Consider the following 57,671-nt stretch of genomic DNA (forward strand, 5'->3'; position numbering starts at 1 on the left):
AAAGTCATCTTTGCCCGTTTTCTTTAGATGAGTGAGGTCTTTCGGTGGTTTTTCAGGTTATTTTGCCTATCTTGATATTGCTATTGATGGGCTATGTTTGTGTTCTCATCAAATTGGTAACGCCTGAACAGATCCGGGCACTTAGCGCATTTGTGATTAAAATTTCTTTGCCAGCTTTTTTAATTCATTCTTTAGCAAATAAAAACTTACAAGACATTTGGCATCCTGCTTACTTTGTTGCTTATGGCGGTGGCTCTTTAATTTTATTTTTCTTAGCTTTTATTCTTTATCGAAAATATTTTAAAAATAGTTTAACCCATAGCGCCGTAATTGCGATGGGCGCTTCGATGTCCAATACTGGGTTCATGGGAACTGCTATTTTGACTATGTTGATTGGCAATCACGCAGCGATTTATATTTCTTTAACCTTAATCATTGAAAATTTATTGATTGTGGCACTCATGTTGATTTTGGCCGAAGCTGGCTTACATCAACAACAGAATCTTTTACCACTGTTAAAACAAACCTTTTTGAATTTACTCAAGAATCCAGTGATTATCGCTATTTTGGTTGGGATGGGATGCATTCTTTTAGATGTTAACCTTCCTACGACTCTTGATCAGTCTTTGGAATTACTTGGGCGCACGGCATCACCTTTGGCTTTGTTTGCAATTGGGGGAAGCTTAGTTGGGATTGGAATTACAACAGTAAACATGCAAAGTGTTTTGTTGGCGACATTTAAAGTTATCCTAATGCCATCTGTTATTTTTGCACTCTTTTTAATGACTCCAGATGTAAGCCGTGAAATGCTTTACGCTGGAACATTAATTGCTGCTTTACCGATGCCAATTGCTTTTGGAATTTTTGGACAAGCATATGGTCTAAATGAGAAGGCCTTAACACCTTTAATGATTAGTACCGTTGTTGGTTTTATTGGGGTGAGCGGACTTATTGCTTTGTGGTGGTAAATTAAAAAGCCCCTCGCGGGGCTTAAGTCATTCACTATTTTTTCGGGGCTGGCTGTGCTGGAGCAGTGGCTGGTTGTTTACTTTTTTCTGCAATAATTTTATCAACCGAAGCTAAAGATTCTCTAGCATTGGGAACATTTTGGTTAGCTAACTCAGTAAAAATCTTTTTAGCCTGTGGCAAATTTTGTGGAATGATATTGCCATTCGCCATCATGGTCGCTAAAGCCATAGAAGCCGGTGCATAACCTTTTTGCGCAATTGATTGTAAGGACTCAATGCCTTGACGTTTCATGAGTGGGTTTTTATTTTCCACACCTTGGCTAATATCATAAAGGGCTTTGACCTGAATCGCAGGGTAGTTGCCCTTTCTAATTAATGGCGCTAACTTTTGCAGAGCGATTTGATGTGATTGCGGTTTTTTCTGAGCAAATAAAATCGTAGCAATTTTTACAGTCGCATCATCAGAACCTTGAGCCGATGCTTTTTGAATATATTGACTGAATTTGTTGCTATCTTTGGCAACTCCTAGTTCGCCTGTCTCATAGATTTGAGCGAGTGTGTAACTCGCTTGGGCGTAGCCTTTATTAGATGCATCTTCATAATATTTAAGGGCTTTAGAAGAATCTTTTGCTGTGCCTTGCCCAGTTTGGGTCATGTAACCTAAGTTATAGATGGCTTGAGCATTACCTGTTTGAGCTAGGCGTTGCATTTCCTGAAATGCAGCTGGGTAATTTTTTGCTGCATAGAGTTGTTCAGCTTGTTTAAAAGCATCTGTTTTAGCAGCAGCGGCAGTATTATCTGCTGCAAAAATTGATGCACTTGAAAAGGTGATTAGGCTTGCGATTAGTAATTTCTTCATTTCTTTTTAACCTTTTACTTCGTAGCTACATCATTCCGTTGATGCATTAAAATAGTTTCAAGTTCTCATCATAAATCTTGAACGCTGAAAGTAAACAGCCGATTTGTATATAAAGCACTGCACTTTGGGCAAATTGTGGAGAAAAAATACCCACTCATGTCATTAAACCAGAGTGGGTAAGATTCTTATTTTGCTGACTTGAGTAATGCCTCAATTTGTTTAGCATCACTCGGTACACCCGCGATTCTTTGACCATCTTGTAAGAATAGAGTAGGTGTTCCATCAATATTTAATTTATTACCTAAAGCTATATTTTTCTGAATTGGTGTCGAACAGTTTTTGCTCGTTGTAGGTAACTTACGGTTAAGCATATAGTTGGTCCATGCCTCTGCCGGATTTTTTGAACACCAGATTTGATTAGATACTTTTTCGGCGTTCGGATGCAAACTGGTAAGAGGGTAAAGGAAGACATATACCGTTACGTTGTCTACTCCAACCATATTTTGTTCTAAGTGTTGGCAATATGGGCAGTCAGGATCGCTAAAGATATAGATCGTGCGTTCGCCTTTTCCTTTTACATATTTAATCGCTTGATTGAGTGGCAAACTTTTAACATCAATCTTACCCAATTCAGCAATTCGCTCATCAGTCATATTTTTTTGTTGTTTGATGTCGACTAAATTACCTACAAAAAAATATTTGGCATCTTGGTTGGTATAGACAATGCGACCACTTGTATACACTTCATAAATGCCTTGTACAGGAGATTGATAAACACCCTTTACAGGCAAATCTGGATAATTGGTCTTAAGATTTTGTTCAAGTGTTTTAACATCAGCATGAGCAGAACCGAAAATAGCCAAACTCAACATGAGTGTAGCAAGTTTAGTTTTCATCTTTTTTCTCTTTAATTTCAACAGGGTTAATGATGGCATATAAAACTTAAAAAATTGACGTTCTAATTTAATGAATTCATTAGTATTTTGTATCTATAAAAAAGCCCACAAGTGTAGAGGTGGGCTTTCTAATCAAACAAACAATAAGTTATTGTGGTCTGGCAACATCACCGCTTAAAGCTTCAGGTAAATCTAGAACTTGAAGTCCTAGCTCTTCTAGAGCAGCAGGTTTAGCTACGACTAAAGCAAGATAGCCTTCATCATTTGCAACACTATTGACCACTTCGACATCGTTATGAAGTTGAGCTTTCGCTGCAGGTGCTTCACCTGTACCTTGCACTAGATGTAACCAGTGTTTTGGTTTTGCTTTAAACCAAAGGCGCGCCACAATTTCTTGACCTAGGTAACAGCCCTTATCGTAATTAACGCCTTCGCGTTGGTGCAAACGCAATTCCTGTGGTTGAAACTCGTGTTCTGTTGCCTGTGTAATCCAAGCTTGACCAGAAAGAATAGCTTGTTTTTGCCATTCAGAAATATCAGTTTCTAGTGCAGAAAACTCAGTCTGATGACCAGAGATTTTTGGAAAAGCAGGACCTTGTTCACTCAAAGTCATTTTCGAAAAAGCACCAAATTTTTTAATATGCTTGGCAAACTCTTCTGCTTGATCTTGAGCAACTACGATTTCAAAACTTTCAGCATTAATCTTTTTTAACCACAAGCCAAAGTGGATACGACCTTTAAGATCACAGATGGCTGTATAGCGTGTTTTATTTTCAGCTAAACGTTCAGTATCTACAGTAACTTGGCCTTGTAAAAACTTTTGTGCATCTACACCGTTTAAAGCATATGAGGAGAAAGCGAGCAGACTCATGATTAATCTCAAATTCAATATGTTTCTTTATGATTGCTGACTATTTTGCTCCATTTTTACTAAAAAATCAGCCATAGTTTTCTTATTTTGATTTTGCATAAAAGATAGCTTTTTTGTTTAAAAAAACACCAAAAATATACGTTCGAATGAATCCGAAGGTTTAAGCTAATAAACATAATTTCGATAATTCAAAGGAAATTAAAATAAGGAGAATAATGATGGCAACAGGTACAGTGAAATTTCATCGAGTGTTTAAGGCACCAGCCGAACGTGTTTATCGTGCATTTTTAGATCCGGATGCTTTAGTAAAGTGGTTACCACCTCATGGTTTTACCGCAAAGGTCCATAGTTTTGATTCAAGTGTGGGTGGCTCATACAAAATGAGTTTTACCAATTTTTCGACAGGTTCAACACATGCTTTTGGTGGAACCTATGTTGAATTAGTTCCAAATGAATTAATTCGCTATAACGACCAATTTGATGACCCAAATTTACCTGGGACTATGCAGGTCACTATTACATTAAAAACAGTATTGGTAGGTACAGAAGTGCATATTACGCAAGAAGGAATACCGGAAGTTATTCCTGTGGAAGCCTGCTACTTAGGGTGGCAAGAATCCTTATCTTTACTAACTTTGTTGATAGAAGCAGATATTCCTGATCAGTAAACCTTCTCAAATTTTAATTCAATATTTAAAAAGTGAGTGGAGCTAAATCTACTCACTTTTCTTTTATCAGATCTATCCAAAATGAAAAAAATATTGAATGATTTTATAGGGCTAAAATATAAACCTTACGCAGAGAAAGGCTATGGATATACACATTAAAAGAATTTATGAAAATGCTGACCCTAGTGATGGAAAGCGCATTTTGGTTGACCGCCTATGGAGTAGGGGAATTAGCAAAGAAAATGCTCATTTAGATTTATGGCTAAAAGAAGTGGCTCCTTCAACTGAACTTCGAAAATGGTTCCATGCAGCAACACCAGATCATTGGAAAGAGTTTAAGCAGCGTTATCTGGAGGAGCTTGAAACCAACCCAGCAGTGAAAGAGCTACAAGAGATCGCATCGAAGCATAAAGTCACGCTCTTATATTCAGCAAAAGATCTTGAAAATAACCATGCAATTATTTTGAAAGAATATTTATTAAGCAAAAACTCAAAATGAATGTATAAATTTTTTTTTGGTAAAAGTCTTTTATTTAAAACTTTAAAAAATGAGTCATATCTCGCATAATATACTTTTTGAGATTTTTTTCATGTCTTTGCCAAATTGCCCAAAATGCCAATCAGAATATACTTACCAAGATGGCGACTTATTGATTTGTCCTGAATGCTCAAATGAGTGGAAAGAAGGAGATGCGTTAGCAATTGAAGAACAAGAAATTATTAAAGATGCTAATGGAAATATTTTAGCCGATGGCGACAGTGTGACTGTAGTTAAAGACTTAAAAATTAAAGGCTCATCTTCAGTGGTAAAAGTAGGCACGAAAGTAAAAACGATTCGCTTAGTTCCAGATGCAAGTGATGGTCACAATATCGATTGTAAAATTGATGGTATTGGTCAGATGAAATTAAAATCGGAATTTGTAAAAAAAGCTTAAACTGTTAATTATTATTACATTTCAGCAGAGATATATGTCTATATCTCTGCTTTTTAAATTCCTAACATCATTATAATTTTATTACGAAAAAGTATAAAAATGGGCTATTCAAAGAATGATTGCCCATTTATATTGTCATAAATAACAAATAACTTTCGTCCAGAATAATAACGAAAGTCATACCCACACCAACAAAAAAATGAGGTTTTTATGGCAGGATGGTACGAAATTTCACAAGCGAGTGATGGTCAATACCGCTTTATCTTAAAGGCAGGAAATGGTGAACCTATTTTAAATAGTGAGCTATATAAGGCAAAAGCCTCTGCTGTAAATGGTATTGAATCAATTCAAAAAAACAGTGGTGATGACGCGCGATATGAGCGTTTAACTGCAAAAAATGGAAAGCCTTATTTCAATTTAAAAGCTGCAAATCATCAGATTATTGGAACGAGTCAGTTCTATGCGAGTGAAGCTTCACGAGATAAAGGAATTGAGTCTGTTAAAACCAATGGTTCATCAACGACCATTAAGGATTTAACAGTTCAGGCATAAAAACTCAGTTAAAAAAAAGCAGCTTCTAAAAGCTGCTTTTTTATTTATGTATTTATTAACGCGCTAACTTGGCTAAAAGTTCTTCTTTGGTTAAATTGCTCGCTTCAGCATCTCGGCGGCCTTTATATTCAAAAGTGCCTGCATCAAGACCTTTTTCACCGATCACAATACGGTGTGGAATACCCATCAATTCAAGGTCAGAGAATTTAACGCCCGGACGTTCGTTACGGTCATCAAGTAATACATCAAAACCTTGTGCCTGAAGTTCTGCATAAAGAGATTCTGCTGCTTCAAGAGTACGTGGTGATTTGTGCGCATTCATTGGAACAATTGCAATTTCAAAAGGTGCAATGGCTTGTGGCCAGATAATGCCTTTGTCATCGTAGTTTTGTTCAATTGCAGCCGCTACAACACGTGTTACACCAATACCGTAACATCCCATAGTTACTGTAAATGGTTTGCCATCTTCACCTAAAACTTTACAACCTAAAGCTTCAGAGTATTTAGTACCAAGTTGGAAAATATGGCCTACTTCAATACCACGTTTAATTTGTAGTGTGCCTTTACCATCTGGAGATGGATCGCCTTCAACTACATTACGCAAATCGAAAACTTCGGTAATTTGCGCATCACGTTCCCAGTTTACACCTACAGCATGTTTGTCAGTTTCATTTGCACCAGCAACAAAGTCTGAAAGAACAGATGCAGCGCGGTCAACAATCACAGTTAAGCCTTTTTCGACTAAACCTTGTGGACCTGTAAAGCCAGCAGTTAAACCAAATGCTTGAAGTTGTTCTTCAGTTGCAAAAGTAAGAGGGGCAGCCACTAAAGGATGCTTCTCAGCTTTAATCTCATTAAGTTCGTGGTCACCACGTACAAATAAAGCAACGACAGGAACCTGACCTTTTTCGTCAGCAACGCCTTGAACCAATAATGCTTTAACAGATTGCTTAGGATCAGCATTTAAGAATTGACAGACATCGTCAATCGTTTTTTGGTTTGGTGTTTCAACCAATTTAAATTCTTGTGTAGGTGCTGCACGTTCGCCCACTAAAACAGCCTCAGCCATTTCAACGTTTGCTGCATAATCAGATTCAGTTGAAAATGCGATGTCATCTTCACCACTTGAAGCCAAAACGTGAAACTCATGTGAAGCTGAACCACCAATTGAACCTGTATCTGCTTGTACTGGGCGGAAGTCTAAGCCTAAGCGAGTGAAAATACGGCTGTATGTGTCGTACATCACGTCATAAGTTTCTTGTAACGATTCTTGAGTTGCATGGAAAGAATAAGCATCTTTCATGATGAACTCACGTGAACGCATTACCCCAAAACGTGGACGAATTTCATCACGGAATTTGGTTTGAATTTGATAGAAATTTACAGGAAGCTGCTTATAACTTTTGAGTTCGTTACGCGCCATATCCGTAATAACTTCTTCATGCGTTGGTCCAAGTACAAATGGGTTTGCATGGCGATCTTTAAAGCGTAATAGTTCAGGACCGTACTGTTCGTAGCGACCTGATTCTTCCCAAAGACTTGCGGGTTGAGTCACGGGCATGAATACTTCCATTGCACCTGAACGGTTCATTTCTTCACGAACAATTGCATCTACTTTTTTAAGCACACGTGTTCCCATCGGCAGCCATGTATATAAACCAGATGCCAATTTACGAATCATCCCCGCACGTAACATGAGCTGGTGTGAAATCACTTCAGCATCATTTGGGGTTTCTCTCAACGTTGCAAATAAAAAGCGGCTTGCGCGCATGGAAAAAGTCCTAAAAGTTAAGCGTTATAAAAACGCAGATTATACGATAATCGCTGCATTATGACATGAATCGTCGAGTTTGACGCAGCATAAAGTTTTTCAAGTCATCTAGATAAGTGAAAATGACGGGTACAACCACAAGAGTCAATAGGGTAGAGGTAATCACTCCCCCAATCACAGCGTGAGCCATTGGTGCACTTTGCTCACCGCCTTCACCAAGACCTAAAGCTAATGGAACCATGCCCATTACCATTGCACTTGTGGTCATTAAAATTGGGCGTAAACGGGTTTTGCCAGCTTGTAAAATAGCATCATAACGGCTGACACCCTGATCCATCGCTTTCTTAATAAAATCGATAAGCAAAATCGCGTTTTTAGTGACAAGACCCATAAGCATGATAATGCCAATAATCGAAAACAGGTTCAGTGTGCTTTGGAACAAGAAGAGGGCAAGGAATACGCCAATGAGTGATAATGGTAACGAGGCCATAATCGCAGCAGGATGGATAAAGCTATTAAATTGAGAACCTAAAACAATATAGATAAATACAATCGATAGGGTAATTGCTGTTAATGCATATCCGGCAGATTCTGCCATATCGGCATTGGCACCTTGAGTGTCAAATGTATAGCCCGCAGGTAGCTTAAACGCCTTTTGCATTTTATCGATGTCTTGGCCAATATCGCCACTAGGACGCCCAGATGTATTTGCCTCAATGAGCACTTCACGCTCAAGATCACGTCGATTAATTTGTGAAGCACCGAGTTTCTCTTCAGTCGTTGCCACTGCGCTAAGTGGAACTAAAATGTTTTGTCCATTTGCATTGGTTTTATTTGAGTTGAGATATAGGTTCTGAACATCTTGCGGAAGCATACGTTTATTTTCGTTTAAACGGACATTCACATCATAGTTTTCACCATCCCGATCTTCCCATGTGGTCACATTATCACCAGCGATTAATGGACGAATCGCATTGGCAATTTGTGAAACAGATAGGCCTAAATCACTTGCCAGTATACGATTAATATGAACACCCAAAGTTGGTTTTGGTTCTTTCAAAGAGCTTTCTAAATCAACTACACCTTTAATTTTTTCCATTTCAGCGATAAAACGATCTGAAATTTTTTGTAGTTCATTTAAGTCTGTCCCTTTAATAGAAATCATGATTGGCTTTTGCCCACCCGAAACAGAATCTTGTGCTGCGGCAACAGACGTAACTCGAATGCCCGCTACAGTTTGCAAACGATCACGGAATTCATTATTGAGCGCATTAAGATCCTTGTTTCGCTGTTGTTTCGGCTTTAAGGTAACCCCCAAACCGGCGCGATTTTTACCAGAATCAACCCCACTATTGACAACACCATAAGTTGAAACAACATCTGGAAATTGCCTGATAATTTGGTCAACCTGATGGAGTTTTGCTTGGGTATATTCCAAAGAAGCGTCTACAGGAGTTTCGAACTGAATCCGAATTTCACCTTTATCTGGGGTAGGTACAAATTCAGTTCCAATGAGTTTAGAAAGTCCTAATGCAGCAAATAATGAAGCGATTGCAATAATCACCGTGATGAAACGGAAGCGTAGAGCAAGTTTTAATAGCTTTTCATACACATGACTAAGCCGATCTAGCAAATTAGAAATATGGTCAAAAAACCGTTGTAGCCAATTATCTTTTTTCTTGACCGGATCTTTCCAGTGAGCAGAAAGCATTGGATCGAGCGTAAAGCTAATAAACATTGAAATTAGAACAGCGGTACTCACTGTTACACCAAACTGATAAAAGAAACGTCCAATCAGTCCGCCCATAAAGGCAACAGGTAAAAAGACGGCTACAATAGTCAGCGTAGTTGCGAGTACAGCCAAACCAATTTCTTTTGTCCCTTCAAGGGCAGCTGTGACATGATCTTTGCCAAGTTCTGTATGTCTTACAATATTTTCCCGAACCACAATCGCATCATCAATTAATAGGCCAATACTGAGTGATAGGGCTAAAAGCGTCATCATGTTAATGCTAAACCCAAAAGCCCAGATAAAAGTTAGAGTTCCAAGAAGGGTAATGGGTAAGGTTAAACCTGTGATGACGGTAGAGCGGAAAGAGCCTAAAAATAATAAAACAATTAAAACTGCTAACGCGGCACCTTCAATAATAGTGCGGGCAACATCTTTAATTGAAGCACGAATTCCTTTAGAGCTATCAGCTACGACTTTATAATTTAAACCCGCAGGCATCTGAGCTTTTAACTTCTCTAAAGTTTGATAAGTTTTATCTACGACTTGAATTACATTGGCATCGGAACTTTTTAAAATATCAATAGAGACAGCCGTTTTACCATTATAAAAAGCGCTTGATTGTAGTTCTGCTTGAGTGTCTTCAACAGTTGCGACTTGTTTTAAGAAAATCGGTGAACCATTTTTATTGGCAATCACCAAATCTCCAAATGCAAGGGGATGGATAACCTTTGATTGAATCTGTACAACCAGTTCAGAGTTCTTTTGTTGTAAGGTTCCTGCCGGAACTTCAATGTTTTCATTTTTTAACGTATTAATGACCTGATCGATGCCAATACCGTAACTTTGCAATTGCTCAGGAAGAATTTTTATTCGTATTTGTCGTTTGGCATCCCCCAATAAATTCACATTACCGACACCTGAAACGGTTTTGAGTTGAGGCACGATCCGTTTATCGACATATGAACTTAATTGAGCCAAATTCATGCTAGTAGATTCAAATACGACTGACATGATCGGGCTAGAGGAAGGGTCGTAGCGCTGTACAATTGGTGTATCAATTTCATCACGAAACTGTGCTGTGACGGGAGCAATTTTGTCTCGAACATCTTGTGCTGCAATGGCTGAAGATGTATCAAGGTTAAACTCTGCAACGACCATCGAAAAACCTTCACTTGAACGTGAAGTAATTTGCTTAATGCCTGAAATTGTATTGATTTGATCTTCGAGTTTTTTAGTAATATCTGATTCGACCGCTTCAGGTGAAGCACCAGCATATTCTGTAGTGACTACTACGAATGGGAAATCTATATTTGGAAACTCTTCAACAGTCATCCGTTTCCAAGAAGCTAACCCGAGTACCATTAAGCTAATCATCATCATAATAGTAAAAACGGGGTATTTCACACTGATTCGAGTAAACCACATACGCTATTTGCTACCTTATTTATTTTTGTCGTTTGTAACCGTCACTTTTTTATTAATGTCGGAATCTTCAAATTGAATACGGCTTACCAGATCTGTGCTTTGCAAACCATCAATCAAAGCAATATTGTCGTTATAACGCTGTTCAATCACCCGAATTTTAACTTTTTGGATGGTGTGATTACGTACCACCCATACAAAAGGATCATGTTGTATATTTTGAATGCTGTCTAAAGGAATCGTTTGGCCTTGATTGGTGTCACTACGAAGAATATTTCCATTAATGAAAGCACCTATGCTTAACGAATCAATTTTTTCTTTAGGAACTGCAAAAAATTCGATTTGTCGGCTGTCTTGATCTGCAACAGGTGAAATACGAGTAAGCGTTGCGTTTAATTGTTTAGAATTTCCCTGAATCTGATATTGAATGCTGTTCCCTACCTTAAGCGCAGACTGCTGTTCAATGGGTAACTTGGCCTGTATTTCAAGTTGGTCTGGATTTACGATTTCAAATAGCGTTTGACCAACTGATACAGTCTGACCTGGTTCTACTTGTCGCTTAGTAATCACACCTGAAATTGGACTGGTAATAATTCCGTCTTGATCAGCTTTACGTGCAATATCAACATTGGCTTGTTGAGCTTTTACACTTTCAAGTTGGCCTTTGTAGTCAACCTGACTCTGTTCAAACTCGACACGAGCAATAAACCCTTGATTAAACAGTCTTTGCTTTCGGTTCATTAAATTGCGTGTAAGTTCAGCTTGTGATTGAGCTGATGCAAGGTTGGCGCGCGCTTGGGCTAATCGTGCAACATTGTCCTGATTATTCAATCTCACTAAAACTTGGCCTTTTTGTACCTGTTGACCAACATTTGTAGTTACAGTGGTCGCCGTGGCGCTCACTTGAGCCTGAATTGAACTTTGCTGAACCGCACGAATCGTTCCTGTAAAAGCAGTTTGAGAGTCCAGTGCTCCCTCTTTAACTGCAATCAGGTCTTGAGGAATGAGTTCAATTTTTGCTGGAGCTGATGCCGTTGTTTTAGTTGTTTCTTGCTGATTACATGCAGCTAAAATCAAACATAAACTAATAATACTCAGTTTAAAAATAGTGGAAGGGGTGAGATGCATTTTATGCATACAGCATCATCCTATAATTCAAATTTTATTTTGCCCCTATTCTTGATAAACCTTTACAGTTATTCAAGCTTTTTTAAACGTTCGATAATATTTTCATACTCGCTATTGGTACGGTTGTAGGTCTTGGAAAGTGTTTCAAGTGTTTGTTTAACCCTGTAAATATTATTTAGATTGTTTTCAATCAACGTCTTATGGTGCTCAGGAATAACTTCTCTCTTTCGGAAATATTCCATTTCTTGACGTTTAAATAAAATTTTGTCTTCTTGTAACTGGTCGAGTTGTTCCTGTTGATAGTTAATTTGCTTCTTTATAGCAAGTAATGCTTGATCTCTTTTAATCGTGGCTGTCTTACTATTGCTATAGGCTTTTTTTAATTTGATATCTAGTTCTCTATGCCGTGCTGATAATGCCCGTTGACTTGATTGATTTAAATCAGTCTGCGCATTATAAGAATGGTTTCTTTTAATCACTTGCATATTTTGATCTAGAACTTCATAACCATAACGAATATGAGCAGGTGTGACTGATGTACTGATATTGGCCGTACCCCGTTGATCATAATAACGATACCAGACCACTTTAGAAGTATCGGCTATAGCAAGGGTGGAAGCCCAGAAAAAGAGTGAACCGAAGGAAATAATGCCTATAGATACAGACAAGCAGTTCCTATAAAAGGCATATTTCATCCAATCATTCATTGAAAATCCCCAGAAAAGAAAGCTAAATCGCTTATTTTTAAATAATTAATCTTTATTATATTAGTTATTATTTAGCTGAATAAAAATATAGTCATTATAAAAAAAATGATAATTTCAATTAAAGTGTGATGAGGTTAAAAGTTATTGTTTATAAATGAGAAAGTAGACAAAAATGCCTCATTGAAAATAGACCGTGAGATATGTTAAAAATGCTTATAAATGCGTAAAAACAAATTTAAGTTAAATTGCATTTATATTTTATATTTATTGGGGATGGAAGATTAAATGGAAGATGCATTCCAAAATCTGAAAGTAATGGTAATTGATGACTCAAAAACCATTCGCCGTACAGCCGAAACTTTATTACAGCGAGAAGGCTGTGAAGTGATTACTGCGGTGGATGGATTTGAAGCTTTGTCCAAAATTGCAGAAGCAAATCCAGATATTGTTTTTGTCGATATCATGATGCCTCGTTTAGATGGTTATCAAACTTGCGCTTTGATTAAAAACTCTCAAAATTATCAGAACATTCCCGTTATCATGCTCTCTAGTAAAGATGGTTTATTTGATCAGGCAAAAGGGCGTGTGGTAGGTTCAGATGAATACTTGACGAAACCTTTTAGCAAAGATGAATTGTTAAACGCGATTCGTAATCACGTAAGTTCATAATTAAGTAATTTAAGGGCAAAGAAATGACACGTATTCTCATTGTTGATGATTCACCAACAGAAACTTTTCGTTTTAAAGAAATTCTAACCAAGCATGGTTATGACGTACTTGAAGCATCTAATGGTGCAGATGGTGTAACTTTGGCAAAAGCAGAACAGCCTGACTTAGTGTTAATGGATGTTGTCATGCCAGGTGTAAATGGTTTTCAGGCAACACGCCAGATTACCCGTGATGAAGACACTAAGCATATTCCTGTGGTAATCGTGAGTACTAAAGATCAGGCAACTGACCGAGTATGGGGCAAGCGTCAAGGTGCAATCGACTATCTGATTAAACCTATCGAAGAAAAGCAATTGATTGATGTAATTAAACAATTTCTAAAGTAACTCATCCATCCATAAAAACATAAATAACGGGGTTATATGCCCGTTTTATAGGATCGAGTATGGCAGCGAATGGATTTATCGAGTTACTTCGTTTGTCTAAACGGGGTAATAAGAATTACGCTTCAGTTCAAAATGAAGCACAGCGATGGTCAGGGATTGCTTTTGAAATGAGAGGGCAATACTTCGTCGCACCACTTGGGGAAGTGTCAGAAGTTATCTATCCACCGAAATATACGCCAGTTCCAAATACTCAAAGTTGGGTGAAGGGTTTGGCGAACATTCGGGGGCGGTTGCTTTCGGTTTCTGATTTGGCTCATTTTATTTCAGGGCAACGAAGTACATTTTCGTCTGCCCAAAAAGTGTTATGTATTAGCCATCACGACCAGTATGTGGGGTTGGTTGTGGATCAGGTCTTGGGGATTCAGCACTTTAATAAAAAAAGTTTTTTTTCTCAAAGCTTAGACTTAGAGGAAAATCTAAAAGATTATTGCCAAGGTTATTTTCACCAACATAACCAGCATTGGCATGTCTTTTTATTTAGTCGTTTATTGCAAAACCCACATTACATGAATGCATCGACAAAATTTATAAACTAATTTTTACGCTGTGAAAAACAGAGTATTTTCTGGGGAGAAGCTATGGGCTTTAAGCTTAAAAAGAAAGGCGGCAATCGTGTTGCGTCCGAAAAATCGGGTCTCAATTTTATTGCAAAAATCCAGTCGGAAATTGATCAATACGCCAGTTTATTTGGGGAAAGTAAAAAGTCCAAGCCTATCCTTTATGTAGCGTTGTTATGTTTAGTATTTGCTTTAACTTCGCTCGTTTATTTATTTTATAGCGTACCTCGACATAACCAATTAACGCGTAGTTTGGGTGAGTTGCGCTTATTGTCACAAACTATTTCTAGACAGGCTACAGAAGCAACGGCTTCTGGATCACCTAAAGCCATGAAAGACTTGGCTGAATCAAATAAACTTTTTGCAGAAAATATGAAAGATGTTGAAAATATTTATGGTACATCTTCAAAAGAATACAAAAAGGTTGCGGTCCTGTGGAAAGCTTTGTCTTATGACATTAACTTGATCTCGTCACATCAGGACGTAATTAATCAGTTATACAACATGAATATCTCGATTAGTGACTCTATTCCTGAGATTCAGGCTGAATATAACTTGATGGTCGATAAGATGGTTCGCGAAAAAGTAGCGAGCAATCAGGTGATTATTGCTAAAAACCAGGTATTTATTGCAGAACGTATTTTACGCTCTATTAACTCCGTTTTGGTTGGTACAGAAAACTCTCAGACCTCAGCACATGATTTTGGTGTCGATATTGAGACCTTTGGTGTGTATTTAAATGCGCAGTTAAATGGAAATGCTGAATTGGGTGTTGCTAGAGTTGAGTCCCCAGAAGTGCGTGAGTCTTTGGAAGGTATTAAATCTGAGTATGATCAAGTTTTAAAATCTGCAGCGGCATCAGTTCTTAAACATACAGATCAGATTGTAAACGTACGTCAGTCATCAGGTGAGATCTTCTCAGAATCTGATGAGATGTTATCTGCATTGGGTAATCTTTCTGAGCAAACACACTATGGTTGGAAAGCCTTTACTTTAGTTGCACTTCTTACATTGTCACTTCTTGGCTTAATTAGCTCGGTCTTAAAGCTTTTATCACTTCGTAGTAAAGCAGATAAACAACGTGTAGCTACCTTGCAAGAAGAATATGACCGTAACCAAAACGCGATTTTACGTTTACTAGATGAAATCGCCGACTTGGCAGATGGTGACTTGCGTTCATATGCAACGGTATCTGAGGACTTTACTGGAGCGATTGCCGACTCGATTAACTTCGCGATTGACCAATTACGTGATCTTGTATCCCGAATTCATGAAACTTCACAGGAAGTTGCCCGCTATACGCAGGATACACAAAATATTACTAACCAGTTGGCAGAAGCATCAGAGCATCAGGCACAAGAAATTGCTGGCGCATCAACAGCAATGAATGAAATGGCGCAATCAATTGACCAAGTATCTTCAAATGCATCTGAATCTACCGAAGTAGCAGAACGTTCGGTACAAATTGCTTCTAATGGAGCACAAGTAGTAAACCGTTCAATTGAAGGTATGGACACGATTCGTGAACAGATTCAGGAAACCTCTAAACGTATTAAACGTTTGGGTGAGTCCTCACAAGAAATTGGTAACATCGTATCGCTAATTAATGACATTGCAGACCAAACAAACATTCTTGCATTAAATGCAGCAATTCAAGCATCTATGGCAGGTGAAGCAGGGCGTGGTTTTGCCGTGGTTGCAGACGAAGTACAGCGTCTTGCAGAACGTTCTGCATCGGCAACTAAACAGATCGAAACTCTGGTTAAAACAATTCAGACCGATACGAATGAAGCTGTTATTTCAATGGAACAAACAACCACTGAGGTTGTGCGCGGAGCGAACTTGGCAAAAGATGCAGGTATTGCCTTGGACGAGATTCAAAAAGTATCTGGTGACTTGGCAAACTTGATGGCCAACATTTCTGATGCAGCAAAACTTCAGTCTGCATCTGCGAGTCACATTGCTACAACCATGACCGTCGTACAAGAAATTACTTCGCAAACGACAACTGCAACATTCGATACAGCGCGTTCTGTTTCTGAATTAGCAAATATGGCAGAGTCATTACGTGAATCGGTAACGGACTTTAAATTACCTGATTAAATTGGGGACGAGGATAGCTGTTTCTATACTAGCTATTCTTCTAAAAAGTATTAACAACACCAGATAAGTATTGGGGACACAGCTATTTATCTGGTGTTGACTCTGTCGTTTTTCTCCATTTAGGGGACAAGCAAAAGAAGCCTTTGCTATGAAAGAAATATTAAAAACTTTAACTGAAGCAATGATGCTACCGGAAGATAGCTATTCTCAACAAGATGCTGAATTTCTTGATATCTTCGTTGAAGAAATTGAAGAAATTTTTGTTGAATTACAATCTTTGATTCATGAATGGATGCAATCTAAAAATGTTGCTACGCTGACTGAGATCCGTCGCCATTTTCATACCTTGAAAGGTTCAGGGCGAATGATTGCAGCGAAATCCTCTGCTGAGCTTGCTTGGACTGTAGAAGATACGCTTAATCGGGTAATCAATGAGAGTCTCACATTAACTCCTAACGTCCAACAATATGTTCAGTTGGTATTTAAGTTCTATTTCTTTAAATTAGTAGATGACTTTAAATCTAAAAAGGAACATGCAGTAGATTTTAGACCTCTTATTTTATTGGGACAACAATTACAACAACAGCAAAGTTTAGAGCCTGCTTTAGAAGAACTTTTATTATTGTCGGATACTCTCACTGCGGAAACTAAGACTGGTTTAGAGGTGGGTGATTTAGAACAGGAATCAGATAATTTAACTCTAGAAACCGCCATAGAAAGTGAACATAACCTTGCTGAAACCTTAGTTTTATTTATGGAAGAAGCGGAAGAGCACTTAGCGACCATCGATCAGTTCTTAGAACAAGAAATACATCAGCACGAGAGTTACAATGCATTAATCCGTGCATTACATACGTTGCGCGGCAGCTCGGCAATGGCTCAGGTAGAAGCAATTTTTGATGCTAGTACTAAAGTTGAGCATTTATTTAAAATCCTATTACAAGAAGAGCTATCTTCTCATTCAGAAGAAATTTTACTACTCCGTGATTACCGTCAGTTTATTCGAAATTGTTTAGATCTATTGGCTGTGCATTGCTCTAATGAGCAATTAGACTCTAACCTGAAACAGTTCAATCAGGTTTGGGATGTTTATATGGAACAACATGGGGAGCATGCGAGCCCGCTCACGCCTCCACATGGTTTAGTATCTCAGCTGTTACAGCTAGATGTTTCAGAATTACTTGATGCAGAGTTGGATTTTGAAAAGGGAATTCGTTCTGAGTTTCCTCATTATCTTGAACGTTTAAGTGAACAAGCTGATTTGTTATTGCAACATACTCAGTCGCAGGCCATGGTTGGTTTATATGAATATACGAACCAGCTGAAAGATAGCTATGACGTATTGCTTGATCGACCTGATTTATTACACTCAGATTATGTTTTTGAAATTTATCAGAAAGCACATCAACAATTAATTCAGTTATTTGATGCATTAGCTGCGGGCCAAAGAGTTAGTATTATTGAGCAACACCAAAATATTTTGGAAGAGCTAAAACTATATACCCAATATATTCCAAGCCTTAATTCTGAACCATTAGAAAGTCATCAGGAAGTTGTTGAGTCACTCTTTAGTGCTGATGTAGAACAAACAGCAAATGAATCTTCAGCATCTATCGAAAGTATACTAACTGATCATGTAGTCATGAGTCAGAGTGTGCATTTAGATCGGCAGTTCATGTCTACTGAGCACGTAAACCGTTATTTTGATCCAGAACTGTTAGATATTTTTCTTGAAGAAGCCGATGAGTTGCTTGAAGGAATGGATACAGATCTTAATATTTGGGTTAATGATCAAGAGAACTTTGCTGCTCTTAATAATCTGATGCGCTATTTGCATACCTTAAAAGGTGGGGCAAATATGATTCAGGCAAATTATATTGGTTTAATTGCACATGAACTAGAAAGTATTTATGAGCGCTTAATTCAAAGACAGTTAATTACTTCATCTGCTCTCATTGATTTTATTCGTCTGGTTCAAGATGATTTAGCTGATCGCCTACAAATAGTACGTGAACAGCACCTAGATTATGCTGCTTCTCATACTATTCAAGCGCTTAAGAATGCAGGTAAGGTATATAATTCACTCGGGTCTGCTGCTAAAGAGATGCAAGCAGAGTCTGAAAAAGATGTTGTACCAGAATTAAGTTTTGAAGTATTACAACAAGAAGCTATACACAATACTGCGTTAAATCTCCATGAGTTAACTTCTAATTTTGAGCAGATTGTTGAGTCTAATAATAGACTTGTTGAGTACACAGAATTACAAGTTTTTGATGCAGAAGGCTATACAGACAGTATCCAAGATCAGGATATTGACTCTGTTGTCGAGCAGACATTTATGGAGGAAGCGGCCGAGCTGTTAGAGATGGCCGATCACCTATTAAAGCAGTGGTTTGAGCAGCGTACCAATCGTAGTATCTTGCTTCAGCTACAAAGGGCAGTGCACAGCTTGAAAGGTGGTTCCCGTATGGTGGGACTTGAAACCGTACAAGCGATTGCTTATCAACTTGAAAATGCTTTTGAAAAATTTGCGCTTTATCATTTTAGCTCAAATATTTATGACAACTTGTTAGAGAGTGCGATTGTTTGGTTAAAAGAGGCAATTTTCAAGCAAAATTATCAACATTTCGATGGTTTACAACAAAGTTTAGAAAATATTCAGTTTATTGAAACTGCAATACAAATTCCAAGTAAGTTGACTAGAACGGATCTATTTAGCACTGAACCTGTAATGAGCTTTGTGCAAGGTGATGGTGCAGAACCACCGCCAATGATGGGGGCATGGGAACAAACGCGACATCTTGAACAAAATAATGAGATGATCCGGGTTTCGGCAGATTTAATTGAGAAAATGATTGATTTGTCTGGTGAAAATTCGATTAACCGTTCACGAATTGAAATGGATCTCAGTCAATTTGGTCATACGTTAGTGGAAATGGAATTAGCCATTCAACGACTAGCAGACCAGTTACGTCGAATGGAAGGCGAATTAGAAAGTCAGATTATTGCAAAACACGGTATTGAGCACTCTCGTTATACAGAATTTGATCCTCTAGAGATGGACCAATATTCTTCATTGAATCAATTATCGAAATCACTTGCCGAATCTGCATCGGATTTAGTGGATTTTAAAAATACATTATCTGAAAAAATCAGAGACACTGAAAGTTTGCTGGTACAACAGTCACGTATTCAGGCCGAAATTCAAGAAGGCCTAATGCGAACACGATTAGTACCATTTTCTCGATTGCTACCTCGTTTACAAAGAATTGTGAGGCAGACTTCTACTGCATTGGATCGACCAGCAGAGCTTTTTGTTAATAATACCGAAGGTGAATTAGACCGGACAATGCTAGAACGTTTGGTTACACCACTTGAGCACATGCTTCGAAATGCAATTGACCATGGTTTAGAAGATCGTGTGCAACGTGAACAAGCGCGAAAACCAGAAACTGGACGTATTGAACTGAATATTCATCGTCAAGGTACGGATGTTGTTGTTACATTTAAGGATGATGGCCGAGGTATTGATATCGAGAAGGTCCGTCAAAAGGCCCTATTATCTGGTTTGATTAATCCTGAACAAGTATTAGAACATCAAGATATTTTACAGTTGATTTTCCATCCAGGGTTAAGTACGGCCGATCAAGTCACTCAGATTTCAGGTCGTGGTGTAGGACTAGATGTTGTACAAAGTGATATTAAAGCTTTGGGCGGACATGTGAGTGTCGACTCTGTGTATGGGCAAGGAACAATCTTTACAATACGCGTTCCAACCACAGTAGCTGTTAGTGATGCCTTAATGGTTAAAGTTGCTGATCAACAATTTGCAATTCCTTTGGCTCAAATTGATCGAATTGTTCGAGTTTCACCAACATCATTAGAACAGTATTTTGGAAGTGCACAAGAATTCTTTGAATTTGAAAATAAACGCTATCCATTACGTTATTTATCTGAGTTTGTTGGTAATCAACCGATTCCGCGTTTAAGCGGGATGATGTATTCACTACCAGTATTAATGATTAAGACCAATAATGGACAAACAATTGCATTATTGGTTGATCAGCTTATTGGTTCACGTGCGCAGATTGTGGTCAAGCCAATCGGGCAGCAGTTCTCTAGTATTGGTGCGATTGCAGGCGCAACTATTTTAGGTGATGGTCAAGTTTGTCTAATTTTAGATGGACAAAATATTGCTCGCCAAATTCAGTCTACCCGCCGACATAAGCAGCTGAATGAAGCTATCTATAGACAACGTGAGTCTGATGAACGCCGTCTCATTATGATTGTAGATGACTCTGTCACAGTCCGTAAGGTAACGACTCGTTTACTCGAACGTCAGGGCTATGACGTAGTCACTGCTAAAGATGGTATTGATGCAATTGAGCAGTTGGAAAATATTAAACCAGATCTGATGTTGCTTGATATTGAAATGCCGCGAATGGATGGCTTTGAGGTACTTAACCTCGTACGACATCATGATCTACATCAAGATATGCCAGTCATTATGATTACATCCAGAACTGGCGAAAAACACCGTGAACGAGCATTTACTTTAGGGGTTAACCAATACATGGGTAAACCTTTCCAAGAAGAAGATTTACTTCACAATATTGATGCTTTTTTCACGATACGTGAAGAGGAACTTGCCTAATGAAGAGTCATATCAGTACATCTTTAATTAATGAAATGGATCAGCAAGAACTTCAACATTTAATTACTGTTTCAACTGGTTTTATTGATGCATATATTATTGAATGTGATCAGCAAGTGCCGATGCTATTGCCTCAAAACATAGTGTTATCAGCTATGGATGTTAAAAATGGTATCAAGCATATTGAATGGCATGACGTAAAACTTCCAGTCTATACAGTGCATAATGAAATTGATTCGAGAGCGGTGGCATTAGTTATTGAAAGTGAAGATATTAGCCAACGTTTTGCACTCATATGTAAATCGATGCCAGTTTCAGTCCGTCTGCGTATTTCTGAAGTCGTAGATGAAAATGAAGATATACAGGACTCTTTGCAGCATCCAACTGTATTTAAATATGTGCGTATGGAGAATCAACGCTACCACGTTCCTAATTTGCAATATATCCAAAATTCGCTTCATTTATAAAAAAAAGGAACTCAATTTGAGTTCCTTTTTAATTTTTATTTAGCTAATAGATTTTCTAAAATTTGCTCATAAATATCAGTCAGTGGATCGAGGTCATGTACGTCAACATGTTCATTAATTTGATGAATTGTTGCGTTAAGAACCCCTAACTCCAATACTTGTGCGCCTGTTGGAGCAATAAAACGTCCGTCAGAAGTACCACCACTTGTTGAAAGCTCAGTTTCAGTGCCAGTTACATTTAAAATCGCAGTTTGAGCCGCATTAACCAGTTCACCAACTGGAGTCAGGAAAGGCAAACCAGAGAGATTCCAAACGATTTCATATTGTAAACCGTGTTTATCTAAAATCTCATGAACACGTTGTTTAAGCTGTTCAGCCGTCACTTCTGTTGAATAACGGAAGTTAAAAGTAACTTCTAAAGTACCTGGAATTACGTTGGTTGCACCAGTTCCAGCATGAATATTTGAAATCTGAAATGATGTTGCTGGGAAATATTCATTTCCATTATCCCAAACGCTTTGGCATAGCTCTGTTAAAGCAGGTGATGCTTCGTGAATTGGGTTTAGTGCTAAATGTGGATAAGCCACATGGCCTTGTTTACCTTGGACCTTTAATACAGCATTGAGGGAACCACGACGCCCATTTTTAACAATATCACCTAATTTATGAGTACTTGAGGGTTCGCCGACCAAACACCATTTAATTTTTTCATTACGTTCTTCAAGAGTCTCAATAACCTTGACCGTACCGTTAACCGCAGGACCTTCTTCATCAGAAGTAATCAGAAATGCGATAGATCCTTTATGGTCTGGGTGTTTTGCTACAAAACGCTCAGATGCGACAACCATAGCTGCCAAAGCTGTCTTCATATCTGCCGAACCGCGACCATATAATTTTCCATCGCGGATTTCAGGTGCAAATGGGTCTGAATTCCACGCTTCTAACTTACCTGTTGGGACTACGTCAGTATGACCTGCAAAACAAAATACAGGTTCTTCAGTTCCGCGACGTGCCCAGAGATTATCTACCTCACCAAAACGCATTGGTTCAATATGAAAACCAACTTGGCTTAAACGGTCTGCCATGATGGTCTGGCAAGTGTGATCAATTGGAGTAACAGAAGGTTGTTGTAAAAGTTCTAGGCTAAGCGAGAGAGTATCTGAATGGTTCATACCGGAAATTGCGTGCTGATCAGGTGAAATATAGTCCGATATAATAGGCGAATCTCTACCTGATGGGTACGTAAAAATAAAAAAACCTTATCGGAATGATAAGGTTTTTTAGTGACAACTCTAACTTACATTTTATCTTGTGTTTTTTCAGCAGTATTCGTTACAGCATCACCTGCTTTAGAAACATCTTTACCAAAACCCTTAAACGTATTACAGCCTGTTAAAACAACAGCAATCATTACAGAAGCAGCTAAAACTTTTTTCATCATTTTCTCCGTTTAAATTTAATAATGAAGTAAATTTAGATTAAAAAACAAACGGAAAAAGAAACATGACTGTTTAATAGTAAAAACGTTATAAAATGTGTCTAGAATCTTAAATTTCTTGTTAATTATTTAAATTTCTGCATGTTGGACTTAAATTTTAAGTGTGAAGGGTGTCTAAACATATAAAACAGAACTTCCTGACCATTTTTACAATATAAACCGTCTGTCCACCAATGTGCTGGGTCTGAACTAGGTTGTTTATTTGGACACAGCCATTCGTGCCTTTCTAATCGATAAAAAGAAGAATGAGGAATTGTGGTGCCCCAATATCCCAAACGACGCTTTAAATTGATCCAGTCAGGTAGGGGCTGCTGCAAATTTAAATCTAAAGGCAGATAAAGTTGTCCCTTTAAAACTGCAAAGCGTTGATGAATTTCAAAGTTTAATGCTTCAAGAAATTGAAATTGTTTGTTGGTAAAGTGGTAAAGCTTTTTGCTTAAAGTATCCTGACGGTTCAGGCCAATCCATTGTTCTAAATGTAAATCTGCTTCACCGAGATAATATTTTAAGGCGACCTCCCAATGTTCAATTTTTTGAGTGTCTTTATTTAAAATTAAAAAATCCAGCTCGCCTAATGTTTTTGCCCCCTCAATTTTTTGAATACTATGTCCCAATAATTGATAGGGATGGTATTGATCCTCTTGTAGCCAAAACCAGAGTAGATGCTCAAAGCGTAAACCTAAACGTGTACTTTTAAGTTGAGATAAAAACTGAATTAAAGGCTCTGGGGACTGATCGAGCTCTTTTAAACGGGGCAAATAATTTTGAAAATGACTTTCCCATACTTCGGTTGGATGTAGCTTAAAATGATGTTGTATAAATAGACTTTTTGGTAGTTGGGAAAGTAAATTTGGACTAGCAATACAAAATGCGAGCTGTCGAACTATAGGATGTTGAAATTGTAGCCATGGTTCGAAATAGGAGGTTTTAACTGAGGCAATATTCATACATTTAATACTCGAAGTAATTCATCCTAATTTCATAACGGATCAACAAAAAACATTAGAAAAACACTTTATACTAACGCCAACAGCAGGTTAAGGTTTATATATGCGAACATTGTTCTGGCGCTCTTTAGTCGTGATTTTTATCACGCTAGGCATTATTGGAGCAATTTTACCAGGTATGCCGACAACAGTGTTTTTGATTCTGGCTGCTTGGGCTGCTTCAAAAGGCTGGCCACAAATGGATGATTGGTTGTTAAATCACCCTAAATATGGACCAACATTACGTAATTGGCGAGCCAATGGCACAGTACCTCGTAAAGCGAAGTGGATTGCAAGCATAATGATGGCAATTAGCGGAATTATAATGCTATTTACTTCAGCGCCACTTTTGGTCAAGGCTTTTACTGATATTACTATGTTCATCGTTGCAGTTTGGTTATGGCTACGCCCTGAGCCAAAATAAAAGATTGATAATCTTTTATTTTGGCGCAAGACAAGCAGTGAAACTGCGCGTAGATAAAAGAAGATTGATAATCTTTTATTTTCAATGCAAGAGAAGCCCTTACAATAATTTTTTAGCTAAACTCAAAATATTTGAGTTGATATAAGAGAATAAGTTCAATGTCTCAATTTAAGTTCGAAGATGCTGATGTTCTCATCGATTTAGCAAACCAAACATTAACTTTGCCTAAACATAATAAATTTTATGTCATTTCTACAGGAAAGAATGGAATTGGTGAGCAGGAAAACACGGGTAGAACACCACGTGGATGGCATAGGGTGGCGAAGAAAATTGGTGCAGAGTCTCCCAAAAATGCAGTTTTTATCGCACGTAAGCCAACAGGGGAGGTTTATAGCACTGAGTTAGCTGCGCAATATCCTGAGCGAGACTGGATACTTTCTCGTATTCTCTGGTTAGATGGTCTAGAGACTGGGTTTAATAAAGGGGAAGGCCACGACACTATGCAACGTTATATCTACATTCATGGAACTCCAGACACACAACCAATGGGGGTGCCAATGTCACATGGGTGTGTTCGAATGCGTAATGAAGAAATCATTGAGCTATTTGATTTAGTTGCTGAAGATGCATTAGTTTATTTATCTGAACAATCTTTAACCTGAGTGCGAGTTTTCTCTATTCTTGGTTAGCGGTGTAAATGCAGAAAATATTGAAATAAGTGTTTAAATAAAATACAAAAAATTGTTTTTTACTTAATAATGACTTATTTTTAATCATTCATTCGCATTTTTTTAAAAAGAAGTCGAAAAGCGTTTGACACCTGTTAAAGATTCTCTATAATGCACCTCACAAACGATGAAGACGTTAAAGGGCGCTTAGCTCAGTTGGTAGAGCGTCTGCCTTACAAGCAGAATGTCGGCGGTTCGATCCCGTCAGCGCCCACCAAGCCTTTACGTTAAGCTCTCAAGTGCAGCGGTAGTTCAGTTGGTTAGAATACCGGCCTGTCACGCCGGGGGTCGCGGGTTCGAGCCCCGTCCGCTGCGCCACTTAAGACTTAACATCGTTTTACCCCACAATTTCGATATTGTGAAAGTGCAGCGGTAGTTCAGTTGGTTAGAATACCGGCCTGTCACGCCGGGGGTCGCGGGTTCGAGCCCCGTCCGCTGCGCCACTTTTCAGTTCGGGTTGTGTTTGGAAGATGATTTGAGATGTAAAAATCTTATATCAAAAAATTAATGAATAATTAATTTTTTCTTCTTGGGGCGCTTAGCTCAGTTGGTAGAGCGTCTGCCTTACAAGCAGAATGTCGGCGGTTCGATCCCGTCAGCGCCCACCATATATGTGACCATACTTTATTTTAAAGTATTGTAGTGCAGCGGTAGTTCAGTTGGTTAGAATACCGGCCTGTCACGCCGGGGGTCGCGGGTTCGAGCCCCGTCCGCTGCGCCATTCTCTTGATTCCCTTGTCTAGAGAATGTAGAGTATAAAGATACATTCGTTATCTTTTCTCATTAAGGGCGCTTAGCTCAGTTGGTAGAGCGTCTGCCTTACAAGCAGAATGTCGGCGGTTCGATCCCGTCAGCGCCCACCATTACTTCATTCCGAAAGTTAAATTTTTCTAATATTTAAATTGCTTATTTATCTATAATTCTCAATCTATATTTGAATTCTTTATCTAAGTCACTCTAAATTTAGTTGTTCTATTCTAAAGCTCAAAGTTTATATCTCCAATTGACTGAAAATCATTAGTTAAGTTATTTTTTATTTGGATAAATGACTTTTATGTTATTTAATTTGGGGCTATAGGTTTAAAACCTAACTGTGTTTAAAAGTGATTGCCTGAGTTGTAGACTAAAATTATTTCACCTAAAATTTTCTTAAAAAATTTATTTTATATTTCTATTGAATAAATTTTTCTCATATTAAATTTGCCATGTAATGACTCAAATAGAGTTTTATATATTTCATAAGCTTACTAGATCTATTTCTAACCAATAACAATACTTTCTTGCGTAAAAAAACTGCTATTTTTTAATAGCAGTTTTGAAATAAGTCATTCTTAATATTCGTTAAAAAACCATCCACTTGCAAAAGCGAAATATTCTCGTAACCAAGAATTGTAGCGAGTAGCTAATGGTGTTTCAGCCGCCACTGTATAAACTTGCGTATAACCTTGTTTTTTAGCAATAGCTGCTGCTCGTGGAGTGTGAAAATCGCTTGTCACAATAGCTATCGGTTGGTCGAGGGTAATGTAGTGCTGTGCTAATAGTGGTTTACTATTCATTAGATTAAGTTCAGTACTTGTACTTTTATCTTCAAGTATCATTCGTTCTTTTGCTAAATGATAATGTTGCTCTAGATAACGAGACATTACTAATGCTTCGCTTTCATTTTCTGAAAAATCAAGACCGCCTGTTAAAACAACTTTTGCTTGGAGTTGTTTTAGAGCAATAGGGGCAGCTGTATCTAAACGTTTTGCAAGAGTTTTGGATGGCTGACCATTTTCTACCCCACTACCTAATACAATGATTGCATTTACTGGGGGCAGAGTTTGACTTGTCTCTTTATTCTCTTTAATAAAATCAAAGAAATAGCCTAAGCTAATTAACCATATCCAGAGGCATAACCAACCAAAACGCCAAAGTGTGTGTAAGCGGTAATGATAGAAGAAGAAACGCTCTAAATGATAATAGAATAAAGAATAGAGGCAGAAAAAGGCGCCCAAAATTAAAGGGATAATTGTGCCGACATTAATTTTATTGAGACAAATTAAAATTAACCCATCCAGAAATAAAATCGAACCAATGATTGCTAGGAAAATACGGATCCACTTACTGACTTGCATTGTGTTTACAGTTGCAATTTAAATTGCAGACAGTTTATGCAAAATCATTTTGAATGCAATAAAAAACCGAGTAAAGCATCTGTGCCATTACTCGGTTTTCTGATTTATTGGCCTTTAATAAACATCGCGGCGATAACGGCCTTGTTGTCTTAACTCATCTACCTGTTCATCACCTAGAATTTCAATCAGTGCTTGGTCGACTCCACTTGCCATACCATCAATGCTACCGCAGACATAGAGAACAGCGCCGCGTTCTATCCAGCTTACTAGTTCTTCTGCATTTTGACGGATTACATCTTGAACATACACGCGTTGTTCTTGATCTCTGGAAAATGCTAAATCTAGGCGTTTTAACATTCCTGTTGTTTGCCATGCTTCAATTGTTGATGCATAGAAGAAATCACATGCTCTTTGACGTTCACCAAAGATTAACCAGTTTTCAGTGTAGTCATGACGAGTACGTGTATGTAACAGGCTCATTAAACCTGCAATACCGGTTCCGTTACCAATACAAATAATAGGGCGGTTGTCATCAATAAGATGGAATGATTCATTGGTGCGAATACGCAAAGCAACTTCATCATTGACTTGCGTATGTTGAGTGAGCCATCCAGAACCTAAACCTAAATTACCAGACGCATCATGCTGTTGACGAACTACTAAACGAAGTACTTGTTGAGAAGGAATGCTGGCAATTGAATATTCGCGTGTTGGTAGAGTAGGAAGTTGTTCTAATAAATGATCTAGATTAGCAAATGGTTCAATTTCACCAGTTAAGTCTTTATTCCAAAGCGCTTTCTCAATTGAAATCTCTAATGAGTCAACTTTTGCATTTTTAAGAATATGATGCTTCTGCAAGAATGCGTGAATACGTTCAGGGCTATTACCAGACTGAATTTCAGCAATATCACCAGCTTGCCATATTGCTTCGTGCTTTGCGTTAAGCTCAATATTATAAGCAGGTTGCCCTAAGCTATTTGGATTGAGTAAGTCACGTTGTTGTAACTTCCATGTATCAAAAACTTTTTCTAAATTTACAGCATGCAAATCTAATTTAGTTGCTTTCGCAAGTGATTGATTCCAGTTTTGAATATCCGATAGGTTTACATTATCAACTTCAATTGTATTAAAGAGGGCATGAGCACCATTAGTTTTAAGCCAGGCATCTACTGTATGACCAAAGCTACAATAAGTATCAGGATATTCTTTAGAACCTAGCGCTAAAACAGCATAGTTCATGTGCTTAAGGTCCAGATTTGCTTTTAAAAGCTTTTTAGCAAAGCTTGTAGCAAGGTCGGGAGCATCACCAGTACCATATGTACTGATTACAAATAAAACCTGCTCATGCTGCTCTAAATCAGATTGTGTTAGCTGCTGTACAGGTTTAACCAGAACTGGTTGATGAGCTTCTTGTAAACTTGTTGCTGTACTCCAAGCAAGTTGTTCTGCTACACCAGTTTGAGTTGCGTAGGTAATAAGCCAAGGCTTTGCATTTGGATCAATATATTGCCCAGCTAAAGACTGACGAGCCGCCTGTGTTAACTTTTTCTGTTTGCGGCGTTTAAGATAAAGCATCAACCCTGTAACAAAGAATAAAGGCATTGCCAATGAAGCAAGCATCGCAACGAATTGATAAATTGGTCCAAAGAAGCTACCACGGTGTACAGGTAACATACTGCTCATGATTTTTTGATTAAGCTTTTTATCTTCGTAAAGCTCCATCTTTTCAATATTGCCAGTTTGATAATTATAGATGGCTTGGTTGCGTGCACGTTCGTGTTGAGGCGTAGCATCGACAAAACTTAATTCAATTTTTCCATCATCTTTTTTAGGTAAGTTCAATGTTAGCGTCGAATAATCACGTCCGACCTGACTATTGAATCCACTCCATGTTTGATTAAGTACTGTAATGAGCTGAGTATTATCTAACTGAGGCTCTGATTTTTTATCAGTATTATGCTCAGATCGTTTATTTTGTTGCATTCCTCGATTTTGAGGAGCGGGGCCATGACCTTGTGGCTTAGGTTGTTCAACGCCCATCACTTTGAACATGCCACTACGCCACCAGTCATAAGACCAATATAGGCCTGTACATGCGAATAGTAGATAAAAAACAATGACCCATGTGCCGACAACAGCATGTAGATCCCAAATAAAATTTCGGCCTTTCAATTTTGGTTTAACCGCGAGCCATTGACGGGCAGAATGCTTTTTAGGCCAGCGTAAATATAATCCACTCAGTACAAAGTAAATTAACATGAGCGCACAGGCACCAGTAATTTGCTTGCCAACTTCGCCTGCGGTTAAATTACGATGAATTTGTTGTATTAATAACAACAGTTTTCTGCCTTTAACATCGGGCAGAACCTGAGCGTTATAAGGATTCACCATCATATTATAGCCACGGCGTTCACCTTCTTTTTCAATATTGACAGTAGAAGAGGAGGTCGGATCCTTGGCAATCGTAATGCTATTAATTTTAATTTCAGGCTGAGTCGTATTGAAATGTTGATATAGCTGAGCAGGGGTTAATTTTGGAGTGCTTTCAGCTTGAACAACATAACTATCAGAATTTACCCATTTTAAAATTTGTTGGTCATAAGAATAAATTGCACCTGTTACACCCATAATGGATAAGATTAGGCCAGCAGTAATACCCAGAAACCAATGAATTTGAAATAAAATTTTTTTAAACATGGTCGAAAATGTAAATATGATGGAGATCTTGTAACGAAGTATAGCCGAAGATTGAGTAGATAATATGGATTTTGGAGATAATATTAATTTTCATTATCATTTGTTTTTACTGCAATAAAAAACCTCCATAAGGAGGCTTTTTATGAAATTAAAACTTACAGAGTTTTCGGTTCGCCTACAGCTTCTTTTAAATGCGTGCGAATCGTATTGAACGAGAAGTTTTTAGAATCCATACGCTTAGGTAAAATATAAGCACCTTGTTGTTCTTGGCCTTTTGGATCTTTTACTTTGAAATTTACCAAAATGAAATCAGGTCCATTGTACCATTCGTAGATATTTTTCCATCCAATTGTACCAACGCCTTCTTGTTGGCCCATTTTTTGGCGCATCACAATACCATGAGGCTGCACGCCTAAACGAATACCTTTGATTTCCTGTACCGGAAATTCATTCATTTTGCGTTTAACGTACCATTCTAATCCGTATTTACGACCTAGGTAGTAAAGTACTACAGCGACAATAGCAACCCAGCAAAAAACAGTAGAGTAGTTCTTAATAAAAATAAGACCTAATATAGCTAGGGCTAAAACTACACCCATAATTGCCCAAATTTTTGTGCTGATTTTATTGGTGCTGCGCCAGATAAGAAGCTGTGCATTACGTTGTTCAGCTTCTGACACGTCATAGGGAACAGGCTGAAGCGTATAAGCGTATAAAGTTTTCGCGGTCATAGTGCAAATAACAAATTGTAAACTGTTTTAAGTTTAGCACTAATTGGCATAAGTCAGGAAAGGATATTATGCCAATTTAATACTAAATTCCGAGGCAAATTTATAATGATGCAAGCTCACTGGCATCATTATCAAGATCATGACTTAGACGTTGTTTTAACATACTAAATCGGTTCAACACACCAAGCATGAGTGAGAGCTGCTGTAAAATAATGAGTGATTTTTGGTCATTTTCATCATTTTGGCTTAGACGCTGACGTATCGTTTGGAGCATATTTTGTGCTGTAAGATCAGGCATCTCATCTCTTAAGAGAGCTCCTTGAATATCATCTAGTGCTTGGTCCAATAATTTAAGAACAGCTTGATCCTGAAGGCTTTCTCGATGTGCTCCAAGTGCCGCGATATAGCTTAAAAATGTATGGTTTAAACATAAAAATTCAAAAATATCGGATTTACGAGTTGGGTCAAAGTCTGGTTCAGTCGCTAAAGTGGAAATAAGTGAAGCTACTTCAGCATCTGTATTGTGTGCAGCTCGACGTACAATTCGGTAATTCAGCGCATGATTACGGCCTTCATGATACTGTTTCACAACTTCAGCTAAATAATTACATTGAGCTTGTAATGAACGTCTGATGTTGCGAGGTAAACGACGGAACTTCCAGTCGGGCCAAATAAATGTCACGCCAAACCAAGCTAAAGCACAACCAATTAAGGTATCTAAAAATCTTGGAATGGCCGCAGCCATTGCTGAACCGTCCAGATTAAAGTTAATTAATGCAAGAATTGTGATAAAAGCAGTTGCTTGCGCATATTGCTTACTGCGTAATTCAAAAAACAGGACTCCACTTAATATCAACATGAATAGTTGCCCTTCAGTTGAAGGAATTAAGAAGATAATCGCAAGACCTACAATAATCCCAACTAATGTTCCAACAATTCGTAGACGTAAGCGACGCTTGGTAGCGTTAAAATTAGGTTGGCTTACAAATAGAGCTGTAAGCATAATCCAGTAGCCATATTCAATATGGGTCATTTGGATGAGCACATATCCAATAAATAAAACAATCGATACACGAATCGCGTGGCGGAACAGCACAGATTCGGGAGTTAAATTTTGTTTTATCCGGATGACAATATCATTCCATCCTTGTAAATCATCATCTTTAAGCTGGTTTTCGGCTTGTTTCACTTTATCAGATTGAATGTGTTGTTCAGTTTCCAAGTTGAGTAACTGGGAGTCGATAGATTTTAAGTTTTGGTATAAAGCGAAAAGCGCATTTACCCATAAAAGGTCATAATGCTGATCGTGTCTTAGCTTCTCTAAAGAAAGGCGTAGGTTTTCAAAGCTTTGTTTAAACCTTTTATTATGGTTATAAGGTTTACGTTGCAAAATACATTCATTTAACTCTTGGCAAGCTTTGCCTTGGATCGCCAAAATTCGCTGGAATCTAAATAAAATATCACTGTGTTGAAAAATTTTGGCTAACTTTTGATAGTCGATATGAGCGGAGTCAGCACGTTCATGAATGTCTTGAGCGACAAAATAATAATGTAAGCTTCGGCGTGTATCTTTTTGCCCACGGTCGCCTTTTAAACGAGTTAATAAAGCTGTTTTTAAGTCGTTAAAAATCGTAATTAACTTACCGTTTTCTAATGACAGCTCGATCATACTTTGCTGATAGCTGGCGGCAGTCATATCTACATCAAACAAATTTGATTTTGCAAATAGAAAATCACCTAGGGATGCATAAGATGCAGCCAGTTTGTCTTGTAGTTGTCGAACCGGAAATAGTAAAAAACTAATAGTTGCAATTAAGCCATACCATGCAGCACCTGCAACTAAAAGGGCGGGTTGGATGTACCAGTGGTCAAAGAGGTGAACGCCCAACATGGTATATACTGAAACGACCAAACATCCATAAGAGATGGTTGCGTAACGACGTCCTAATGAACCCAGTAAAATCCAGCCAATACACGAAGCAATCAATCCCAAAGCAAAAGCCATTGGGTAGGGGAAAAGTAATTGTACGGAAGCGGCGGTAATGAAGAACCCAATATAAGTATAAATCAGGTTCATGATTCGTACTGAAAAGCGATCATCAATATCGCTTAAACCGGCTGCAACCACACCTAAAGTAAGTGGAATTGTTGCTAATTGATAGCCCAGAAAATAAGGCACGAAAGCAGTTCCTGAAAAGGCTATCAGCATTCGCACGTTATACATAAATGTTGTGTTATAAGTCGCTCTTTTTAGGCGTTTAAACCAAGATTTCAAAGGAAGTCCTTGCTGATCAACCTGAGGATAAAGGATTTGTGTATTTCTACACCAATGTTGCACAAATCATACGATAGACAGTGTAAGCTTGTCTGTATGCAAATGATTGAAAAATGAAATATCGTTATGTCTGAACAAACAGCCCAGCGTCAATACTCTATTGGCTGGATTATGTTGCTCGCTTTACTTACGGCTTTAGGGCCATTATCCATCGATATGTACTTACCTGCTTTGCCACAAATGGCGCATGATTTTGGGGTAAGTACACAAATGGTGGCTAATACACTACCAGCTTACTTTTTTGGTCTAGCTGTTGGGCAGTTGGTTTATGGTCCTCTAAGCGACCGGATTGGTAGAAAAAAACCACTTTATTTTGGTCTCGCACTTTATGCAGTCGCAAGCTTATTTTGTGTATTGGCTACAAATGAATGGGGCTTGATTGCTGCTCGTATTTTGCAAGCTTTAGGTGGCTGTGTTGGTGTGGTTATGGCCCGTGCAGCAATACGCGATAGATTAGACGTTCAAGGCTCGGCACAAGCTTTTTCAAGCATGATGATTGTCATGGGGTTAGCACCTATTTTGGCACCGATGATTGGGGCATGGATTTTAATTTGGTTTCCGTGGCAAGCGATTTTTATTGCGCTTTCAATCGTGGGAGCAATATGCTGGCTATGCGTACATTTCTTTTTTAAAGAAACTTTGGCAATTGATAAAAGACTCAAGCTGTCACCATATCAAGTCGTTACCCTCTATGGGGCTATTTTCAAAGATGCGAGTTTCCGCTTACCTATGTTTGCAGGCTGTTTAACAGGGGCGGCGCTATTTTGTTATATCAGCTCAGCACCAGCAGTTTTTATGGATCAATACGGACTGAATCAGCAAGAGTTTGCTTATGCCTTTGGACTAAATGCTTTTGGCATTATGTTGATGTCATCTTTAAATAAGCATTTAACATCACGTGTTGAAATCACTAAACGGTTAAAGGCAGGTTCACTTGTACAAGTGACTGGAGCCATTATCGTATTTATTGCGGGTTTAATTCCTGCTGCGCCTTTATGGCTTGTTATGTTAGGGCTATTTTTAGCTATTTCAGGCATTGGTTTAACAGGACCAAATGCAATGGCGCTGGCAATGTCCAAACAAGGTGCCCGTGCAGGAACAGCCAGTGCAATTATGGGAAGTATGCAATTCGCTTGTGGCCTCTTGGGTGGCGTGCTGCTTAACTTCCTCATTTGGTCTGCATCGCTCAACATGGGCGTGATGATGGTGTTATTTACGCTGAGTGGGTTCGTTGTCGTTTTAAAAGCGGCGCAACAAGTAGAAACCAAGCCATTCTCATAGTTTTAAAAGAATGGCGACTTAGATCTTATTCGTCTAGAAAAAATGTGAAATTTTCGACAGGTTCTCTAGGTGTAATGAAGGTATTTACAATGTGATTAGGATCAGCATGACCTAACGCAATTGCACAAACTAGCTCTTCATCATCTGATGCACCTAAGATATCTAAAACAATAGGGTGAAAATGGTTCCAAGCTGCTTGTGGGCATGTATCTAAACCTCTTGCCTTGGCAGCAACCATCACGTTTTGGATCATCATTGCGATATCTATTTTAGACCCGATTCCCATGGTTTTATTTACTGTAAAGAAAAGGCCGGCTGGTGCATCAAACAGTTTAAAGTTACGTAACTGTTGTTCAGCCATTTTTTCTTTTTCGCCCTTTTTAATTTCGAGTAGACCATAGAGTCCCCAACCATTTTCGCGGCGGCGGTCAATAAAAGGGGATATCCATTTTTCAGGGTAATAGGCAAAAGTTTCTTTATATTGTTCTGCAAGTTCCGGGTTTTTTGAAACTTCGATTTGTGCTGCACAGACACGTTCAACCATTTCATTACGCTTGTTGCCTGTTACTACATACACTTTCCACGGTTGAGTATTAGTTCCAGAAGGTGCTCGACTTGCGACTTGTAATATATCTTTAATAACTCCTGACTCAATTGGAGTATTTAAAAAAGCGCGGACAGAATGTCGAGAAGTGATAGCTTCATCAACGAGACGAACTTGTTCCAGATTCATGAGATACTCCTATATCTTTGTCTTAAATATTTTTATACTTTTTGAAGCTTAATTTCATGTTTTGAAAGTACTTCATTTATAAGCAAAAAATATTAGAAAAGAGATATTCTTACAGGTATGATAATTTAATTAGTTTAGACATATTGTCTGATTAATCATAATTCGAATATGCCACTTTAGATTTAAATAGACAAAATAGTATGATTTTGTCGGTTATAAAAATAAAAGCATAACAGTGAGTGGGTGAAAAATATTCAATTGAAAAAAAGGTATAATATGTTTAAAAACAGTACAAAACGGATAGTTTTATATAAAATATGACCATTTTTTATATAAAATTTTAATGAAAAATATACACAAAACTTTAAATTTCTGCATAATACCGACTTTTTTACGCAGGTATGATTTCTCCATACTCACGTTAGGAAATAGTGGCTGCAAACAAAATCCCTTTACAAAAGGATTTAGGTGCAGAAATGGAGAAATACACGAGGTATAGGAGCTTTACATGAGTCTACCACTCATCAACAAGCAGTTCATGAAACAAGGATTGGCGATTACCATTGCAACCATGAAAATGAACGTAACTCACGCAGCTACTGAGCCACAAAAAATACAACAGCTTAGTACAGGTCTAAACGCACTCTTCTTTGATCATGGAGAAAAGGGCGCAGATAGTCGCGTTATGGCGATCGCTTGTTACAGTCTTTGAAATTTATATCCAGTTTAGACATTTGCTCAAAAGTATATGTAAATATGCTTATTGGCTTAAATCCAGTTTTTGTATAACTCGCTTGATTGATGGGAATCATTAGACGAGTTTATTTAGCGGTGGTCATTTGTTAGTTTCCAAGTTTGTAGCTGAGTCGATGCATACTGTTTTTCCAAAAGCGGAAATTTTCAGTAGTGCAATGATATTATTTTGTCTGAAGGTCGCTTTCTCTCATGCAACCTTCAAAGGCTTAGTGTTGGGCATGATGTTGCTTAAACTTGTGACGATAATTGCTATTCAATTGACATTAAAAGTTTTTTCTTGAATTTACTGAAAAGTCTCGGTTTCTAGGGGCTTTTTTGTTTATTGCAGTATTTTGGCATGTGCTTTTAGCACATTAGCAAGGAACGTAAGCGGACCGAGTATGAATGAACAACTCAATGCCACACTGATGTCGTGGGTAAAATTTTTTAATGACCCTTTATGGGACTTTTTGGTTATTTTCTTGCTGGCTGTAGGCGTTTTTTATACGGTCTTAACAGGAGCAGTGCAAATTCGCATGTTCTTGCAAAGTATCCGAGTGATGAAAAGCAGTCGTACAGAAGGCGAAGATGAGCATGGTCTTACACCTTTTCAGGCGTTTGTAACTGGCCTTGCGAGCCGTGTTGGGGTAGGTAATATTGCTGGTGTAGCAATTGCCATCGCAATTGGTGGTCCTGGTGCAGTGTTCTGGATGTGGGTAACAGCTGTTCTTGGTATGAGCTCTGCTTTTATTGAGTCTACGCTTGCTCAACTATTTAAAGTTCGAGATAGTAAGACTAAACAGTTCCGCGGTGGACCAGCCTACTATATTACTCAAGGTTTACGTAGTAAAACCTTTGGTGTGGTCTTCGCACTTGCATTGATCTTTACCTATGGTTTCGTATTCAACTCAGTTCAAATCAATGCGATTGCTAATGCATCATCACATGCTTGGGGTTGGGACAAAGCTAATTTTATTGCTCATTTAGGTGGCGTTGATCTAGAAATTTCATGGGTTGGTCTTGCTCTTGTAGTTTTAGTGGCATTGGCAATTTTTGGTGGTATTAAGCGTATCGCTAAATTTGCAGAGATGTTTGTACCTTTAAAAGCAGGTCTTTATCTATCTGTTGCTCTATATATTGCAATCAGTAACTATGCAATTTTGCCTGATATTTTAAAGCTGATTGTGACTGAAGCTTTCAATTTTAACTCTGCAGCAGGTGGTTTCTTTGGTGCGGCAGTGTCAATGGCAATGATGCAAGGGATTAAGCGTGGTTTATTCTCTAACGAAGCTGGTATGGGTTCTGCACCAAACGCAGCGGCTGCATCTGATGTAAAACATCCTGTAAACCAAGGTTTGGTACAAATGCTCGGTGTATTTGTAGATACTTTCATTGTATGTACAAGTACCGCAATCATTATTTTGGTTTCTGGCGTTTACCAAGATGCAGGTTTTGTCGGTGTTGAATTAACACAGCGTGCCTTAGAAACTCAAGTTGGACATTGGGGCTCAGACTTCCTTGCAGTTCTATTATTCTTATTCTGTTATTCAGCTGTACTAGGTAACTATGCCTATGCAGAAGGTAATGTACAGTTTATTAATAACAATCCGAAAGTCATGTTCATCTTCCGTATTTTTGTATTGGTGATGGTGTACTTCGGTGCAATTGGTAGTGTTCCACTCGTTTGGTCTATGGCTGACTTGTTTATGGGTATCATGGCAACCATTAACTTGATTGCAATCTTACTGTTAACGCCGATGGCACGCACATTGTTGAAAGATTACCGTGAACAATTGAAAAAAGGCATTAAAGAGCCTGAGTTTAAAATTGATAAGTATCCGGAATTGAAAAAGAAAGTTGATTCAGATATCTGGTAAGTTAAAAAAGGCCTCTTATAAATAAGGGGCCTTTTTCATAGGAGATAGATAAAATACTTGAGTCTAAATTTTAAACATGACAAATTAAATAAATTCGATACAGCTTTTCACAAGACTAGCAACTAAAATTGCAATCCGAACTTAAACCTCATAGTGCGAAGATAGGCCATGAAACAGCTTAAATTGTGGGTTCTCGGACTCTCTATGGTGTTGGCAGGATGCCAGACCACTACACACTTGTCTGCTGCTCTAAAACCGCAAACAGCGGAGGCTTATGCTCGCTCTGTCGATCAGCCATTTGCACGAATTAAAAAACAACAAAAACGTCCAGTTGTTGCGCTCGTATTGGGTAGCGGTGGAGCACGAGGTTATGCTCATATAGGCGTCATTGAGGTTTTGGAACAACATGGTATTCGACCAGATTTTATTGTAGGTACCAGTGCCGGTAGTATTGTTGGAGCACTTTATGCCAGTGGTAAAAGTCCTTCTGAATTACGTGATACTGCATTAAAAATGAAAGCTGGCGATGTGCGTGATATTAGTATCGGGCTAAAAGGTTTTTTTGATGGCAAAAAAGTAGAAAACTACGTTAACGAGCAAGTAAACAACATGCCACTCGAAAAAATGAAAATCCCAATGTATGTGGTTGCAACCGAATTAAAGCATGGCACTAAAACTGTGTTTAACTATGGCAATACTGGGCAAGCCGTAAGAGCCTCGGCTTCAATTCCAAGCATGTTTGTACCGACTAAAATCGGTAAATCTGAATATGTCGATGGTGGTTTAGTGAGCCCTGTACCTGTTGAAGTCGCTCGCGATTTAGGTGCTGATGTCATTATTGCTGTTGATATTTTAGCTCAGCCTATTTACACAGAAACCTCGAATGTCTGGGGGCTGTTTAACCAGAATATTAATATTATGCAAGGTCGTCTGGCAGCAGAAGAATTACAATATGCGGATGTTGTTATTCAACCAGATTTAAGAGAAAAAGCCCATATTTTTGATGTGAAAGGCCGTGAAGCTACTATGAAATCCGGTATAGATGCAGCTAATGCAAAACTTTCTGATATTCAATTTGCAATTGATGAAAAAATAGCTGAACAAAATCTATCTACGGATGGTTTGAGCGCACAAACCCAATAATTTAACGTTAATCTTTTGAAAATTAAATAAAAAGCCTCAGCAGGGCTTTTTTTTATGCGAGTTTAAATCCTTAATTTTTGGAATAAAAATTTTTGTATATTAGGTACATGTTGGATATGCTGAAAACTCTGATGACCAATATAAAATATTGATGTCATTTTTAAAAAATAATTGATTTGTAATGTATTGAGGCTGACTAGATAAATGATACAGCAACAGGTTAAAAATGGGTTTCCAACATTAGATGATGTTCATGCTGCCGCAGAGCGTTTGGAAGGTTTAGTCGTAAAAACTCCTTTTGTTTTCTCAGAAACCATTTCTAAAACCTTAGGGGCTGAAATGTGGCTGAAATTTGAAAACTTACAATTTACAGCTTCTTTTAAAGAGCGTGGGGCACTGAATAAACTGTTGTGTTTATCTGACCAAGAAAAACAACATGGTGTTATTGCAGCTTCTGCAGGCAATCATGCGCAAGGCGTAGCCTATCATGCTCAGCGTACAGGTGTAACAGCGACCATCGTGATGCCGAAATCTACACCTAATGTAAAAGTACAGCGAGTGCGTGAATATGGGGCACGAGTGATTTTACATGGACATGATTTTTCTGAAGCGGCGGCTGAAATGCACCGTGTTGCACAAGAAGAATCTTTAACGATTATCCACCCATTCGATGATGCAGAAATTATTGCAGGTCAAGGAACCATTGCGCTTGAAATGCTTGCAGCTGTGCCTGATCTAGACATTTTAGTTGTGCCAATTGGTGGTGGTGGCCTAATTTCTGGTATTGCGATTGCTGCTAAAGCTATAAATCCAAAGATTAAAATTATTGGGGTGCAATCAGTTGTATACCCAAGTATGGCAAAACTACTGTGCAATTATCAGCATGCAGTTTCAATGGGTTCTACAGTTGCTGAAGGTATCGCGGTAAAAACTCCGGGTGAGCTTACGACTCAAGTTGCTAAAGAATATGTTGATGACATTGTCGTTGTCACTGAAGACATGATTGAAGAGGCAATTGCGCTGTTACTCAATATTGAAAAAACGGTGTGTGAAGGGGCAGGTGCAACAGGTATTGCTGCAATTATGTCTCGCCCTGATCTATTTTTAGGCCATAAATTGGGTGTGGTGCTGTCTGGTGGCAATATTGATACACGCGTTATGGTTTCAGTATTACAACGTCATTTAACGCGTACAGGTCGTATGGTCCGTATTCGTGTTGAATTACCGGATAACCCTGGTGCTTTAGCTCGTTTAACAGCAATTATTGCTGAGCAAGGCGGTAATATTTATGAACTACGCCATGAACGCTTTGCAGCGACAAGCCGTGCCAAAGAAAGCGCCGTGAGTGTTGATGTTGAGCTTAAAAGCGCTTCAGACTTAGATTTGCTCATTCAGGCAATGCAGTTGGAAGGTTATATTGTTCGTAAAGAAGAGATTTAATCTCTGATATTGCTGTGTTATAAAAGCCGTATATGGCTCTAGCGAGAGTCATATACAAGGTAATTTAAATGGATTAAATTGCCAAAAAGGGATGAATTTACAAAAAAACGATCAAATCCTTCAATGAAACGAGAAAAACTGACAATTCTCTAAACTTTATCCTTCACAATTTTAAGGTTTAGGTTTTAGTATTCTTCTCATTGTAAATTTGAAGAAATATAAGGATATCCGCACTCAATGTTCAAATCATTTTTTCCATCACCACGATATTTCTTTATATCTGCGGTCATTTGGCTCGCGTTAAATATGGTGCTCTGGTACACAGGCGGAGATCACTGGGGTGAGTATCTCGGCTTTCCTCATGGTTATGCTGAAGCTGAATTACCAGTTGGTGTAAACCGTTTTTGGTCACCTGCTTTTTTATGGTTTTATCTTTGGTTTTTAGTCTCTACCGCTCTCTTTGCTGGCTTTTGGAAAATTATTTCCAATAATCCATGGCAGCGTTGGTCTATATGGGGCTCGGCATTTATTTTGTTTAATATCTGGTTTGCTGTTCAGGTCAGTGTTGCGATTAATGCATGGTATGTGCCATTTTGGGATTTAATTCAAAAAATGCTTTCGAATGGTGGGGGAAATCTTTCGGCACTTTATAGCGAGACCTTAGTGTTTCTTTATATTGCAATGGTGGCTGTAACTCTGGCCGTGATTAATGCTTTTTTTACCAGCCATTATGTATTTCGTTGGCGTACGGCAATGAATGAATATTACACTGAGCACTGGGAGCAACTGCGCCATGTTGAAGGTGCCTCACAGCGTGTACAAGAAGACACGATGCGCTTTGCAACTATTTTGGAAGATTTGGGTGTTGAGCTGGTAAAGGCAATTATTACACTTATTGCTTTTTTACCTATTTTATTCCAACTGTCTAAATACGTTCCTACATTACCCATTATTGGAGAGTTAGATCATTCTTTAGTATGGGCGGCAATAGTCTGGTCAATTTTCGGGACCGTCCTATTAATGGTAGTAGGTGTAAAGTTACCAGGGCTTCAATTTAATAATCAGAAAGTAGAGGCGGCATATCGTAAGGAATTGGTTTACGGTGAAGACCATGTAGATCGGGCAAAACCCGCTACCTTACGTGAGTTATTCAGTAACGTACGTAAAAACTATTTCCGACTTTATTTCCACTATGCATATTTTAATATGACGGCGATTTGGTATGGGCAACTTGATATTTTGTATAACTTGGTTGTCCTTTTCCCATCAATTGCTGCTGGTAAGCTCACATTAGGTTTAATTCAACAAATTGCAAATGTATTTGGACGTGTACGTGAATCTTTCCAATATTTAATTAGTTCATGGAAAACAATTATTGAACTACTTTCGATTTATAAGCGTTTAAAAGCCTTTGAATCGATACTACACAAATAAAAAAAAGCCCGCGAAAGCGGGTTTTTTTATGAGTTTTGGTTTAATGAGTTGCGTTATAAAAGTTGAGAATAGGGCCAACTAAAGACTGTTGCGATTTATCTAAGGTCACTTGAATCTCTTTATAGTTAAACGTGTCTTCGTCGTAATATTTAGCAATGCCATGTGTTTTATTGTTGATTTGGGGAATTTGATAACTAAAAAAAGCTATTTTCTTAGAGGGATGAACAATATTGATCAGTTTTCTAGGGTCTTTATATCCACCAAACTCATTTTCGATACTTTCTTTTAACAGTTCAGGAAAATAAAGCGTTGCGTTTGGTAGCCCACACCCGACACAAAATGAAGAGTCATAAAGTTCTATTGCTTGTTTTTGATCTGGACTCATTATTAGAGCAAAACCAGTTCCATTAGCACCTGCATTTGCCTGCACATCTTGCCAATTTCTAGGCACAAGCACTAACCCTGTTTCCGGTAATGCAAGAAGCTTAAGCTGCTTGGCATGTTGAGCATCAAGCTTAAAATTAAAGCGGCAATTTTTTAGTGTGCATTTTTCAAAATCTTTAAGCAAACCATCATCTGTTGGACTCAGTGCAGTAACACCATAAAATGGCACGGTAATACCATTTAAAAAATTTGCTTCTCCGAGAGCGTAGAACTGGTTATCTGCTTTTCGGGTTGCAGCAGAGCTATAAAACTTTGGAAAATGCGGCGTAAAGCTTTTTACTTCGGCATGTGTAATTGAAGCTGTACTCACTAACGCGACACATAGTAAAAAATATAGTTTTTTCATTTTTAAAAAGTAATCATTTAAATTTTATATCAACCTAGCATATTCTTTTAAACTAGACGGTAACCCAAAATTTTATACTGTTTTTAACTTAATAATAAAAACAGATCTATAGAGACATGAAAAAATGAAAAAAATGCTTTCAATCTGCTGTTTAGCAGTAATGAGTTCTTATAGTTTTGCTCAAGACATAAAAGGCATTTCATTTTCACATCAAGAGTGGGAAATCTCTTGCAGTAATACGGGAGCATGTAAGGCCGCAGGGTATCAAAATGAAGAAAATGGTGATAATCCAGCGTCGCTGCTATTAGTGCGTAAAGCGGGACCAAAGCAACCTGTACAGGCTGAATTTGCTTTATCAGACTATGAGCAAAGCTTGCCTGCAAGTCAGCTTAAAAATATCCACTTTTATGTGAATGGCAAAGATTTAGGCACTGTCACTGTGGATGGTGTCGAGCTGCCATTAATGGGGAAACTGAATAACTCACAGATCAACGCTTTACTCGAGCAGTCAAAGCAGAAAACTGAAATTATATTTAAAAATGCGCAGCATGAATGGACGATTTCCGATGCAGGAATGACTGCTGTGTTGCTAAAAATGGATGATTTTCAGAAGCGTATCGGAACTGTTGGTGCTTTGGTCAAAAAAGGGCCTGCTAATGAATCAAAAGTATTGGCAGCCCAACCCAAATTAATTGTAAAGCATGTCAAAACAGCGGCTAAGCCATATTTGACGTTGCAACCAAAAAGTAAGTCGTATCAATCTGTTTATCATAGTTTAATGTCAGCTCAAACGAACCCAAAAGAAGAAGGATTTTGTGAAGGAATCTATGGTAGTAGTGATGGAGCTGAACCACAAAAAATCGAGTTGTATAAACTGACCAATAAGAAAGTTCTGGCGACCACTCTATGTTGGAGAGGTGCCTATAACGAAGGGTATGGGGTATGGGTACTTGATGAGTCTTTGACTGGTAAAGCAACATTTGTAACTGAGACAGCATCGGATTTTGATAGTGGCATTATTAGCAGTGCTCAAAAGGGAAGAGGTGTTGGAGATTGCTGGGCGAGTGAAGAATGGGTGTGGGATGGTCAAAAGTTTGTACATACGAAAGATATGTGGACAGGCATGTGCAAAGGTTTGGCAGCAGGGGGCGTGTGGGAGCTTGATAAAATTGAGTCTATTGCAAAATAGCTTAGTGGTCGACTAAAAATATTTTTAGGAAAAGAATAAATGATTAAAAGTAAAATAGAGATAGCTTTCTTGGTTGTAGCTGGAATCTTTACTTGTTTTGCCAATCCTGCTTTTGCTGCAACTTTAGATATTTTAGAGTTTAAAAAAGATCAATTGCCCCAAACTGAACAGAACCAAGTTTGTATACAAGTTAAAAATATTTGCGAGCATCCTGATCAATGGCGGGTTTTAAAAACAGCAGATCAGAAATTATGGCTTCTGTCAGGTGGCGATATTATTCAATTTAATCACTCTGCGGCGGGGCTCAAAGTATTGAGACAGTGGCATGTAGATCTTTCTAATCAAAAGGAGGGCACATCTGATGGGCAATTTATTTTTCCCAAGCTTTTTCCTATGACCCAAAACCGTTATGCCATTGCTGTAATCGACTCATTTTCTGAAATGTATTCAGGAGGCGGTGCAAATATTGAGCGTGCTAGTTTTTATGAGTTACAGGAATCAGGCAATGAACGTCCCTTTATTAAAAATTATCCATTTAGTTTTAGTCGGATGATCAGAGCCTGTTTTTCTGAGCAAGACTATGAAAGTTCCAAAGGGAATTGTCATGATGAGGATTCTTTAAGTCTGGATATTCGTCCAATCCAACCGTTATTGTGGCAATTTCGCTATCGTTATAGTTTAGGCGTATCACCAGCCTCAGATTCAGGTGAGAAATCATATAAGGGCAGTAGAAACTTAAATATTGACTTAAATAAAGCACCAGAACAACCGAGCATTCCTGAAACATGGAATTATGCCGGAATGGGTTAAGGATTAAATCAGTTGATAAATTTGAAGAAGTAGACGATTTACAGAGTCATAACAGGTAACACCACTCGCTCTGTGATACAAAGAACAGATTGTTTATTGGAGCTAGACCTATGTCACATCATGTTTATGCGATTGCCCGCCGTAAGTTTTCACATTTGAGCCGTTCAGTTTGTATGGCTGTTGCTGTACTGGGTACAACACAAATTGCGATGGCTGGCCCAACGGTCGATCAGTTGAGTGACTGTTTAGTTAAGGCCACAACCACTTCAGACAAGACCACTGTACTTCAATGGACATTTACGGCTTTAGCTGCTCATCCAGATTTAAAAGCATTTAGTAATGTAACACCTGAGCAAAAAGATCAGTTAGACCAAAAACTGGCACAGGTTTTACAGCGTGTGATTGTGGAGCAATGTTCTACCCAAACTAAAGCTGTGATTCAAGCGGAAGGTGTTAAGGCTGTTGGAGAGGCTTTTCAGCAGTTAGGTCAAAGTGCTGGTGAAGATATTGTGAAAGATCCAGCAGTCAAACAGCAGTTGCAGGGTACATTACGGTATATCGACTTAAATAAATTGGTGACAACGTTTTTAACACCAGAGATTTGGAATAAGTTGGGGATGTTAAGAGGGGAGTAATTTGAAGTTGTCCTCTATGAGGCCTTTAAATAGAGAAAATTAAAAAAAATAGCAGTGCGTATACCTTGTATAAGTAATGCTGTTTGTTAAAATTTGCATTAAATTTTAGTTCATTCTTATAAACCTATGAAAAAAATATTGATTATTCTTTTAGCTACGCTGCTTGCAGGGTGCACTGCTGGTGTTGTGAACCAATCAAAAAAACTAATAGGCCATAAATTATATCAAGATTCAACAGCGAATTTAGCAAGTAATATTCGTATACAACAAGGTCAAAATTTCAGTGTGAGATTATATCCAAATGGATGTATGACCTCGATGCAACCCAAGTTTTTGATGTCACCAGAAGTTGAAAGTATTGGCGCATTAGGTGGTGACATTCGCTACAAACCTAAAACGTTAAATATGCCTTATCCACCTAAAAACGAACAATTTGCTGAATTTAAAATACCAGCAGAACGTTTTATTGCTTTAAGTGCATATAAAAGTTATCACACAGGTGCAGAATTACGTGGTTGTAGTGTAGATGCCATTTATAAGTTTGCTTCAAACAAGAACTATGAACTGCTTGATCATAAAGGTGGTGCTCAATGTTCTTTGGAGGTTCAAGAAATTTTGTCTAATGGTGAAAGAATTGAGCTTAAACCATTAAAGTATTTACGTAATATAAATGAGTGGGCTGGGTGCGATGCGCAGCTTGAAGGGCTCAACTAGGAATATGCTCACTGAATATAGAATAAAATTTGTCTGTACAAGATCAAGCTATCTTGTACAGATTTCATTTGATGCTTTACTTCTCTAAATACTAATCGTTGCACCTAAAACTTTCACAAATTGCGCTAACCAAGCTGGATGTGCAGGCCAAGCAGGCGCAGTCACTAAATGTCCATCTGTAACAGCTTCGGTCACAGCAATATCTGCGTATTGCCCACCTGCTAATTTTACCTCGGCAGCACATGCAGGGTAAGCAGAACACAATCGATCTTTTAGTACGTCTGCCGCAGCAAGTAACTGAGCGCCATGACATACCGCTGCAATTGGTTTTTTCACTCGATCAAACTCACGCACAATTTCGATAACACGTTCATTCATGCGTAAATATTCTGGTGCACGACCACCCGGAATGACTAAGCCTACATAGTCTTCAGTATTAACCGCATTAAAATCATAGTTAATGGCAAAATTGTGACCGCGTTTTTCGCTATAGGTTTGGTCACCTTCAAAGTCATGAATAGCAGTCGCAATATGGTCGCCGTTTTTTTTATTTGGGCAAACAGCATGCACTGTATAGCCTAAACCAGTTAAAAACTGAAAAGGAACCATAGTTTCATAGTCTTCAGCGTAGTCACCGACCAATATTAAAATTTTTTTAGACATGATTTATTTCTCTTTTTAAAATATAGGTTATCTAAATTCTTAATTTAAATTAGCACAGTCACTGTGTCATTTTTTAGAAAAAAAATACATTCTTTAGTCGGAGGATATTTTATAAGTGATATAAAAAAGCCCCGATAAATCGAGACTGCTTAAACTTCCTTAGGTCTTTTCTTATAACTGGCAAGCTTTACCCTGATATTCATAACGGTTTACGACGTATTCTTGACCATTCCATCGATAAATAGCAAAACAAAAACCTGGGCCTCCATTGTCAATATCAGGCCAGCCATCTTTACCTTTGGTTTTCAAAAAGGTGGGTATGCCAGAGTTACTAAATAATTGTTTCCATTTTCCGTCTTTTTGCTGTGAAACGATATAGTAGCCAATCCCAGTATTGCCATAACACATGCTGCTACTATCTTGAATAACGGCATCTTTACGCCCATCACCATTCAAATCTTTATAAATGATAATTTCACCAATATCACAATTGCCTTCCCATACATGTTTTGTTTTTGCAAAGCCTGCTGCTTTAAAAATAGGTGCTACCTCGCTCTTTGGAACTTGAGCAGCTTGAGCAAAAATTGTCGAGTTTATTAACAATAAAGAAGTCGTAATAAGTAATCTATTTGTCATGGTTAACCTGTTGAGTATAGTTTTAGCTTAAAAATTTATTGTGGATTCATTAAGTTTATAAAATAGATAAAAACCCGCTTTAAAGCGGGTTTTCTTTTGAAGTGAGATCAGTTTAACCAATCAATTGTTTCATTAATTCATTGACTTGAGCAGGGTTGGCTTTACCCTTAGATGCTTTCATGACTTGACCTACAAGACCGTTAAAGGCTTTTTCTTTACCAGACTTGTATTCTTCAACCATTTTTTCATTGGCTGCCAGAACTTCTTTAATAATTGCTTCAATCGCACCAGTGTCAGTTTCTTGCTTTAAGCCTTTTTCCGCAATAATGTCATCGGCAGATTTACCTTCCGATTCCCACATAAAGCCAAAGACTTGTTTCGCAATCTTACCGCTAATGGTGTTATCAACAATACGTGCAATCATGGCACCAAGCTGTTCAGCAGAAACAGGAGAGTCAGCAAAATCTAGGTTTGCTTTGTTTAACGCGCCTGAGAATTCGCCCATCACCCAGTTTGCAGATACTTTACCTTGTGCAGCACCGCCCGCAGCAGCCACAACAGCCTCATAGAAGTCTGCCATTTCGCGTGAGAGCGTAAGTACATGTGCATCGTACTCAGTTACACCAAAGTCTGCGATAAAGCGTGCACGGCGTGCAGCAGGTAGCTCTGGAAGCGCAGCACGAGCAGCTTCAATTTGCTCATCTGCAATAATCACTGGTAACAAGTCTGGATCTGGGAAGTAACGGTAGTCATTCGCTTCTTCTTTAGAACGCATTGAACGCGTTTCCATTTTGTTTGGATCGAACAAACGTGTTTCTTGGTCGATGCTTCCGCCGTATTCCAAAATTTCCATTTGGCGTTCAATTTCAACATTGATCGCTTGCTCGATGAAACGGAATGAGTTGAGGTTTTTTAGCTCACAGCGTGTACCAAATGGTTGTCCCGGACGACGTAAAGACACGTTACAGTCTGCACGGAATGAACCTTCAGCCATGTTACCGTCGGAAATACCTAACCAACGCACAAGTGTATGAATTGATTTGATATATGCCACAGCTTCTTCAACTGAACGCATATCTGGTTCAGAAACGATTTCAAGTAACGGTGTGCCAGCACGGTTTAAGTCAATGCCAGACATGCCTTCAAATTGGTCGTGTACAGATTTACCAGCATCTTCTTCAAGGTGAGCACGGGTTACGCCAATACGTTTGGTCGTGCCATCTTCAAGTTGGATGTCAATGTGGCCTAAGCCAACAATCGGGTTATCCATTTGGCTAATTTGATAGCCTTTTGGAGAGTCTGGGTAGAAATAGTTTTTACGTGCAAACACAGATGCTTGATCGATGTATGCATCGATACCTAAACCAAAGCGAATTGCAAGATCAACCACTTTTTCATTCAAAACAGGGAGTACACCTGGCATTGCCAAGTCTACAAGGCTTGCTTGCGTGTTTGGGTCTTGACCAAATTCAGTCGATGAACCAGAGAAAATTTTAGAATTGGTTGCAAGCTGAGTGTGAATCTCGATACCAATAACGACTTCCCAACCGTCAATCAATTTCAACTTTTGAGCTTCAGCCATTATGCATTCTCCTCAGCAATTGCCGCACGTTTGGTGTGCCAGTCAGTGTTTTGTTGGTATTGATGAACAATTGACAACAATTGTGATTCTGACCAGTAGTTACCAATTAACTGTAAGCCGACAGGCAAGCTGTCTTTGTCAAAACCAACAGGAGCATTAATCGCTGGTAAGCCCGCTAAGTTCACTGCAAGTGTATAGATATCACCTAAATACATTTCAGTTGGACTTAAGTTTGCACCAATTTTATAAGCAGTCGTTGGTGCAGAAGGTGCAGCAATCACATCCACATTTTCAAATGCTTTTAAGAAGTCTTGTTGAATTAAACGACGTACTTTTTGTGCTTTCACATAGTAAGCATCGTAATAACCCGCAGAAAGAGCATAAGTACCAATTAAGATACGACGTTGAACTTCTGGACCAAAACCTTCTGAACGTGAACGCTTGTAAAGATCCATTAAGTCAGCTGGGTTTTCACAGCGATAGCCGTAGCGAACACCATCATAACGAGACAAGTTAGAAGATGCTTCTGCTGGTGCGATGAGGTAATACGTTGGAACATAGGCTTCAGTCATATTGAGATCAATCTCAACAAGCGTTGCGCCCATTTCTTCAAGCTTTTTCAAAGACTCTTCAACGCGTGCTTTTACGTCTGCGTCTAAACCTGCAACGTTAAAGTACTGTTTAGGAATACCAATACGTAAGCCTTTTACAGATGTGCCATTTAAGTTCGCAACGTAGTCATCAACTTCTTTTTTAACCGAAGTCGAGTCTTTTGCATCATGGCCTGCAATTACATTCATCAGGTAAGCACAGTCTTCAGCAGAGCGTGCCATTGGACCTGCTTGGTCTAAAGATGATGCATAAGCAATGATCCCGAAACGAGATACACGACCATAGGTTGGTTTTAAGCCTGTTAAGCCACAGAAAGAGGCAGGTTGGCGAATTGAACCACCTGTGTCAGTACCTGTAGCAAAAGGCGCTAAATCAGCTGCTACAGCCGCAGCAGAGCCACCAGATGAACCACCTGGAACACGGTCAAGTGCCCACGGGTTGCTCGTTGCGCCAACATACGAGCTTTCAGAAGTTGAGCCCATCGCAAACTCGTCCATGTTCACTTTACCTAAAGTGACAAGACCAGCTGCTTTAGTTTTTTCAACAACAGTTGCATCGTAAGGAGAGATGAAGTTGTCTAGTATTTTTGAACCGGCAGTCGTTTTAATGCCTTTGGTACAAAAAATATCTTTGTGTGCTAGAGGAATACCCGTTAAAGCAGTTGCATTGCCTGCTTTTAAAGCAGCATCGGCAGCGTCAGCGTCGCGAAGAGCTTGCTCAGGTGTAACCGTCACATAGCTTTTTACCAGTGGGTCAATTTTAGCAATACGTTGCAAATAATGTTCAGTCAGTTCGCGAGATGAAAACTTCGCTTGGCTTAAGCCCTCAGCAAGTTCACGAATTGATAAGCGATGTAAATCAGTCATGAGTAAAATTTCTTTACATTCAAAATAGGGAAGATGGGTTAATTGAGTAAAAGTTATTCAATCACGCGAGGAACAAGATACAAACCATCTTGAGTTGCTGGCGCAACTGCTTGGTACTCATCTCGATGATTGCTTTCAGTTACCACATCAGCACGTAAAGGTTGAGGATTATCAAAAGGACTCTTTAAAGGTTCTACGCCTTCAGTATCAATGCCTTTTAAGGTTTCCATCATGCCTAAAATTTTATTTAGACTTTGAGCATATTCAGCAGATTGCGTATCATTGAGCGACAATCGAGCAAGATTGGCGATTGCTGAAACTGTTTGTGCATTTAAATCTGCTGAATGCTGTGCATCCGATGTAGACATAACATCACCTAATCAGTATTAAAAATTTTCAAAATATCGTGCGTTATAATAAGCGATTGACTTGTTCAAATCATCACATTTAGTTTAAAGTTGCCACCTTGCATCCACATGAAAGTTTAACTGAGAACGAACCGTGATTCTAAAACGACTAATTGGCTTGTTTTCGCCGGATCTAGCCATTGATTTAGGTACAGCAAATACACTTATTTATGCACCAGGCCGCGGCATTATATTAAATGAACCAACAGTTGTGGCAATTCGTCACAGTGGTTCACAAAAAATTGTTGCTGCAGTAGGGCTGGACGCGAAACAAATGTTAGGCCGTACACCTGCGAATATTTCTGCAATTCGTCCAATGAAAGACGGTGTAATTGCGGATTTTGAAGTGACTGAAACCATGTTAAATCAGTTTATTGGTAAAGTTCACGAAAAACGTTTGTTCCCACCTGCACCTCGTGTGGTTGTATGTGTACCATGTAAATCAACTTTGGTCGAGCGTCGTGCGATTCGTGAAGCAGTATTTAATGCTGGTGCACGTGATGTTCGTTTGATTGAAGAGCCTATGGCTGCTGCAATTGGCGCAGGTATGCCAGTTGAACAGGCGTGTGGTTCTATGGTTGTGGATGTTGGTGGTGGTACAACAGAAATTGCAATTATTTCATTGCAAGGTTGTGTCTATGCTGACTCATTACGCATCGGTGGTGATGTTTTTGATGAGCAAATCATCAATTATGTTCGTAAAGCTCATGGTTGCGTGATTGGTGAAACCACAGCAGAAATTATTAAAAAAGAAGTAGGTATGGCTGTTTCTGATGGCACAACATTAGAAATTGAAGTACGTGGGCGTAACCTTGCAGAAGGTGTACCTCGTGCGATTACTGTAACTTCTGATGAAATTACTCAAGCAATCTCTGATCCGTTACAAAACATTGTAAGCGCAGTAAAATCAGCACTTGAGCAAACTCCTCCAGAGCTTTCTTCTGATATCGCCGAGCGTGGTATTGTATTGACAGGTGGTGGTGCGTTACTTCGTAACCTCGATAAATTGTTAGCTCAAGAAACTGGTTTACCAGTTGTGGTTGCTGAAGATCCTCTTACTTGTGTTACCCGTGGTGGTGGTAAAGTATTGGAGTTCTTTGACAATCCGAACCATGACATGCTTTTTGTTGGTTAAGTTTAAGGATTAGGCGGTGCAACCGAATATTTTTTCAAGACAGCCGCCATCTTTCCGCTCGTTTATTATTGCGGTCATTACATGCTTGGTTGTGCTATTTTTTGATTGGCGCATGCCGTATGTGATTCAGCCAGCAAGGGATGTCTTGTACGCTGCATATAACCCAATTTATGCATTGGCGAGTTATCCAGTACTGTCGAGAGAATGGCTGAATCAGCAAACAAAATCTGAAGCACAACTGCGTCGTGAAAATACTGCGATGCAGGCTGAGCTTTTACAGGCTCAAGTCCGTTTACAGAAGCTTTCTGAACTATCTGCTGAAAATACCCGTTTGCGAGGTCTCCTTGATACTCCATTAATTATTGATGGACGTATGGAAATTGCCGAAGTGATCGGGACAGATGCAGACCCATTACGTCATATCATCATTGTTAACCGTGGCTCTATGGACCATTTAAAGGTCGGTCAAACGGTTCTGGATGATAAGGGGATTATGGGGCAGATCATTAATGTATATCCTCATAGCTCACGTGTAATGTTGTTATCAGATAAAGAACACTCACTTTCGGTACGTCTTGAACGCACTGGAATGCGGGCGATTGTTTCTGGTACAGGTGATTTGGGCCGTTTGAAAATGGAATATGTTCCGACTAGTGCGAATATTCAAGTGGGCGATAAAGTGTTTAGCTCAGGTTTGGGTGAACATTTCCCAGCAGGGTACGCAGTAGGTACGGTTGCCAAAATCAAACGTCATAACTCAGGTGAGTTTGCGGAAATTGATGTAACACCAGCAGCGCAATTAGCAACAGGACACCATGTAGTTGTACTTTTTTCGGATTCATTAGCAAAGGAGCAGCCATATGCCAATCGCTAAACTGAAACGAGAAAAGCGCAAAGATCCATTATGGGGGATTATTATCTCCGTTATCGTGGGTTCTGTGCTCATGGTTTACCCGCTGTCCTACGATATTTCAGGTTGGCGCCCATTATTCATGTTGATGATTATGCTGTTTTGGGTGGTATGTCAGCCAACGTGGTGTGGGGTCTGGTTTGCATTTGGAATGGGGATTTTTACAGACTTATTGCTTGATGCTCCTTTGGGCCTCAATGCCCTAAGTTTTGTAATTATGACTTTTCTTACCCGTTTTTTAATTCGTGAACGCCGTATCTTAACCTTTGGTAATTTATGGACGATTGCAACTCTGGTCATTATTGCTCATTTAGCGTTTATGTGGGTAACCCAGACCATGGGTGGAATTCATTTTTCGATTGCTAGACACTGGCAACCATTAATGACAAGTATCATCACTTGGCCAATCGTCTATTATTGTTTGGCAAAATGGCGAATATAGTTTTAGCATCTAGCTCTCCTCGTCGGAAGGAGTTGTTGCAACAACTGGGTTTGGATTTTGAAATCTATAGCCCTGATATTGACGAATCTGTTCATGAGAATGAACTCGTTCATCAGTATGTTGAACGTTTAGCTAGAGAAAAGGCGCAAGCTGTATTAAAACTTTTTCCAGAAGCAATTGTTATTGCTGCCGATACAAGTCTAGGGCTGGATGGCCAAATAATTGGTAAGCCTGAATCGAAAAGCCATGCTTTTGACATATGGAAACAATTATCTGGGCGCTGGCATGACGTGTTTTCTGGAATATGTATTGCTACTCAACAACAAATGTTGAGTCAGGTTGTACAGACACAAGTTGAGTTCCAACATCTGACTACGCAAGATATGGAAGATTATTGGACCACAGGAGAGCCTGTTGGGAAGGCCGGTGGATATGCAATTCAAGGGATTGCTTCTCAATATATTCCCCAAATTCAAGGAAGTTATAGTAATGTGGTAGGACTTCCTTTATACGAATTTGCACAGTTATTAAAAAGAGTAAAGACATAAGGGGTTGTTATCATTCTTAATTGAATAGCATTGTCGATGAACACTAGACAAAGTTAAAGTTAACAGCTTCTCTGACTCTTTAATAAAAATTTTATAATGCTTTGAGTTTATGTATGTCAGAAGAATTACTTATTAATGTCACGCCTATGGAGTGTCGGGTGGCATTAATCGAAAATGGAACGGTTAATGAGCTGTATGTCGAGCGTACAGTCAAGCGCGGTCTAGTCGGCAATATTTACAAGGGTAAAGTCGTGCGAGTGCTTCCGGGCATGCAAGCAGCTTTTGTTGATATCGGTTTATCCCGAACAGCCTTTTTACATATCAATGATATGGTTTGGCCTCGTTCACAGCCCACCCCAAACGTTTTTGAACTCTTACATCCAGGTCAAACCCTGACCGTTCAAGTCATGAAAGATATGTTAGGAACGAAAGGGGCACGTCTGAGTACAGATCTTTCAATTCCTTCTCGTTATCTGGTTCTCATGCCATATGGTAACCATATTGGCGTATCGCAGCGTATTGAGTCTGAAGAAGAGCGAGAGCGACTACGCAATATTATCGAAAGTATTCAATCTGAACATAATCTGCCGGGTAGCGTGATTGTACGTACAGCTGCCGAAGGTGTGGATGAGGCAGAAATTGCACGGGATATGTGCTATCTGAGTAAATTATGGGAATACATCCAGCGTAAGCAGATTGATGTTGCAGTTCCTTCCTTAATTTTTGAAGAGCTTCCATTACCTCAGCGCATTATTCGAGATTTAGCAAGCGAAGAAACTGCAAAGATTTATGTCGATTCGAGAGAAATTCATGCCAAGCTTCTTGAGTTTGTTGAAGAGTTTGTTCCGAATATGCAAAGTCGACTCATTCATTATCCAGGTGAGCGACCGCTATTTGATCTCTATAACGTTGAAGAAGATATCCAGAAAGCACTTCAAACACGCGTTGCTTTGAAATCGGGTGGTTATCTAATGATCGACCAGACTGAAGCCATGACGACAATTGACGTTAATACTGGCTCATATGTTGGCGGTCGTAGTCTTGAAGACACCGTTTTTAAAACTAATATGGAAGCGACTCAAGTCATCGCACGTCAACTTAGACTGCGTAATTTGGGTGGTATTCTCATTATTGATTTTATTGACATGCAAGAGGCAACTCACCGTGAAGAGGTGATGCGTCAGTTTGAAAAAATGCTTGAGCGTGATCACGCTAAGACCAAAATCACTCAGGTATCAGAACTTGGTCTGGTCGAAATGACTCGTAAACGAACAAGGGAATCGTTAGAACATTTGCTGTGTGAGTCGTGTCCAACGTGCCAAGGACGTGGTTTTGTCAAAACAGCAGAGACAGTGTGTTACGAAATATTTCGTGAGATATTACGATATACCCGCGCATTTGAGTCAACGAGTGGCTTTACTGTTGTTGCTCACCCTTCTGTGATTGACCGATTATTAACAGCAGAAGCACCCGCAGTGGCTGATTTAGAGCATTTTATTAACCGTGTCATTAAATTTCAGGTCGAAAATTTATATACGCAAGAGCAATACGATATCATTTTAAGTTAAAGTTGTAACAAGATATCGCTTAATCCTTGTTACAACTGAAATTTTACTTTCATTCATGAATTTTAAATACTACTTACATACAGTAGCCCTAGACGTTCTCCCTATTTAACGTCTTAGCAAACAATAAGAGGTATAACCCATGAATGTAAGTGAAAATTTAATTAGCAACGGTCTTAAACATGTTTTAGAAAGCACGCCAGTAAATAGCTGCTATATGTTGAATGACCAAGGTAAAGAAGTACCGATCACAACTGCAATGATTCGTTCAGTATGTCATCAGTTGCTTAACCAGTGCCGCACAATCAAAAAATAAGGGGCCAATTCAAAGCCCCTTAACTTTTCTAACTTGCTGAATGATGTTTCAGTTGCTTTTCTGCAATAATTTCTTCAAAACGTTGAATCTCATCTTCTAAATGAGTCAAAAGGTTTTGCATTTTTGGCAAAGCATTTCGACAAGCTGTTAATCCCACTTCAAGCTTATCTAAATAACTGGTCATGGTAATATTTAAAGCTTGTCCATCCATGACAATCGAAGCAGGGTAGAGAGCGTCTAATTTCGCGCCATTCCAATAAAGTGGCTCACGTGGCCCTGGTACATTGGAAATCACTAAATTGAACGCCTGACGCTTAGGAAGCATTCCTGACATGATGTTTAATCCTGCTGGACCATAAACAACCGCGCTATAGTTTAAAATTTCATTAGCAGTCATACGGCTAAAGCGTTGCTTTGAGTTTTGCATGCTGCGACGAATAATTTCTAGACGTTCTAACGGTTGGTCTTTATGAGTCCCTAAATTTGCCAGAATCATAGTAATCCGGTTACTCATATCAGAATCATCTGTGCGTAATGAAGCTGGAACCATGGCAATAAGTGGCTTTTTAGGTAAGCTATTTTGACTAATCAAATATTCACGTAAAGCACCAGAACATACTGCTAGCACAACATCGTTAATCGTTACGCCTAATGCTTTTGAAATTTTTCTAAGGCGGCTCAATTCAAAGGATTGGGCAGCAAAACGACGTGAAGCACTTACTCTTTGGTTCAAAATCGAAACTGGCGCCTGAAAGGTAGAAACATAATCAGGATTTTTGCCCATTTCTTTAAATATAGTCTGAGATAACTCTTGCATGACTTTAGGAGCTATATCGAGTTGAGACTTAATGCCTCCTAAAATACTCTTAATTTTACTTGTACTTGGAGTAGGCACTTTTAGGCGTTTAGTTCTTTTGCTCTCAACACACCATAAAGGAACCACGTGTTTCTCTTCAGGTGTTTTTGAAAGTGATTTCTCGATCAAACGCATACCAGCAACGCCATCAACCATTGCATGATGGATTTTAAAATACATGGCAAAACGGTTGCCTTCGATTCCTTCAATAATGTCACAGGTCCACAGCGGCTTGGCGCGGTCAATTAATGAGCTGTGTTGTTGCGAGATATAAACCAGAAGTTCACGAATGCGCCCAGGATGAGGTAAAGCAATGTGGCGAAAGTGATGATCGATATCGAACTCTTCATCCTCATCCCAAAATAGACCATTTAAACGGTTATTGAAGGGAGGAATAGGAATGCTTTTTGAGCGTTTAATATCTTCTACTAAATCATGTACAAAGGTTTCAGGTGCATTTTCAGGAATTTCAAATAAAAATAATCCACCGACATGCATGGGTTGCTGTCTTTTTTCAAGTGACAGAAAAATGAAATCAATTGGGTGTAATGGACGCATAAATCATTGTGCCTCATGCATTTTTCTAAGAAGCCCTTATCTGAGCTCTTGTTAGAATTATAGAACCGTAAAATTAAGTATATAGCGTTTAGAGTAGAGAAAATATGACTTTGTGTACGTAACATGACATAAAAAAAACCACTGATTTGCCAGTGGTTTTTTGATATCAAATTACTTTTTCATGTTGCCTGCATGTAATCCGCACTCTTTTTGAGTCGCTTCTTCCCACCACCAGCGTCCTTCACGTTCATGCTGGTTCGGTAATACAGCTCGTGTACATGGTTCACAGCCAATAGAAACAAAACCACGTTCGTGGAGAGGGTTATATGGAATTTCCATCATACGGATATAGCTCCATACTTCGGCACTTGTCCAATTCGCTAGAGGATTATATTTAATAAGTTGCTTATCTGGACCAGAAAAACCCGCATCAGCTTGTACCACGGGAATTTCTGTGCGTGTACCAGGGCTTTGGTCTTTACGTTGGCCAGTAATCCAGCCATCTAAAGTTGCAAGTTTTTTACGTAAGGGCTGAACTTTTCGAATACCACAACATTCCTGATGCCCATCTGTAAAAAAGCTGAATAAACCTTTTTCGTTTACCATGTTTTGAACAGCTTCAGATTCAGGAAAGCAGATTTCGATATTAATATTGTAGTGTTTACGGACAGTTTCAATAAATTGATAAGTTTCAGCATGGAGGCGGCCAGTGTCGAGACTAAAGACACGGAAAGGCTTGCCTAAACGTGAAGCAATATCAATTAAGACAACATCTTCTGCTCCCGAAAAAGAAATTGCAATTTCACCTTGTTGGCTTAAGGCTAGTTCTAAAATTTCCCGAGGGCTTTTGGTTGCATATTCAGCAGCAAGAGC

General features: G+C 38.8%; 54 protein-coding genes and 6 tRNA genes (1 of these 60 running past the window's edge). 36 read left to right on the forward strand and 24 right to left on the reverse strand.

Features of this window, described 5'->3' with window-relative positions; translation table 11 throughout:
- Positions 1–44 precede the first annotated feature (44 nt).
- Positions 45–968 carry an AEC family transporter gene (locus ACLBWE_RS14115; protein ID WP_045435448.1) on the forward strand — a complete coding sequence of 308 codons (924 nt, stop codon included), beginning with the start codon at positions 45–47 and terminating at the stop codon, positions 966–968.
- A gap of 34 nt (positions 969–1,002) precedes the next feature.
- On the opposite strand, the gene ACLBWE_RS14120 is transcribed toward ACLBWE_RS14115, so the two are convergent.
- The 4 genes from ACLBWE_RS14120 to ACLBWE_RS14135 all read right to left on the reverse strand — a co-directional run bounded on the left by ACLBWE_RS14120 (position 1,003) and on the right by ACLBWE_RS14135 (position 3,770).
- Positions 1,003–1,827: a tetratricopeptide repeat protein gene (locus ACLBWE_RS14120; RefSeq protein WP_092708752.1), complete on the reverse strand. Its 825-nt coding sequence runs from the start codon at positions 1,825–1,827 to the stop codon at positions 1,003–1,005.
- Positions 1,828–2,012: 185 nt separating this feature from the next.
- On the reverse strand, positions 2,013–2,723 hold the full coding sequence (locus tag ACLBWE_RS14125) for a DsbC family protein (RefSeq protein ID WP_004638987.1): 711 nt from the start codon (positions 2,721–2,723) through the stop codon (positions 2,013–2,015).
- A 148-nt stretch (positions 2,724–2,871) separates the two neighbouring features.
- Positions 2,872–3,594, reverse strand: coding sequence for a CAF17-like 4Fe-4S cluster assembly/insertion protein YgfZ (ygfZ, locus tag ACLBWE_RS14130; RefSeq protein WP_447603621.1), 723 nt, complete (start codon positions 3,592–3,594; stop codon positions 2,872–2,874).
- A gap of 59 nt (positions 3,595–3,653) precedes the next feature.
- On the reverse strand, positions 3,654–3,770 hold the full coding sequence (locus ACLBWE_RS14135) for a hypothetical protein (RefSeq protein WP_309953179.1): 117 nt from the start codon (positions 3,768–3,770) through the stop codon (positions 3,654–3,656).
- Positions 3,771–3,809: 39 nt separating this feature from the next.
- On the opposite strand from ACLBWE_RS14135, the gene ACLBWE_RS14140 reads away from it, so the two are divergent.
- The 4 genes from ACLBWE_RS14140 (at position 3,810) to ACLBWE_RS14155 (ending at position 5,749) form a co-directional block, all read left to right on the forward strand.
- Positions 3,810–4,262 carry an SRPBCC family protein gene (locus ACLBWE_RS14140; protein WP_080592459.1) on the forward strand — a complete coding sequence of 151 codons (453 nt, stop codon included), beginning with the start codon at positions 3,810–3,812 and terminating at the stop codon, positions 4,260–4,262.
- 142 nt (positions 4,263–4,404) lie between these two features.
- Positions 4,405–4,761, forward strand: coding sequence for a DUF488 domain-containing protein (locus ACLBWE_RS14145; protein ID WP_447603624.1), 357 nt, complete (start codon positions 4,405–4,407; stop codon positions 4,759–4,761).
- 91 nt (positions 4,762–4,852) lie between these two features.
- Positions 4,853–5,197 carry a zinc ribbon domain-containing protein YjdM gene (locus ACLBWE_RS14150; RefSeq protein ID WP_447603626.1) on the forward strand — a complete coding sequence of 115 codons (345 nt, stop codon included), beginning with the start codon at positions 4,853–4,855 and terminating at the stop codon, positions 5,195–5,197.
- Positions 5,198–5,407: 210 nt separating this feature from the next.
- Positions 5,408–5,749 (forward strand): YegP family protein, encoded by a 342-nt coding sequence (locus tag ACLBWE_RS14155; protein WP_004638995.1) that lies wholly within the window; start codon positions 5,408–5,410, stop codon positions 5,747–5,749.
- A gap of 55 nt (positions 5,750–5,804) precedes the next feature.
- On the opposite strand, the gene ACLBWE_RS14160 is transcribed toward ACLBWE_RS14155, so the two are convergent.
- The 4 genes from ACLBWE_RS14160 to ACLBWE_RS14175 form a co-directional block, all read right to left on the reverse strand.
- A complete protein-coding gene (locus ACLBWE_RS14160; RefSeq protein ID WP_447603629.1) occupies positions 5,805–7,520 on the reverse strand; it encodes a proline--tRNA ligase in 1,716 nt (571 codons plus the stop codon).
- A 58-nt stretch (positions 7,521–7,578) separates the two neighbouring features.
- On the reverse strand, positions 7,579–10,677 hold the full coding sequence (locus ACLBWE_RS14165) for an efflux RND transporter permease subunit (protein ID WP_447603631.1): 3,099 nt from the start codon (positions 10,675–10,677) through the stop codon (positions 7,579–7,581).
- 15 nt (positions 10,678–10,692) lie between these two features.
- Entirely contained in the window at positions 10,693–11,802 is a 1,110-nt protein-coding gene (locus ACLBWE_RS14170) for an efflux RND transporter periplasmic adaptor subunit (protein ID WP_447603765.1), read from the reverse strand.
- Between the two features lie 68 nt (positions 11,803–11,870).
- Complete coding sequence (locus ACLBWE_RS14175; RefSeq protein WP_447603633.1) at positions 11,871–12,509, reverse strand: hypothetical protein; 639 nt, start codon at positions 12,507–12,509, stop codon at positions 11,871–11,873.
- 285 nt (positions 12,510–12,794) lie between these two features.
- On the opposite strand from ACLBWE_RS14175, the gene pilG reads away from it, so the two are divergent.
- From pilG to ACLBWE_RS14205, 6 genes are all read left to right on the forward strand, one after another.
- A complete protein-coding gene (gene pilG, locus ACLBWE_RS14180) occupies positions 12,795–13,178 on the forward strand; it encodes a twitching motility response regulator PilG (RefSeq protein WP_000389061.1) in 384 nt (127 codons plus the stop codon).
- Between the two features lie 23 nt (positions 13,179–13,201).
- Positions 13,202–13,564 carry a response regulator gene (locus ACLBWE_RS14185; RefSeq protein ID WP_005036319.1) on the forward strand — a complete coding sequence of 121 codons (363 nt, stop codon included), beginning with the start codon at positions 13,202–13,204 and terminating at the stop codon, positions 13,562–13,564.
- Positions 13,565–13,623: 59 nt separating this feature from the next.
- Positions 13,624–14,160, forward strand: coding sequence for a chemotaxis protein CheW (locus ACLBWE_RS14190; protein ID WP_005036322.1), 537 nt, complete (start codon positions 13,624–13,626; stop codon positions 14,158–14,160).
- A gap of 42 nt (positions 14,161–14,202) precedes the next feature.
- Positions 14,203–16,284 carry a methyl-accepting chemotaxis protein gene (locus ACLBWE_RS14195; RefSeq protein ID WP_017392491.1) on the forward strand — a complete coding sequence of 694 codons (2,082 nt, stop codon included), beginning with the start codon at positions 14,203–14,205 and terminating at the stop codon, positions 16,282–16,284.
- Between the two features lie 148 nt (positions 16,285–16,432).
- Complete coding sequence (locus tag ACLBWE_RS14200; protein WP_447603639.1) at positions 16,433–20,938, forward strand: Hpt domain-containing protein; 4,506 nt, start codon at positions 16,433–16,435, stop codon at positions 20,936–20,938.
- The gene (locus ACLBWE_RS14205) at positions 20,938–21,405 is read left to right on the forward strand and encodes a hypothetical protein (protein WP_004639007.1); all 468 of its coding nucleotides are present in this window, start codon (positions 20,938–20,940) and stop codon (positions 21,403–21,405) included. Before ACLBWE_RS14200 ends, ACLBWE_RS14205 begins: the two co-directional genes overlap by 1 nt.
- 35 nt (positions 21,406–21,440) lie before the next feature.
- Here ACLBWE_RS14205 and dapE read toward each other — a convergent pair whose 3' ends face one another.
- From dapE to ACLBWE_RS14220, 3 genes are all read right to left on the reverse strand, one after another.
- Entirely contained in the window at positions 21,441–22,577 is a 1,137-nt protein-coding gene (dapE, locus tag ACLBWE_RS14210) for a succinyl-diaminopimelate desuccinylase (protein WP_056483376.1), read from the reverse strand.
- Positions 22,578–22,702: 125 nt separating this feature from the next.
- The gene (locus ACLBWE_RS14215) at positions 22,703–22,846 is read right to left on the reverse strand and encodes an entericidin A/B family lipoprotein (RefSeq protein WP_003655297.1); all 144 of its coding nucleotides are present in this window, start codon (positions 22,844–22,846) and stop codon (positions 22,703–22,705) included.
- A gap of 122 nt (positions 22,847–22,968) precedes the next feature.
- Positions 22,969–23,850 (reverse strand): DUF1853 family protein, encoded by an 882-nt coding sequence (locus ACLBWE_RS14220; RefSeq protein WP_348949986.1) that lies wholly within the window; start codon positions 23,848–23,850, stop codon positions 22,969–22,971.
- 103 nt (positions 23,851–23,953) lie between these two features.
- Between ACLBWE_RS14220 and ACLBWE_RS14225 the strand changes: the two genes are divergently transcribed.
- The 8 genes from ACLBWE_RS14225 to ACLBWE_RS14260 all read left to right on the forward strand — a co-directional run bounded on the left by ACLBWE_RS14225 (position 23,954) and on the right by ACLBWE_RS14260 (position 25,904).
- Entirely contained in the window at positions 23,954–24,313 is a 360-nt protein-coding gene (locus tag ACLBWE_RS14225; protein WP_045435412.1) for a YbaN family protein, read from the forward strand.
- Positions 24,314–24,471: 158 nt separating this feature from the next.
- Entirely contained in the window at positions 24,472–24,975 is a 504-nt protein-coding gene (gene elsL / locus ACLBWE_RS14230) for a cell wall-recycling L,D-carboxypeptidase ElsL (RefSeq protein WP_133747778.1), read from the forward strand.
- Positions 24,976–25,182: 207 nt separating this feature from the next.
- Positions 25,183–25,258, forward strand: a tRNA-Val gene (locus ACLBWE_RS14235).
- Positions 25,259–25,282: 24 nt separating this feature from the next.
- Positions 25,283–25,359: transfer RNA gene (locus ACLBWE_RS14240), tRNA-Asp, on the forward strand.
- Between the two features lie 48 nt (positions 25,360–25,407).
- Positions 25,408–25,484 (forward strand) — tRNA-Asp (locus ACLBWE_RS14245).
- Positions 25,485–25,573: 89 nt separating this feature from the next.
- A tRNA-Val gene (locus ACLBWE_RS14250) sits at positions 25,574–25,649 on the forward strand.
- A gap of 36 nt (positions 25,650–25,685) precedes the next feature.
- Positions 25,686–25,762 (forward strand) — tRNA-Asp (locus ACLBWE_RS14255).
- A gap of 66 nt (positions 25,763–25,828) precedes the next feature.
- A tRNA-Val gene (locus ACLBWE_RS14260) sits at positions 25,829–25,904 on the forward strand.
- 468 nt (positions 25,905–26,372) lie between these two features.
- Here ACLBWE_RS14260 and ACLBWE_RS14265 read toward each other — a convergent pair.
- The 4 genes from ACLBWE_RS14265 to yccS all read right to left on the reverse strand — a co-directional run bounded on the left by ACLBWE_RS14265 (position 26,373) and on the right by yccS (position 32,861).
- Entirely contained in the window at positions 26,373–27,158 is a 786-nt protein-coding gene (locus ACLBWE_RS14265) for a YdcF family protein (protein ID WP_348949989.1), read from the reverse strand.
- 114 nt (positions 27,159–27,272) lie between these two features.
- Positions 27,273–29,855, reverse strand: coding sequence for a PepSY domain-containing protein (locus ACLBWE_RS14270; protein WP_447603643.1), 2,583 nt, complete (start codon positions 29,853–29,855; stop codon positions 27,273–27,275).
- A 155-nt stretch (positions 29,856–30,010) separates the two neighbouring features.
- Positions 30,011–30,586 (reverse strand): SdpI family protein, encoded by a 576-nt coding sequence (locus ACLBWE_RS14275; protein WP_005036343.1) that lies wholly within the window; start codon positions 30,584–30,586, stop codon positions 30,011–30,013.
- Between the two features lie 100 nt (positions 30,587–30,686).
- Positions 30,687–32,861, reverse strand: a complete 2,175-nt coding sequence (gene yccS / locus ACLBWE_RS14280) for a YccS family putative transporter (RefSeq protein ID WP_151743390.1) — start codon at positions 32,859–32,861, stop codon at positions 30,687–30,689.
- 126 nt (positions 32,862–32,987) lie between these two features.
- On the opposite strand from yccS, the gene ACLBWE_RS14285 reads away from it, so the two are divergent.
- Positions 32,988–34,202, forward strand: a complete 1,215-nt coding sequence (locus tag ACLBWE_RS14285) for a multidrug effflux MFS transporter (protein WP_004639023.1) — start codon at positions 32,988–32,990, stop codon at positions 34,200–34,202.
- Positions 34,203–34,227: 25 nt separating this feature from the next.
- On the opposite strand, the gene ACLBWE_RS14290 is transcribed toward ACLBWE_RS14285, so the two are convergent.
- Positions 34,228–34,935 carry a nitroreductase gene (locus ACLBWE_RS14290; RefSeq protein ID WP_447603646.1) on the reverse strand — a complete coding sequence of 236 codons (708 nt, stop codon included), beginning with the start codon at positions 34,933–34,935 and terminating at the stop codon, positions 34,228–34,230.
- Positions 34,936–35,443: 508 nt separating this feature from the next.
- Here ACLBWE_RS14290 and ACLBWE_RS14295 point away from each other — a divergent pair.
- The 6 genes from ACLBWE_RS14295 (at position 35,444) to sbmA (ending at position 41,564) form a co-directional block, all read left to right on the forward strand.
- Entirely contained in the window at positions 35,444–35,647 is a 204-nt protein-coding gene (locus ACLBWE_RS14295) for a hypothetical protein (protein WP_045435369.1), read from the forward strand.
- Between the two features lie 184 nt (positions 35,648–35,831).
- Positions 35,832–35,972: a hypothetical protein gene (locus tag ACLBWE_RS14300; protein WP_132071758.1), complete on the forward strand. Its 141-nt coding sequence runs from the start codon at positions 35,832–35,834 to the stop codon at positions 35,970–35,972.
- 99 nt (positions 35,973–36,071) lie between these two features.
- On the forward strand, positions 36,072–37,547 hold the full coding sequence (locus tag ACLBWE_RS14305; protein WP_004639031.1) for an alanine/glycine:cation symporter family protein: 1,476 nt from the start codon (positions 36,072–36,074) through the stop codon (positions 37,545–37,547).
- A gap of 168 nt (positions 37,548–37,715) precedes the next feature.
- Positions 37,716–38,690, forward strand: a complete 975-nt coding sequence (locus ACLBWE_RS14310; protein WP_003655311.1) for a patatin-like phospholipase family protein — start codon at positions 37,716–37,718, stop codon at positions 38,688–38,690.
- A gap of 204 nt (positions 38,691–38,894) precedes the next feature.
- A complete protein-coding gene (locus tag ACLBWE_RS14315) occupies positions 38,895–40,130 on the forward strand; it encodes a threonine ammonia-lyase (RefSeq protein ID WP_004639034.1) in 1,236 nt (411 codons plus the stop codon).
- A 237-nt stretch (positions 40,131–40,367) separates the two neighbouring features.
- Positions 40,368–41,564, forward strand: a complete 1,197-nt coding sequence (gene sbmA, locus ACLBWE_RS14320) for a peptide antibiotic transporter SbmA (RefSeq protein WP_005049987.1) — start codon at positions 40,368–40,370, stop codon at positions 41,562–41,564.
- A 40-nt stretch (positions 41,565–41,604) separates the two neighbouring features.
- Here the strand turns inward: sbmA and ACLBWE_RS14325 are convergent, their stop codons facing one another.
- Positions 41,605–42,354 carry a DUF4850 domain-containing protein gene (locus ACLBWE_RS14325; protein ID WP_447603650.1) on the reverse strand — a complete coding sequence of 250 codons (750 nt, stop codon included), beginning with the start codon at positions 42,352–42,354 and terminating at the stop codon, positions 41,605–41,607.
- 124 nt (positions 42,355–42,478) lie between these two features.
- Here ACLBWE_RS14325 and ACLBWE_RS14330 point away from each other — a divergent pair, with 124 nt between their 5' ends.
- The 4 genes from ACLBWE_RS14330 (at position 42,479) to ACLBWE_RS14345 (ending at position 45,702) form a co-directional block, all read left to right on the forward strand.
- On the forward strand, positions 42,479–43,543 hold the full coding sequence (locus ACLBWE_RS14330; RefSeq protein WP_447603652.1) for a DUF1176 domain-containing protein: 1,065 nt from the start codon (positions 42,479–42,481) through the stop codon (positions 43,541–43,543).
- A 39-nt stretch (positions 43,544–43,582) separates the two neighbouring features.
- Complete coding sequence (locus ACLBWE_RS14335; RefSeq protein ID WP_447603654.1) at positions 43,583–44,353, forward strand: hypothetical protein; 771 nt, start codon at positions 43,583–43,585, stop codon at positions 44,351–44,353.
- Positions 44,354–44,463: 110 nt separating this feature from the next.
- The gene (locus tag ACLBWE_RS14340) at positions 44,464–44,988 is read left to right on the forward strand and encodes a hypothetical protein (protein ID WP_447603656.1); all 525 of its coding nucleotides are present in this window, start codon (positions 44,464–44,466) and stop codon (positions 44,986–44,988) included.
- A gap of 126 nt (positions 44,989–45,114) precedes the next feature.
- Entirely contained in the window at positions 45,115–45,702 is a 588-nt protein-coding gene (locus ACLBWE_RS14345; RefSeq protein WP_171252348.1) for a hypothetical protein, read from the forward strand.
- 84 nt (positions 45,703–45,786) lie between these two features.
- On the opposite strand, the gene ACLBWE_RS14350 is transcribed toward ACLBWE_RS14345, so the two are convergent.
- The 5 genes from ACLBWE_RS14350 to gatC form a co-directional block, all read right to left on the reverse strand.
- Positions 45,787–46,365, reverse strand: a complete 579-nt coding sequence (locus ACLBWE_RS14350) for a DJ-1/PfpI family protein (RefSeq protein WP_447603658.1) — start codon at positions 46,363–46,365, stop codon at positions 45,787–45,789.
- Between the two features lie 171 nt (positions 46,366–46,536).
- Positions 46,537–47,001, reverse strand: coding sequence for a hypothetical protein (locus ACLBWE_RS14355; protein ID WP_447603660.1), 465 nt, complete (start codon positions 46,999–47,001; stop codon positions 46,537–46,539).
- Positions 47,002–47,113: 112 nt separating this feature from the next.
- A complete protein-coding gene (gatB, locus tag ACLBWE_RS14360; protein ID WP_447603662.1) occupies positions 47,114–48,583 on the reverse strand; it encodes an Asp-tRNA(Asn)/Glu-tRNA(Gln) amidotransferase subunit GatB in 1,470 nt (489 codons plus the stop codon).
- Positions 48,583–50,061: an Asp-tRNA(Asn)/Glu-tRNA(Gln) amidotransferase subunit GatA gene (gene gatA, locus ACLBWE_RS14365; protein WP_447603664.1), complete on the reverse strand. Its 1,479-nt coding sequence runs from the start codon at positions 50,059–50,061 to the stop codon at positions 48,583–48,585. The genes gatB and gatA overlap by 1 nt, the downstream gene beginning before the upstream one ends.
- 53 nt (positions 50,062–50,114) lie before the next feature.
- Positions 50,115–50,429: an Asp-tRNA(Asn)/Glu-tRNA(Gln) amidotransferase subunit GatC gene (gene gatC / locus ACLBWE_RS14370; protein WP_000107699.1), complete on the reverse strand. Its 315-nt coding sequence runs from the start codon at positions 50,427–50,429 to the stop codon at positions 50,115–50,117.
- Positions 50,430–50,562: 133 nt separating this feature from the next.
- On the opposite strand from gatC, the gene ACLBWE_RS14375 reads away from it, so the two are divergent.
- The 6 genes from ACLBWE_RS14375 (at position 50,563) to ACLBWE_RS14400 (ending at position 55,384) form a co-directional block, all read left to right on the forward strand.
- Positions 50,563–51,603: a rod shape-determining protein gene (locus tag ACLBWE_RS14375; RefSeq protein WP_004789315.1), complete on the forward strand. Its 1,041-nt coding sequence runs from the start codon at positions 50,563–50,565 to the stop codon at positions 51,601–51,603.
- A 16-nt stretch (positions 51,604–51,619) separates the two neighbouring features.
- Complete coding sequence (mreC, locus tag ACLBWE_RS14380) at positions 51,620–52,477, forward strand: rod shape-determining protein MreC (protein WP_004639055.1); 858 nt, start codon at positions 51,620–51,622, stop codon at positions 52,475–52,477.
- Positions 52,464–52,955, forward strand: a complete 492-nt coding sequence (mreD, locus tag ACLBWE_RS14385; RefSeq protein ID WP_003655328.1) for a rod shape-determining protein MreD — start codon at positions 52,464–52,466, stop codon at positions 52,953–52,955. Before mreC ends, mreD begins: the two co-directional genes overlap by 14 nt.
- Positions 52,943–53,503 carry a Maf-like protein gene (locus tag ACLBWE_RS14390; protein ID WP_447603669.1) on the forward strand — a complete coding sequence of 187 codons (561 nt, stop codon included), beginning with the start codon at positions 52,943–52,945 and terminating at the stop codon, positions 53,501–53,503. Before mreD ends, ACLBWE_RS14390 begins: the two co-directional genes overlap by 13 nt.
- Positions 53,504–53,616: 113 nt before the next feature.
- Entirely contained in the window at positions 53,617–55,071 is a 1,455-nt protein-coding gene (gene rng, locus ACLBWE_RS14395; protein WP_005036381.1) for a ribonuclease G, read from the forward strand.
- Between the two features lie 139 nt (positions 55,072–55,210).
- On the forward strand, positions 55,211–55,384 hold the full coding sequence (locus tag ACLBWE_RS14400) for a PA1571 family protein (RefSeq protein WP_002116397.1): 174 nt from the start codon (positions 55,211–55,213) through the stop codon (positions 55,382–55,384).
- A 28-nt stretch (positions 55,385–55,412) separates the two neighbouring features.
- Here ACLBWE_RS14400 and ACLBWE_RS14405 read toward each other — a convergent pair whose 3' ends face one another.
- Complete coding sequence (locus ACLBWE_RS14405) at positions 55,413–56,798, reverse strand: WS/DGAT/MGAT family O-acyltransferase (protein ID WP_042897680.1); 1,386 nt, start codon at positions 56,796–56,798, stop codon at positions 55,413–55,415.
- A gap of 171 nt (positions 56,799–56,969) precedes the next feature.
- Positions 56,970–57,671, reverse strand: the 3' portion of a protein-coding gene (locus ACLBWE_RS14410) for a phosphoadenylyl-sulfate reductase (RefSeq protein ID WP_004639063.1). Its footprint extends 33 nt past the window's final position; the window shows 702 of its 735 coding nt (coding positions 34–735); the start codon falls outside the window, past its right edge — the gene reads right to left on this strand; it ends in the stop codon at positions 56,970–56,972.

It is taken from the genome of Acinetobacter sp. M5A5_2a, from assembly GCF_053345265.1.

Coding starts and splice junctions, on each gene's coding strand:
- ACLBWE_RS14120 (WP_092708752.1), bottom strand. CDS start 1,827: ATGAAGAAATTACTAATCGCAAGCCTAATCACCTTTTCAAGTGCATCA.
- ACLBWE_RS14125 (WP_004638987.1), bottom strand. CDS start 2,723: ATGAAAACTAAACTTGCTACACTCATGTTGAGTTTGGCTATTTTCGGT.
- ygfZ (WP_447603621.1), bottom strand. CDS start 3,594: ATGAGTCTGCTCGCTTTCTCCTCATATGCTTTAAACGGTGTAGATGCA.
- ACLBWE_RS14135 (WP_309953179.1), bottom strand. CDS start 3,770: ATGTTTATTAGCTTAAACCTTCGGATTCATTCGAACGTATATTTTTGG.
- ACLBWE_RS14140 (WP_080592459.1), top strand. CDS start 3,810: ATGATGGCAACAGGTACAGTGAAATTTCATCGAGTGTTTAAGGCACCA.
- ACLBWE_RS14145 (WP_447603624.1), top strand. CDS start 4,405: ATGGATATACACATTAAAAGAATTTATGAAAATGCTGACCCTAGTGAT.
- ACLBWE_RS14150 (WP_447603626.1), top strand. CDS start 4,853: ATGTCTTTGCCAAATTGCCCAAAATGCCAATCAGAATATACTTACCAA.
- ACLBWE_RS14155 (WP_004638995.1), top strand. CDS start 5,408: ATGGCAGGATGGTACGAAATTTCACAAGCGAGTGATGGTCAATACCGC.
- ACLBWE_RS14160 (WP_447603629.1), bottom strand. CDS start 7,520: ATGCGCGCAAGCCGCTTTTTATTTGCAACGTTGAGAGAAACCCCAAAT.
- ACLBWE_RS14165 (WP_447603631.1), bottom strand. CDS start 10,677: ATGTGGTTTACTCGAATCAGTGTGAAATACCCCGTTTTTACTATTATG.
- ACLBWE_RS14170 (WP_447603765.1), bottom strand. CDS start 11,802: ATGCATCTCACCCCTTCCACTATTTTTAAACTGAGTATTATTAGTTTA.
- ACLBWE_RS14175 (WP_447603633.1), bottom strand. CDS start 12,509: ATGAATGATTGGATGAAATATGCCTTTTATAGGAACTGCTTGTCTGTA.
- pilG (WP_000389061.1), top strand. CDS start 12,795: ATGGAAGATGCATTCCAAAATCTGAAAGTAATGGTAATTGATGACTCA.
- ACLBWE_RS14185 (WP_005036319.1), top strand. CDS start 13,202: ATGACACGTATTCTCATTGTTGATGATTCACCAACAGAAACTTTTCGT.
- ACLBWE_RS14190 (WP_005036322.1), top strand. CDS start 13,624: ATGGCAGCGAATGGATTTATCGAGTTACTTCGTTTGTCTAAACGGGGT.
- ACLBWE_RS14195 (WP_017392491.1), top strand. CDS start 14,203: ATGGGCTTTAAGCTTAAAAAGAAAGGCGGCAATCGTGTTGCGTCCGAA.
- ACLBWE_RS14200 (WP_447603639.1), top strand. CDS start 16,433: ATGAAAGAAATATTAAAAACTTTAACTGAAGCAATGATGCTACCGGAA.
- ACLBWE_RS14205 (WP_004639007.1), top strand. CDS start 20,938: ATGAAGAGTCATATCAGTACATCTTTAATTAATGAAATGGATCAGCAA.
- dapE (WP_056483376.1), bottom strand. CDS start 22,577: ATGAACCATTCAGATACTCTCTCGCTTAGCCTAGAACTTTTACAACAA.
- ACLBWE_RS14215 (WP_003655297.1), bottom strand. CDS start 22,846: ATGATGAAAAAAGTTTTAGCTGCTTCTGTAATGATTGCTGTTGTTTTA.
- ACLBWE_RS14220 (WP_348949986.1), bottom strand. CDS start 23,850: ATGAATATTGCCTCAGTTAAAACCTCCTATTTCGAACCATGGCTACAA.
- ACLBWE_RS14225 (WP_045435412.1), top strand. CDS start 23,954: ATGCGAACATTGTTCTGGCGCTCTTTAGTCGTGATTTTTATCACGCTA.
- elsL (WP_133747778.1), top strand. CDS start 24,472: ATGTCTCAATTTAAGTTCGAAGATGCTGATGTTCTCATCGATTTAGCA.
- ACLBWE_RS14265 (WP_348949989.1), bottom strand. CDS start 27,158: ATGCAAGTCAGTAAGTGGATCCGTATTTTCCTAGCAATCATTGGTTCG.
- ACLBWE_RS14270 (WP_447603643.1), bottom strand. CDS start 29,855: ATGTTTAAAAAAATTTTATTTCAAATTCATTGGTTTCTGGGTATTACT.
- ACLBWE_RS14275 (WP_005036343.1), bottom strand. CDS start 30,586: ATGACCGCGAAAACTTTATACGCTTATACGCTTCAGCCTGTTCCCTAT.
- ACLBWE_RS14285 (WP_004639023.1), top strand. CDS start 32,988: ATGTCTGAACAAACAGCCCAGCGTCAATACTCTATTGGCTGGATTATG.
- ACLBWE_RS14290 (WP_447603646.1), bottom strand. CDS start 34,935: ATGAATCTGGAACAAGTTCGTCTCGTTGATGAAGCTATCACTTCTCGA.
- ACLBWE_RS14295 (WP_045435369.1), top strand. CDS start 35,444: ATGAGTCTACCACTCATCAACAAGCAGTTCATGAAACAAGGATTGGCG.
- ACLBWE_RS14305 (WP_004639031.1), top strand. CDS start 36,072: ATGAATGAACAACTCAATGCCACACTGATGTCGTGGGTAAAATTTTTT.
- ACLBWE_RS14310 (WP_003655311.1), top strand. CDS start 37,716: ATGAAACAGCTTAAATTGTGGGTTCTCGGACTCTCTATGGTGTTGGCA.
- ACLBWE_RS14315 (WP_004639034.1), top strand. CDS start 38,895: ATGATACAGCAACAGGTTAAAAATGGGTTTCCAACATTAGATGATGTT.
- sbmA (WP_005049987.1), top strand. CDS start 40,368: ATGTTCAAATCATTTTTTCCATCACCACGATATTTCTTTATATCTGCG.
- ACLBWE_RS14325 (WP_447603650.1), bottom strand. CDS start 42,354: ATGAAAAAACTATATTTTTTACTATGTGTCGCGTTAGTGAGTACAGCT.
- ACLBWE_RS14330 (WP_447603652.1), top strand. CDS start 42,479: ATGAAAAAAATGCTTTCAATCTGCTGTTTAGCAGTAATGAGTTCTTAT.
- ACLBWE_RS14335 (WP_447603654.1), top strand. CDS start 43,583: ATGATTAAAAGTAAAATAGAGATAGCTTTCTTGGTTGTAGCTGGAATC.
- ACLBWE_RS14340 (WP_447603656.1), top strand. CDS start 44,464: ATGTCACATCATGTTTATGCGATTGCCCGCCGTAAGTTTTCACATTTG.
- ACLBWE_RS14345 (WP_171252348.1), top strand. CDS start 45,115: ATGAAAAAAATATTGATTATTCTTTTAGCTACGCTGCTTGCAGGGTGC.
- ACLBWE_RS14350 (WP_447603658.1), bottom strand. CDS start 46,365: ATGTCTAAAAAAATTTTAATATTGGTCGGTGACTACGCTGAAGACTAT.
- ACLBWE_RS14355 (WP_447603660.1), bottom strand. CDS start 47,001: ATGACAAATAGATTACTTATTACGACTTCTTTATTGTTAATAAACTCG.
- gatB (WP_447603662.1), bottom strand. CDS start 48,583: ATGGCTGAAGCTCAAAAGTTGAAATTGATTGACGGTTGGGAAGTCGTT.
- gatA (WP_447603664.1), bottom strand. CDS start 50,061: ATGACTGATTTACATCGCTTATCAATTCGTGAACTTGCTGAGGGCTTA.
- gatC (WP_000107699.1), bottom strand. CDS start 50,429: ATGTCTACATCGGATGCACAGCATTCAGCAGATTTAAATGCACAAACA.
- mreD (WP_003655328.1), top strand. CDS start 52,464: ATGCCAATCGCTAAACTGAAACGAGAAAAGCGCAAAGATCCATTATGG.
- ACLBWE_RS14390 (WP_447603669.1), top strand. CDS start 52,943: ATGGCGAATATAGTTTTAGCATCTAGCTCTCCTCGTCGGAAGGAGTTG.
- rng (WP_005036381.1), top strand. CDS start 53,617: ATGTCAGAAGAATTACTTATTAATGTCACGCCTATGGAGTGTCGGGTG.
- ACLBWE_RS14400 (WP_002116397.1), top strand. CDS start 55,211: ATGAATGTAAGTGAAAATTTAATTAGCAACGGTCTTAAACATGTTTTA.
- ACLBWE_RS14405 (WP_042897680.1), bottom strand. CDS start 56,798: ATGCGTCCATTACACCCAATTGATTTCATTTTTCTGTCACTTGAAAAA.